The 57,286-nt window shown below is 73.1% G+C and carries 51 protein-coding genes, 1 tRNA gene and 2 pseudogenes (1 of these 54 running past the window's edge); 43 read left to right on the top strand and 11 right to left on the bottom strand.

Annotated elements, in window-relative coordinates:
- Window positions 1-343: the end of a DUF5937 family protein gene (locus AB0K51_RS16375; protein ID WP_363455061.1), read on the top strand. Its footprint begins 647 nt before the window's first position; 343 of the gene's 990 nt are visible here — the last part of the coding sequence; the start codon falls outside the window, past its left edge; its stop codon occupies window positions 341-343.
- A 48-nt stretch (window positions 344-391) separates the two neighbouring features.
- Here the strand turns inward: AB0K51_RS16375 and AB0K51_RS16370 are convergent, their stop codons facing one another.
- Entirely contained in the window at window positions 392-1,984 is a 1,593-nt protein-coding gene (locus AB0K51_RS16370; RefSeq protein WP_363455058.1) for an alpha-amylase family glycosyl hydrolase, read from the bottom strand.
- A gap of 370 nt (window positions 1,985-2,354) precedes the next feature.
- On the opposite strand from AB0K51_RS16370, the gene AB0K51_RS16365 reads away from it, so the two are divergent.
- The 15 genes from AB0K51_RS16365 to ddaH all read left to right on the top strand — a co-directional run bounded on the left by AB0K51_RS16365 (window position 2,355) and on the right by ddaH (window position 19,721).
- Complete coding sequence (locus AB0K51_RS16365; RefSeq protein WP_363455056.1) at window positions 2,355-3,788, top strand: hypothetical protein; 1,434 nt, start codon at window positions 2,355-2,357, stop codon at window positions 3,786-3,788.
- A 195-nt stretch (window positions 3,789-3,983) separates the two neighbouring features.
- On the top strand, window positions 3,984-5,264 hold the full coding sequence (locus tag AB0K51_RS16360; protein WP_363455053.1) for a SidA/IucD/PvdA family monooxygenase: 1,281 nt from the start codon (window positions 3,984-3,986) through the stop codon (window positions 5,262-5,264).
- On the top strand, window positions 5,264-6,799 hold the full coding sequence (locus AB0K51_RS16355) for a class I tRNA ligase family protein (RefSeq protein ID WP_363455050.1): 1,536 nt from the start codon (window positions 5,264-5,266) through the stop codon (window positions 6,797-6,799). The genes AB0K51_RS16360 and AB0K51_RS16355 overlap by 1 nt, the downstream gene beginning before the upstream one ends.
- Window positions 6,796-7,851 carry an FAD-dependent oxidoreductase gene (locus tag AB0K51_RS16350; protein WP_363455047.1) on the top strand — a complete coding sequence of 352 codons (1,056 nt, stop codon included), beginning with the start codon at window positions 6,796-6,798 and terminating at the stop codon, window positions 7,849-7,851. The genes AB0K51_RS16355 and AB0K51_RS16350 overlap by 4 nt, the downstream gene beginning before the upstream one ends.
- A complete protein-coding gene (locus AB0K51_RS16345) occupies window positions 7,848-9,122 on the top strand; it encodes an MFS transporter (protein ID WP_363455045.1) in 1,275 nt (424 codons plus the stop codon). Before AB0K51_RS16350 ends, AB0K51_RS16345 begins: the two co-directional genes overlap by 4 nt.
- Complete coding sequence (locus tag AB0K51_RS16340; protein WP_363455042.1) at window positions 9,119-10,399, top strand: ATP-grasp domain-containing protein; 1,281 nt, start codon at window positions 9,119-9,121, stop codon at window positions 10,397-10,399. The genes AB0K51_RS16345 and AB0K51_RS16340 overlap by 4 nt, the downstream gene beginning before the upstream one ends.
- A complete protein-coding gene (locus tag AB0K51_RS16335; protein ID WP_363455040.1) occupies window positions 10,396-11,724 on the top strand; it encodes an ATP-grasp domain-containing protein in 1,329 nt (442 codons plus the stop codon). Before AB0K51_RS16340 ends, AB0K51_RS16335 begins: the two co-directional genes overlap by 4 nt.
- Window positions 11,721-12,914 carry an acyl-CoA dehydrogenase family protein gene (locus tag AB0K51_RS16330; protein ID WP_363455037.1) on the top strand — a complete coding sequence of 398 codons (1,194 nt, stop codon included), beginning with the start codon at window positions 11,721-11,723 and terminating at the stop codon, window positions 12,912-12,914. Before AB0K51_RS16335 ends, AB0K51_RS16330 begins: the two co-directional genes overlap by 4 nt.
- Window positions 12,915-12,951: 37 nt before the next feature.
- Complete coding sequence (locus AB0K51_RS16325) at window positions 12,952-14,121, top strand: acyl-CoA dehydrogenase family protein (RefSeq protein WP_363455034.1); 1,170 nt, start codon at window positions 12,952-12,954, stop codon at window positions 14,119-14,121.
- Window positions 14,122-14,163: 42 nt separating this feature from the next.
- A complete protein-coding gene (gene tsrT, locus AB0K51_RS16320; protein ID WP_363455031.1) occupies window positions 14,164-15,870 on the top strand; it encodes a tryptophan 2-C-methyltransferase in 1,707 nt (568 codons plus the stop codon).
- A gap of 192 nt (window positions 15,871-16,062) precedes the next feature.
- Entirely contained in the window at window positions 16,063-16,737 is a 675-nt protein-coding gene (locus AB0K51_RS16315; protein WP_363455028.1) for a response regulator transcription factor, read from the top strand.
- A 45-nt stretch (window positions 16,738-16,782) separates the two neighbouring features.
- On the top strand, window positions 16,783-17,130 hold the full coding sequence (locus AB0K51_RS16310; RefSeq protein ID WP_363455025.1) for a cupin domain-containing protein: 348 nt from the start codon (window positions 16,783-16,785) through the stop codon (window positions 17,128-17,130).
- The gene (locus AB0K51_RS16305) at window positions 17,127-17,480 is read left to right on the top strand and encodes a hypothetical protein (protein WP_363455022.1); all 354 of its coding nucleotides are present in this window, start codon (window positions 17,127-17,129) and stop codon (window positions 17,478-17,480) included. Before AB0K51_RS16310 ends, AB0K51_RS16305 begins: the two co-directional genes overlap by 4 nt.
- On the top strand, window positions 17,477-18,841 hold the full coding sequence (locus AB0K51_RS16300; protein WP_363455019.1) for an FAD-dependent oxidoreductase: 1,365 nt from the start codon (window positions 17,477-17,479) through the stop codon (window positions 18,839-18,841). The genes AB0K51_RS16305 and AB0K51_RS16300 overlap by 4 nt, the downstream gene beginning before the upstream one ends.
- Before the next feature lie 22 nt (window positions 18,842-18,863).
- Entirely contained in the window at window positions 18,864-19,721 is an 858-nt protein-coding gene (ddaH, locus tag AB0K51_RS16295) for a dimethylargininase (RefSeq protein ID WP_363455126.1), read from the top strand.
- 70 nt (window positions 19,722-19,791) lie between these two features.
- Here the strand turns inward: ddaH and katG are convergent, their stop codons facing one another.
- Complete coding sequence (katG, locus tag AB0K51_RS16290; protein WP_363455016.1) at window positions 19,792-22,011, bottom strand: catalase/peroxidase HPI; 2,220 nt, start codon at window positions 22,009-22,011, stop codon at window positions 19,792-19,794.
- A 204-nt stretch (window positions 22,012-22,215) separates the two neighbouring features.
- On the opposite strand from katG, the gene AB0K51_RS16285 reads away from it, so the two are divergent.
- On the top strand, window positions 22,216-22,626 hold the full coding sequence (locus AB0K51_RS16285) for a Fur family transcriptional regulator (RefSeq protein ID WP_363455014.1): 411 nt from the start codon (window positions 22,216-22,218) through the stop codon (window positions 22,624-22,626).
- Between the two features lie 100 nt (window positions 22,627-22,726).
- On the opposite strand, the gene AB0K51_RS16280 is transcribed toward AB0K51_RS16285, so the two are convergent.
- Window positions 22,727-22,814 (bottom strand) — tRNA-Leu (locus AB0K51_RS16280).
- Window positions 22,815-23,247: 433 nt separating this feature from the next.
- Between AB0K51_RS16280 and AB0K51_RS16275 the strand changes: the two genes are divergently transcribed.
- On the top strand, window positions 23,248-23,787 hold the full coding sequence (locus AB0K51_RS16275; RefSeq protein WP_363455011.1) for an ATP-binding protein: 540 nt from the start codon (window positions 23,248-23,250) through the stop codon (window positions 23,785-23,787).
- 21 nt (window positions 23,788-23,808) lie between these two features.
- On the opposite strand, the gene idi is transcribed toward AB0K51_RS16275, so the two are convergent.
- Window positions 23,809-24,414 carry an isopentenyl-diphosphate Delta-isomerase gene (gene idi / locus AB0K51_RS16270; protein WP_363455008.1) on the bottom strand — a complete coding sequence of 202 codons (606 nt, stop codon included), beginning with the start codon at window positions 24,412-24,414 and terminating at the stop codon, window positions 23,809-23,811.
- A gap of 439 nt (window positions 24,415-24,853) precedes the next feature.
- Between idi and AB0K51_RS16265 the strand changes: the two genes are divergently transcribed.
- The 15 genes from AB0K51_RS16265 (at window position 24,854) to AB0K51_RS16195 (ending at window position 42,060) form a co-directional block, all read left to right on the top strand.
- The gene (locus AB0K51_RS16265; RefSeq protein WP_363455005.1) at window positions 24,854-25,609 is read left to right on the top strand and encodes a phosphocholine cytidylyltransferase family protein; all 756 of its coding nucleotides are present in this window, start codon (window positions 24,854-24,856) and stop codon (window positions 25,607-25,609) included.
- A complete protein-coding gene (locus tag AB0K51_RS16260; RefSeq protein WP_363455002.1) occupies window positions 25,597-26,658 on the top strand; it encodes an iron-containing alcohol dehydrogenase family protein in 1,062 nt (353 codons plus the stop codon). The genes AB0K51_RS16265 and AB0K51_RS16260 overlap by 13 nt, the downstream gene beginning before the upstream one ends.
- A gap of 70 nt (window positions 26,659-26,728) precedes the next feature.
- The gene (locus tag AB0K51_RS16255; protein WP_363455124.1) at window positions 26,729-27,466 is read left to right on the top strand and encodes a CDP-alcohol phosphatidyltransferase family protein; all 738 of its coding nucleotides are present in this window, start codon (window positions 26,729-26,731) and stop codon (window positions 27,464-27,466) included.
- On the top strand, window positions 27,463-28,347 hold the full coding sequence (locus AB0K51_RS16250; RefSeq protein WP_363454999.1) for a glycosyltransferase: 885 nt from the start codon (window positions 27,463-27,465) through the stop codon (window positions 28,345-28,347). Before AB0K51_RS16255 ends, AB0K51_RS16250 begins: the two co-directional genes overlap by 4 nt.
- A gap of 119 nt (window positions 28,348-28,466) precedes the next feature.
- A complete protein-coding gene (locus tag AB0K51_RS16245) occupies window positions 28,467-29,438 on the top strand; it encodes an ABC transporter permease (RefSeq protein WP_363454996.1) in 972 nt (323 codons plus the stop codon).
- Window positions 29,431-30,246: an ABC transporter ATP-binding protein gene (locus AB0K51_RS16240; RefSeq protein ID WP_363454993.1), complete on the top strand. Its 816-nt coding sequence runs from the start codon at window positions 29,431-29,433 to the stop codon at window positions 30,244-30,246. The genes AB0K51_RS16245 and AB0K51_RS16240 overlap by 8 nt, the downstream gene beginning before the upstream one ends.
- Before the next feature lie 153 nt (window positions 30,247-30,399).
- Entirely contained in the window at window positions 30,400-31,386 is a 987-nt protein-coding gene (hpnC, locus tag AB0K51_RS16235; RefSeq protein ID WP_363454991.1) for a squalene synthase HpnC, read from the top strand.
- Window positions 31,387-31,427: 41 nt separating this feature from the next.
- Window positions 31,428-32,285 (top strand): presqualene diphosphate synthase HpnD, encoded by an 858-nt coding sequence (gene hpnD, locus AB0K51_RS16230; RefSeq protein ID WP_363455121.1) that lies wholly within the window; start codon window positions 31,428-31,430, stop codon window positions 32,283-32,285.
- A gap of 97 nt (window positions 32,286-32,382) precedes the next feature.
- Window positions 32,383-33,780: a hydroxysqualene dehydroxylase HpnE gene (gene hpnE / locus AB0K51_RS16225; RefSeq protein ID WP_363454988.1), complete on the top strand. Its 1,398-nt coding sequence runs from the start codon at window positions 32,383-32,385 to the stop codon at window positions 33,778-33,780.
- Window positions 33,781-33,869: 89 nt separating this feature from the next.
- Window positions 33,870-34,943, top strand: coding sequence for a polyprenyl synthetase family protein (locus tag AB0K51_RS16220; RefSeq protein ID WP_363454986.1), 1,074 nt, complete (start codon window positions 33,870-33,872; stop codon window positions 34,941-34,943).
- A gap of 6 nt (window positions 34,944-34,949) precedes the next feature.
- Window positions 34,950-36,905, top strand: coding sequence for a squalene--hopene cyclase (gene shc / locus AB0K51_RS16215; RefSeq protein ID WP_363454983.1), 1,956 nt, complete (start codon window positions 34,950-34,952; stop codon window positions 36,903-36,905).
- Window positions 36,902-37,570, top strand: a complete 669-nt coding sequence (locus tag AB0K51_RS16210; protein ID WP_363454980.1) for a 1-hydroxy-2-methyl-2-butenyl 4-diphosphate reductase — start codon at window positions 36,902-36,904, stop codon at window positions 37,568-37,570. The genes shc and AB0K51_RS16210 overlap by 4 nt, the downstream gene beginning before the upstream one ends.
- A 3-nt stretch (window positions 37,571-37,573) precedes the next feature.
- Window positions 37,574-38,596 (top strand): adenosyl-hopene transferase HpnH, encoded by a 1,023-nt coding sequence (hpnH, locus tag AB0K51_RS16205; RefSeq protein WP_363454978.1) that lies wholly within the window; start codon window positions 37,574-37,576, stop codon window positions 38,594-38,596.
- A 124-nt stretch (window positions 38,597-38,720) separates the two neighbouring features.
- Window positions 38,721-40,646 carry a 1-deoxy-D-xylulose-5-phosphate synthase gene (dxs, locus tag AB0K51_RS16200; RefSeq protein WP_363454975.1) on the top strand — a complete coding sequence of 642 codons (1,926 nt, stop codon included), beginning with the start codon at window positions 38,721-38,723 and terminating at the stop codon, window positions 40,644-40,646.
- 22 nt (window positions 40,647-40,668) lie between these two features.
- The gene (locus tag AB0K51_RS16195) at window positions 40,669-42,060 is read left to right on the top strand and encodes an aspartate aminotransferase family protein (protein WP_363454972.1); all 1,392 of its coding nucleotides are present in this window, start codon (window positions 40,669-40,671) and stop codon (window positions 42,058-42,060) included.
- On the opposite strand, the gene AB0K51_RS16190 is transcribed toward AB0K51_RS16195, so the two are convergent.
- Window positions 42,057-42,332 carry a DUF6343 family protein gene (locus AB0K51_RS16190; RefSeq protein WP_363454969.1) on the bottom strand — a complete coding sequence of 92 codons (276 nt, stop codon included), beginning with the start codon at window positions 42,330-42,332 and terminating at the stop codon, window positions 42,057-42,059. The genes AB0K51_RS16195 and AB0K51_RS16190 overlap by 4 nt on opposite strands.
- A 69-nt stretch (window positions 42,333-42,401) precedes the next feature.
- On the opposite strand from AB0K51_RS16190, the gene AB0K51_RS16185 reads away from it, so the two are divergent.
- A complete protein-coding gene (locus AB0K51_RS16185) occupies window positions 42,402-42,587 on the top strand; it encodes an I78 family peptidase inhibitor (RefSeq protein WP_363454966.1) in 186 nt (61 codons plus the stop codon).
- 164 nt (window positions 42,588-42,751) lie between these two features.
- On the opposite strand, the pseudogene AB0K51_RS16180 reads toward AB0K51_RS16185, so the two are convergent.
- The 3 genes and pseudogenes from AB0K51_RS16180 to fabG form a co-directional block, all read right to left on the bottom strand.
- Window positions 42,752-43,060 (bottom strand): annotated as a pseudogene (locus AB0K51_RS16180) (phosphatase PAP2 family protein); the annotation flags it as partial.
- A 670-nt stretch (window positions 43,061-43,730) separates the two neighbouring features.
- Entirely contained in the window at window positions 43,731-43,922 is a 192-nt protein-coding gene (locus AB0K51_RS16175; protein WP_363454963.1) for a hypothetical protein, read from the bottom strand.
- Between the two features lie 148 nt (window positions 43,923-44,070).
- The gene (fabG, locus tag AB0K51_RS16170) at window positions 44,071-44,856 is read right to left on the bottom strand and encodes a 3-oxoacyl-ACP reductase FabG (RefSeq protein ID WP_363454960.1); all 786 of its coding nucleotides are present in this window, start codon (window positions 44,854-44,856) and stop codon (window positions 44,071-44,073) included.
- Between the two features lie 496 nt (window positions 44,857-45,352).
- Between fabG and AB0K51_RS16165 the strand changes: the two genes are divergently transcribed.
- A complete protein-coding gene (locus tag AB0K51_RS16165) occupies window positions 45,353-46,153 on the top strand; it encodes a MarR family winged helix-turn-helix transcriptional regulator (protein WP_363454957.1) in 801 nt (266 codons plus the stop codon).
- Between the two features lie 146 nt (window positions 46,154-46,299).
- Here AB0K51_RS16165 and AB0K51_RS16160 read toward each other — a convergent pair whose 3' ends face one another.
- Window positions 46,300-47,166 (bottom strand): aldo/keto reductase, encoded by an 867-nt coding sequence (locus AB0K51_RS16160; protein WP_363454954.1) that lies wholly within the window; start codon window positions 47,164-47,166, stop codon window positions 46,300-46,302.
- A gap of 388 nt (window positions 47,167-47,554) precedes the next feature.
- Between AB0K51_RS16160 and AB0K51_RS16155 the strand changes: the two genes are divergently transcribed.
- The 8 genes from AB0K51_RS16155 to AB0K51_RS16120 all read left to right on the top strand — a co-directional run bounded on the left by AB0K51_RS16155 (window position 47,555) and on the right by AB0K51_RS16120 (window position 55,634).
- On the top strand, window positions 47,555-49,456 hold the full coding sequence (locus AB0K51_RS16155) for an ABC transporter ATP-binding protein (RefSeq protein WP_363454951.1): 1,902 nt from the start codon (window positions 47,555-47,557) through the stop codon (window positions 49,454-49,456).
- A 106-nt stretch (window positions 49,457-49,562) separates the two neighbouring features.
- Complete coding sequence (locus tag AB0K51_RS16150) at window positions 49,563-51,323, top strand: ABC transporter ATP-binding protein (RefSeq protein WP_363455118.1); 1,761 nt, start codon at window positions 49,563-49,565, stop codon at window positions 51,321-51,323.
- Window positions 51,324-51,464: 141 nt separating this feature from the next.
- On the top strand, window positions 51,465-51,716 hold the full coding sequence (locus tag AB0K51_RS16145) for a LapA family protein (RefSeq protein ID WP_363454949.1): 252 nt from the start codon (window positions 51,465-51,467) through the stop codon (window positions 51,714-51,716).
- Window positions 51,713-52,477, top strand: coding sequence for an amino acid ABC transporter ATP-binding protein (locus AB0K51_RS16140; RefSeq protein WP_363454946.1), 765 nt, complete (start codon window positions 51,713-51,715; stop codon window positions 52,475-52,477). Before AB0K51_RS16145 ends, AB0K51_RS16140 begins: the two co-directional genes overlap by 4 nt.
- A 9-nt stretch (window positions 52,478-52,486) precedes the next feature.
- On the top strand, window positions 52,487-53,380 hold the full coding sequence (locus AB0K51_RS16135; protein WP_363454943.1) for a glutamate ABC transporter substrate-binding protein: 894 nt from the start codon (window positions 52,487-52,489) through the stop codon (window positions 53,378-53,380).
- Between the two features lie 11 nt (window positions 53,381-53,391).
- Entirely contained in the window at window positions 53,392-54,036 is a 645-nt protein-coding gene (locus AB0K51_RS16130; protein ID WP_363454940.1) for an amino acid ABC transporter permease, read from the top strand.
- Entirely contained in the window at window positions 54,033-54,890 is an 858-nt protein-coding gene (locus AB0K51_RS16125; protein WP_363454937.1) for an amino acid ABC transporter permease, read from the top strand. The genes AB0K51_RS16130 and AB0K51_RS16125 overlap by 4 nt, the downstream gene beginning before the upstream one ends.
- 57 nt (window positions 54,891-54,947) lie before the next feature.
- Window positions 54,948-55,634: a spermidine synthase gene (locus AB0K51_RS16120; protein ID WP_363454934.1), complete on the top strand. Its 687-nt coding sequence runs from the start codon at window positions 54,948-54,950 to the stop codon at window positions 55,632-55,634.
- A gap of 29 nt (window positions 55,635-55,663) precedes the next feature.
- Here AB0K51_RS16120 and AB0K51_RS16115 read toward each other — a convergent pair whose 3' ends face one another.
- Both AB0K51_RS16115 and AB0K51_RS16110 read right to left on the bottom strand, forming a co-directional pair.
- Window positions 55,664-56,563, bottom strand: coding sequence for a hypothetical protein (locus AB0K51_RS16115; protein ID WP_363454932.1), 900 nt, complete (start codon window positions 56,561-56,563; stop codon window positions 55,664-55,666).
- Between the two features lie 153 nt (window positions 56,564-56,716).
- Window positions 56,717-57,286: pseudogene (locus tag AB0K51_RS16110) on the bottom strand (hypothetical protein); the annotation flags it as partial.

The raw sequence follows: 57,286 nt of genomic DNA, 5'->3' as shown, positions 1-57,286 counted from the left end.
CGTCTTCTCCCAGCAGAACCCGCCCTGGCAGCCGGGCCTGGTCTACCCGCCGCGCGGCGTGGCCGCCCTCTGGGAGACCGCGGGCAGCCCGGTGCCGGACGGCCTCGCGCGGGTGCTGGGCGCCACCCGCGCCCGGCTGCTGGCCGAGCTCGACGCGCCCGCCACCACCACCGAACTCGCCGCCCGCACCGGCGTCTCCGCGCCCACCGTCTCCCACCACCTGACCGCCCTGCACGCGGCCGGCCTCACCGCCCGCCACCGCACCGGCCGCCAGGTGCTCTACCTGCGCACGCGGGCCGCGGAACTCCTCTGTGCGCCCGGCTCCGACGGCGAAGGCGGATGACGGCCCGTCACTTCAGCAGTGAGCGCGGCGAAACCGGCTGACAAACCGTCACCCCCGGCCGTCCGGCACGAGGTCCGGGCGGGTGAAGATGCCGTACGAGAAGCCCTCGGCGTGGATGACCGAGTCGGTGATCGTCACCCCGTGGGTGAGCAGCGGGGCGGTGGGCAGCGGGCGGTCGAGGGGGAGGTGGGCGGGGGTGCGGCGGGGGTTGACGACGACCAGGTGGGTGCCCGCGCGGAGGTAGGCGAACGGGTAGCCGGTGTGCAGGAGTTCGACGGTGGCGTCGGGCCCGAGGGCGGGGTGCCGGCGGCGCAGCGCGATCAGGCGGCGCACGTGGTGCAGCAGGGAGGCCGGGTCGGCGCGCTGGGTGGCGACGTCGGGGCGGTCGGGGTCGGGGTCGAGCGGCAGGTAGAGCCGGTCCGCGGGGGCGGTGGAGAAGCCGGCGTCGGGGCCGGCGTCCCACTGCATGGGGGTGCGGCAGCCGGCCCGGTTGTAGTCGGGGCCCAGCACGCTGCCCTCGGTGTCGGGCAGGTCCGGGACGTACCGCATGCCGATCTCGTCGCCGTAGTAGATCGCCGGGACGCTCGGCCAGGTGAGCTGGAAGGCGAAGGCGGGGGCGAGTTGGTCGCGGGTGCGGGGGCCGCAGGCGAGGCGCGAGTAGTCGTGGTTGGCGGTGGGCAGGACGGCGAAGCCGTGGCCGGTGACGGCCTCGGTGGTGCGCTGCCACTCGGTGGTGAACTCGCGCATCGAGCCGCGGCCGGCGGCGTCGAAGTAGCAGGGCTCGGCGGGCCAGTGTTCGTGGACGGTGCCGGTGCGGTTGTCCCACAGCGAGCGCAGCGGCGCGCCGTCGGCGGGGCCGCCGAACTGGAGGAAGAAGTCGCCGTGGAAGCCCATCGGGACGGACCGGGCGGGGTCGCCCCACTCGGCGAGCAGTACCGCGTCGGGGTGGTGCTCGTTCAGCCAGCCGCGGGTCGCGCGCCACAGCCGGCCGGTCTCCACGAACCCCGGGTCGTCCTTGACCAGCGAGGACGCCATGTCGACCCGGAAGCCGGAGATGCCGAGGCCGAACCAGTGCGCCATGATCTCGCGCAGCGCGGCCCGGTTGGCCCGCGGGCCCTCGGCGTCCACCGGCTGGCGCCACGGTTCGGCCGGATCGGTGCGCGCGTAGCCGAAGTTGAGGGCGGGTTGGAAGTCGAAGAAGTTCGGCTTGTACCAGCCGGGGCGGCGGCCGGGGGAGGCGACGAAGCCGGGCGCGGGGCGGTCGGACCAGATGTAGCGGTGGTCGGCCGGGTCGGCGGCGGAGGCCGTGAACCACGGGTGCCGGTCCGAGGTGTGCCCGGCGACCAGGTCCAGCAGCACCCGGATGCCCAGCCGGCGGGCGGCGTCGGCGAACTTGGCGAGGTCCTCGGGGGTGCCGTAGCGCGGCGCGGTGGTCAGGAAGTCCGCGACGTCGTACCCGGCGTCGCCGAACGGCGAGGCGAAGCACGGGTTCAGCCACACCGCGTCGACGCCGAGCCAGGCCAGGTACTCCAGCCGCTCGGTCAGTCCGGCGAAGTCGCCGATCCCGTCGCCGTCGCCGTCCGCGAAGCTCTGCGGGTAGATCTGGTACAGCACCGCGTTGCGCGCCCACTCGGTCCCCACGGTGGTTGCCTCTCGTCCGGTTCGGCTCTCCGCCCTCCTCCCAGCCATGCCCGGTCGGCGCCCGCGGGAACCGGTCGCCGCGCTGATCCGCCGTCAGCGTCCGCCTGGTGGACGGGGGGCAGCGCGGCGGCGGACCGCTCGGCTAGGGTGCGGGCCATGATCCCGTTGGTGAGCCGTCGACACGCCGACCTCGGCCGTGCCACCACCACGGGTTGTCGCCGCGTCGTCTGACGCGGCCCCGATCGCGCTGCCGGTGGACGGCGGCGCACCCCTCCGTACCAGGGCCGTTCACCCCTTTCCGGGCGGCCCGGTACCCGTGCGCGCGGGGGCCGTCCGGTGTCCCCCTCCGCCTACGGAACAGGACCCCGCCATGCCTGCACGCCTCCGTTCAGCCCTGCTCGGCACCGCCCTCGCGGCCGTGGTCGCCGCTAACGCCTGGCCGGCCGCCGCGGCGACCGCCTACGGTCCGCTGCCGCCGCAGAACCCGGCGACCGCGCCGAACGGCACCGCCGGGATGCACGGCGACTCGGCGTCCAGCGACACCACGCCGTACCCGGGCCCGGGCACGGCGCCGGTCGACTGGAGCCGGACGGCGCTCGCCTCCGCCTGCCCCACCGTGGTGGTCGGCGCGGACGGCCTGCCGGTGGCGCTGTGCACCTCGATCTTCGGGCAGAACCCGACGGTGTACCTGCTCGACCCGGGCGACGGGCACAAGCTGGCCGAACTCGGGGTGCCGAAGGGCGCGCTGTTCGGCGGGGTGTACGCCTACCTGGACCAGCACGACGCGCTGGTGCTGGTCGACGGCGCGCACGACCTGCTCCGGATCGGCCACCACCGCACCGCCCAGGGCTGGCAGTTGACGACCGATCAGAGCACCTCGCTGCGGGGCGCGATCCCGGACGGCGACGACGTGGTCGGCCTCAGCCCGGGCTGGGACGGCAAGGTGTGGTTCGCCACCGGCGGTGGCCTGGTCGGCACCGTCGACACCGACACCGGGGCGGTGCGCACGCTCGCCACCGGCGAGGGGGTGGCCAACAGCATCTCCACCGTCCCGGGCCACACCGCGGTCGCCACCGACCATGCGCTCTACCTGTTCGGCCAGGCCGCCGACGGCACCCCGGTGGTGCAGTGGCGGGCCGCCTACGACCGCGGTCCGGGCCGCAAGCCGGGCCAGCTGAGCTGGGGGACGGGCGCCACGCCGAGCTTCTTCGGGCCGGGCGACGGCACCGAGTACGTGACCATCACCGACAACGCGGCGCCGCACGAGAACCTGCTGGTCTACCGGGTGGACGGCGGCCCGGTGCCGGTCTGCGCCGTCCCGGTGCTCACCCGGAAGGCGGCCAGCGGCACCGAGGACGCCGTGATCGCCTCCGGGCGCAGCGTCTTCGTCACCAACACCTACGGCTACCCGTACCCGGCGCTGCCCGCGGGAGCCCCGGCCAGCGTGCCCGCCTCGGCCTCGTTCGAGGGCGGGCTGGCCCGGGTCGACCTGGACGCCTCCGGAACCGGCTGCCACCCGGTGTGGGAGAGCGACGCCAAGTCGGCGGCGCTGCCCCGGCTCTCGGTCGCCGACGGGAAGATCTACACGGTCACGGTGAGCGGCCCGACCGACTCGGTCGGCGCGCAGACCTTCGCCACCTACGCGCACGCCGTCCTCGACCCGGAGACCGGGGCCCGGGTGGCCGGCTCCGCGTTCGGCATCGGGCTGTTGTACAACCCGCTGCAGATGACCGGCACCACCGCCCCCGACGGCACGCTCTACCAGGGCACCGAGACCGGGGTGCTGCGGATCACCCGGCGCTGACCGGCGCCGTCCAACCGTCAGCTGACGCACCGTCAGGGCAGCGTCCCGGGAAGCCGCTTCCCGGGACGCGGCGCATCCGGTGCCGAATTTCCCCCGCCGCCGGGAAGCCGTCCCTACCTGCCGGGAACCCCCGCTCCCTAGGTTGCCAGGCGCAACAACGTCTGTTGACGGAACCCGAGTTGACGAGGGGGAAGTGTGGCTGACCTAGAGGTGGGCGTGCTGGCGATCGGCGCAGGCCCGGCGAACCTGGCGCTGGCGGCGGCGATCGAGGAGAGCGGATCGACCGAACTGGCCGAGCGCACTCTGCTGTTGGAGCAGGCCCCGGACATCAAGTGGCAGCGTGACCTGCTGATGCCCTGGGCACGCAGCCAGGTGTCCTTCCTGAAGGACCTGGTGACCCTGCGGGATCCGCGCAGCCGGTTCTCGTTCCTGAACTTCCTGCACCAGCACGGCAGGTTGGACCAGTTCATCAACCTGGGCACCTTCCACCCGCACCGCTGGGAGTTCTCCGACTACCTGCAGTGGGTGGCCGCGTCGCTGGAGAAGGTGCGGATCCGCTACGACGCCAAGGCGACCGCCACCGAGCCGCTGTACGACGAGGCGGGCCGGCTGACCGGCTGGCAGGTGACCCTGGCCGACGGCGACACCATCCGCTGTCGCGACCTGGTCATCGGCGCGGGCCGGGACGCGCACCTGCCGTCGGTCTTCGCCGAGCTGCCCGCCGAGCGGGTGATCCACAGCGCCCGGTTCCGCAGCCGGATCGCCGCCGTGGACAAGGACGCCCCGCTGCGCGCGGTGGTGGTCGGCGGGGCGCAGAGCGCCGCCGAGATGTTCCTCGCGGTCTACGAGAACCTGCCGAACGCCAGCGTCACCATGCTGGTCCGCTCGATCGGCCTGCAGTCGTACCAGACCAGCAAGTTCGTCAACGAGCTGTTCTTCCCGTCGTTCGTCGACGAGTTCTTCGAGGCCCCGGCCGAGATGCGCGCGCAGGTGCTGGACGAGATGCGGTTGACCAACTACGCGGGCCTGGCCCCGCCGTTCCTGGACGAGCTGTACCTGATGCTCTACCGCGAGAAGATGATCGGCACCGGCCGGGCCGAGGTGCAGGCGATGACCGAGGTGGTCGCCGCCCGCGAGGAGGACGGCGAGGTGGTGCTCGACCTGCGCGACCGGCGCACCGAGAAGATCACCGAGCACCGCTGCGACCTGGTCCTGCTCGGCACCGGCTACGACAGCCGGATGCCCGGGCTGGTCCGCGAGCTGACCGAGAAGGCGGGCCTGCCGGAGGTCGTGGTGAGCCGCAACTACCGGGTCGACCTCGGCGAGACCGCGGGCGGCGCGCTCTACCTGCAGGGCGTCAACGAGGCCACCCACGGCATCGCCGACTCGCTGATCAGCGTGCTCGCGCACCGGGCCCGCGACATCACCGGGGAGCTGGTCGACCGGCACGCGGCCGCCGCGCAGGGCAGCCGGTGATGGGCCGTCTCCTGGTGGTCGCCCCCGGACCCACCGCCAACGGCGACCTGCACCTGGGACACCTCGCCGGGCCGTTCCTCTCCGCCGACGTGTGTGCGCGCTACGCCCGCGCGGCCGGCCGGGACACCCTGTTCGGCACCGGCGTGCACTTCACCCAGAACTACATCGTCACCACGGCCCGCCGCCTCGGCGAGCCGCCCGAGGAACTGCGGCTGCGCGCCGCCGAGCAGGTCGAGGCCACCCTCGGCGCGGCCGGCATCGTCCCCGACGGCTTCGTCCGGTTCGACGACCGGTACGTCAAGACGGTCCTCAACTTCTTCGAACGCCTGCACACCGAAGGCAGGTTGAGGCTCCGTCCGGTGGCCTTCCCGTACCTGCCGGACACCGGGGAGTTCCTCACCGACGCCTACGTGCGCGGCGGCTGCCCGGTCTGCCTGGGCGAGGGCTGCGCCGGGCTGTGCGAGAACTGCGGGCACTGGATCGCCTCCGGCGAGCTGATCGACCCGCGCTCCACCCGCTACCCGGACGCTCCGGTCGAGCTGCGCGAACGCGAGGTGCTGGTGCTGCCGCTGGAGGAGCACCGGGCCGCGCTGACCGCTTACTTCGCCCGGCTGGCGCCCACCATGCGGCCCCGACTGGCCCAGCTGGTCGAGGAGTTGATGGCCGCCCCGCTGCCCGACTACCCGATCACGCTGCCGATCGACTGGGGCATCCCGGCGCCGTTCGCGGAGACCCCCGGCCAGGTGCTGTACTCCGACACCGAGACCATCGCCTGGAGCCTGCACACCATCGCGCTGGCCGCCGAGGCCCGCGGCGAGGTGCCCGGCGACGACGAGCGGCACTGGGCGGCCGACGCCGGACCCGAGGTGGTGTACTTCTTCGGCTCCGACGCCAGCTTCGCCTTCGCGCTGGCCGGCACCGCGATGCTGCTCGCGCTCGGCGGCCTGGCGCTGCCCGCGCACTACGTCACCAACGAGTTCTACGAGCTCGACAGCGACAAGTTCTCCACCAGCCGCGGCCACCTGGTGACGGGCCGTCAGCTCGCCGCCGAGGTCCCGCGGGACCTGATGCGCTACTACCTGGCCGCCACCGGACCGGACTTCCAGCGCACCAACTTCACCCGCGCCGCGATGGACCGGGTCTGCCGGCAGCGCCTGGTCGAGCCCTGGAACCGGGTCGCCGACAAGGCCGAACGGCACCTGGACGCCCGAGAGTTGAAGGTCAGCGACGCCTCCCGGCAGGCCGGCCGGCTGCTGCTGCGGCGGTTCGCCGCCGCGCTGGAGCCGCGCCGGTTCAGCCTGACCGCCGCCGCCTTCACCCTCACCGAGCAGCTCGGCCGGCTCGACCGCTGGGAGGTCACCGCCGAGGACGCCGGCGACTTCTGGCACGAGCTCGACCTGTTCCTGCGCTGCGCCGCCCCACTGCTGGTCGACCTGGCCGCCGAGGGCCTGCCGGAGGCGGCGATCCCCGCCGAGCCGCAGGCCCGCACCGTCCGCCCCCGGCCGCTGCCCAGACTCGCCGGCGGCCGGCGGTGACCAGCGCCGCCGCGCACGTGGTGGTGGTCGGCGCCGGGGTCACCGGGCTGCTCACCGCCGTCGCCTGCGCCCGGGCCGGGCACCGGGTCACCGTGCTGGAACGCGGCCCGGTGCCCAACCCCGACGCCACCTCCTACGACCAGCACCGGGCGATCCGCACCCTGCTGCCCGGCGACCCGGACGGCACCGCCGACCGGCTCGTCGCGCAGCGGCACTGGCGGGAGCTGGAGGCGTTGTTCGGCACCGAGCTGTACCGCCGGGTCGGGGTGCTCAACTCCTGGCCCGCGCACCGGCTGCCGGAGGTCGAGGCGGAGGCCGACAAAGCCGGCGTCGCCGTCGAACGGCTGACCGCGGAGCAGCTGCCCCGGCTCGGCCTGCCCGCCGGCACCGTCGGGGTGCGCGAGCACTCCGGCGGGGTGCTGCTGGCCGACCGGGTGCTGCGGGCCGCGGCCCGCTGGCTGTCCGTCCGGCCCGGGGTGGCGCTGCGCCCGTACAGCGCGGTCACCGCGGTCTTCCCGGACTCCGGGCGGGTCGTGCTCGGCGGCGGCGAGGTGGTCCGCGGACAGTTGGCGCTGGTCTCGGCCGGCCCGTGGACACGTGAACTGACGGACCGACAGGTCCGGTTGTACCGCCAGACCATGCTCTACCTGCGCCCGCCCGAGCCGGACGCCGACTGGTGGCGGCAGGCGCCGGCGGCCGGCGGGCTCGGCCGGGAGGGCCGCGGCTGGGTGCTCCCGCCCGGCGCGGGCGCCCTGCTCAAGCTCAGCTCGGACACCGTCTGCCGGCCCGCCGACAGCACCGACAGCACCGGGGAGGACCAGCGCCCCCACCTCGACCGGCTGGCCGAGGAGGGCGTGCTGCCCGGCCTGGAGCGCTACCCCGTGGCGGCCGTGCGGGTCTGCCACTACACCGCGGACGCCGCCACCGGCGGTCCGCTGCTCGCCCGGGTCGGCCCGGGCGTCTGGGTCCGCGCCGCCTGCGGCGGCAGCGGCTTCTCCACCGCGCCCCTGGTCGCGGAACGCATCGCCACTGCAGCGAAGGAGGCGGCATGACCGACGACGACAAGCCACCGATCGGAGTCCTCGACACGCTCAGGGCCACCCCGACCACGGTCCGGTACCTACTCGGCGGCGTCCTGGTCAACCAGCTCGGCGCGTTCGTCCAGACCTTCCTGGTGCTCTACCTGACGCACCGGGGGATGTCCGACGGCACCGCGGGCTTCGCCCTCGGCGCGTACAGCCTGGGCACCGCGGTCGGCACCGTGCTCGGCGGCGAGGCCACCCAGCGGCTCGGCGCGCGCGCCACCATCGTCATCGCGATGGCCGGCTCCGCACCTCTGGTCGCGCTGCTCCCGCTGCTGGCCCGGCCCGGGCTCATCGCCCCGCTGCTGCTCGCCGTCGCCGGGGCGGGCATGTTCGCCCAGTCGTACCGGCCGGCCGCCTCGGTGCTGCTGAGCGACCTGATGCCCGAGCGGTACCACGTGATGGCGTTCTCGATGATGCGGATCGCCCTCAACGTCGGCGCGGCGCTCGCCCCGCTGATCGCCGCCGGAGTGATCCTCCTCGACTGGGACCTGCTGTTCTGGGTCGACGGCGCCACCACCCTGGTCTACGCGGCGCTCGCCTACCGGCTGCTGCCGCGGCACGCGGTGCCCGAGCACGCCGCCGAGGAGCGCGGCGACGAGCAGCGCACCACCGGCCGGGCGGCCTACGCGGCGATGCTGCGCGACCGCCCCTACCTGGCCTACCTGGTCGCCATCGTGCTGGGGACGATCGCCTACGTGCAGTCCTCGGTCTCGCTGCCGCTGGAGATAGTCCACGACGGCTACCCGACCTGGCTGTACAGCGCGGTGCTGGCCACCTCCTCGGTGGTGCTGATCACCTGCGAACTGAAGATCACCGCGTACATCACCCGGATCCCCACCTACCTGGCGGTCGGCGCGGGCCACGCGCTCAACGCGATCGGGCTGGCGGTGTACGGGCTGGCCGTGCACTCCGGGGTGTTCGTGATGCTCGGCGCGGTGGTCTACGTCGCCGGACTGATGACCGCGGCGCCCAGCATGTTCGCCCACCCGGCGACCTTCCCGTCCGCGCTGAAGGCCCGCTACCTCGCGGCCATGCACACCGTCACCGGCCTGGCCGGCGCCTGCGCGCCGCTGTTCGGCGTCTTCCTGTGGACCCGGCTGCACTCGGGCTTCTGGCTGGTGATCGGCGTGATGACCGCCGTGGCGGGCGTGTTCGCGACGCTCGGCATCAAGGGCACCGCGGAGCAGCGGGCCGCCGCCGAGGCGGCCGAGCCGGAAGTGGTCGGAGGGAAGGCATGAGCCCGCGACCCGCGGCCGCGCGGCCGGTGCTGATCATCGGTTACGTCGCCTTCGCGGTCCCCGGCATCGCCGCGTTCCAGCCCGCCGACTCCGTGGTCTACGTCGAGGAACCGGACGTCGCCCGCAAGCGGCACCTCGACGAGGCGGTCCGCGAGATCGGCTTCGCCCGCGGGCTGATCGAGTGGGAGTACCACCTGCCGGGCCGGGCGGACGCCTTCTTCGCCGCCCACCCCGGGCTCGACCCGGTCGCGGTGATCCCCGCCGTGGAGTACGCGGTGCCGTTCGCGGCCCGGCTCGCAGAGCGCTACGGGCTGCCCGGGGCGAGCCTCGGCGCGGCCCAACTGCTGCGCGACAAGCACCTGCTGCGCACCGTCGCGGCCGCCGCCGGGATCGCCAACCCGGCCTCCGAGCCGGTGCGCAGCGCCGCCGAGCTGGCCGACTTCCTGGCCCGGCACCCGGGCCCGGCGGTGCTGAAGCCCGCCAACCGGCAGGCGTCGGTCGGCACCCGGGTGGTCGGTTCGCCCGAGGAGGCCGAGGAGGCCTGGGCGTTCGGACAGGTGCAGGACGAGGGGGTGTTCGTCCCGGACCGGCCGATCGAGGGCGCGATGCTGGCCGAACGCTTCGTCAGCGGACCGGAGTTCAGCGTCGAGATGCTGGTCGCGGGCGGCCGTCCGGTGTTCGCCAACTCCACCGGCAAGGTGCTCTACCCGGGCCCCTACCCGATCGAGGCGGGTCACACGGTGCCGGCCGACCTGCCCGAGGAGCAGCGCAAGCTGCTGGTCACCGAGACCGAGCGGCTGGCCGCCGCGGTCGGCTTCGGCGACGGGGTGCTGCACTGCGAGTGGATCCTGGAGGACGGCGTCCCGGTCCTGGTGGAGTGCGCGGGGCGGCTGCCCGGCGACTCGATCACCGACCTGATCGAGGCCGCCTACCCCGTCGCACTCGTGCGCGCCTACTTCGCGCTGATGAGCGGCGAGCCGTTCGACCCGCTGCCCGAGCGGGCCGAACGGGCCACCGCCGCCCGCTTCCTGGCCCCCGACGGCCCCGGCACGGTCAGCGCGGTGCACGGCCTGGACGAGGCCGCCGCCGCCGAGGGCGTGCAGCTGGCCGTGGTCGGCGTCGGCGCGGGCCACCGCACCGGCGGGCTGCGCAGCTCCTGGGACCGGGTCGGGATCGTCACCACCCTGGCCGACACCCCCGCCGAGGCCCGCCGCCTCGCCGACGCGGCCGCCGCCCTGGTCCGGATCGCACTGGACACCACCGAGGAGACCTCATGACCCAGCGTCAGGAAGGGGACGCCGTGACAGGCGCCGGCACGCTGCTGGTGATCGGCAGCGGACTGAAGGAGTACCGCGAGTACCTGGTCGGCCCGATGAGCCGCCGCGCCCGCGCCGCCGGGCTGGAGCTGCTGCTGGTGAACAACCTGCGGCCGACCTGGCAGCGCGAGTACTTCGACGAGATCGTGGTCGCCGACGTGTTCGACACCGAGGTGATGAACGCGACCGTCCGCGAGATCGCCGCCCGCACGCACATCGTCGGGCTGCTCTGCTGGGACGAGCCGCTGGTGCTGGACGCCGGACTGCTGGCCGCCGAACTCGGCGTCCCGGGCCTGTCCGAGCGCGGCGTGCGCGGGGTGCGCGACAAGGACCGCACCCGGACCGTGCTCACCGCCGCCGGCCAGCGCCAGCCCGGCTTCGCGCTCACCACCGACCTGGACGAGGCCCGCGCGGCCGCCGAGCGGATCGGCTACCCGGTGGTGCTCAAGCCGCGCGCGATGGGCGCCAGCATCGGCGTGGTGTTCGCCGCCGACGCCGCCGAACTGGACGAGGCGTTCGCCACCGCGCTGTCCGCCAGCGAGGTCGACCCGGGGCCGTACCGGGCCAGCGTGATCGTCGAGGAGTACGCGGGCGGGCCGGAGATCAGCATCGACGGCGCCGTCCACAAGGGCGAGTACCTGCCGCTGTTCCTGGCCCGCAAGTACAGCAGCGACGAGCCGTACTTCGAGGAGGTCGGCCACATCGTCGACGCCGCCGACCCGCTGCTCGCCGACCCCGCCCTGCTGCAGGTGCTGGCCGACGCCCACCGGGCGCTCGGCGTGGAGGACGGCATCACCCACACCGAGCTGCGGCTCACCGACCGCGGCCCGCTGATCATCGAGGTCAACGGGCGGCTCGGCGGCGACCTGATCCCGCTGCTCGGCCGGATCGCCACCGGCCTGGAGCCGGGCGAGGTGCTCTTCGACATCGCGGTCGGCCGCCGCCCGGAGATCGCGCCCACCCGCACGGCGGTCGCCGGGATCCGCTTCGGCTACCCCGAACAGGACTGCCGGCTCGAGGCGCTGACCCTTCCCCAGCCCGGGGACGCCGAGGGCCTGGTGCACGCCGCGCCGATGGCCCCGCCCGGCACCGTGCTGCGGCTGCCCCCCGGCGGTTACCTGGCCCGGCACTCCTTCGTGGTCTGCGAGGCGGACACCCTGGCCGCCTGCGAGCGCCGCCTCGACGACGCCGCCGCGCTGGTCCGCACCGTCACCTCCGAGGTGGACCCCGCCGACCCGCAGGCCCCGTTCGCCATGCCCGCCGGACTCCTGGATGTGGACCGATGACCGCAGACACCCCGCTCGACGCCACCGAGATCCTGCGCCGCGCCCGCGAGCTGGCGCCCGTCCTGCGCAAGCGCGCCCCGGAGGTCGAGGCCAACCGCACCCTGCCCGCCGACGTGGTCGAACTGCTGCGCGCCACCGGCGTGTTCCGCATCGGCCACGGGCCCGGGACGGGCGGCCCCGGCCTCACCTCGGTGGAGCAGCTGGAGGTGATCGAGGCCCTCGCGTACGGCGACGCCTCCGCCGCCTGGTGCGCCGGGATCGGCGCGATGGGCGGCGCGATCACCAACTTCCTCACCCCGGACGCGGTCCGCGCCCTCTACCCGAGCCCCGACCTGATCACCGCGGGCTCGCTGGCCCCGGCCGGCCGGGCCGAGCGCGTCCCCGGCGGCTACCGGCTCAGCGGCCGCTGGTCGTTCGGCTCCGGCGTCCGGCACGCCGACTGGGTGACCTCCGGCGCGTTCGTCTACCAGGACGGCGAGCCCTGGGCCGCCCCCGGCAGCGCGCACGCGCACGACTCGATGCAGTTCTTCGTCCCGGGCTCCGCCGCCGAGCCGGTCGACAACTGGGACACCACCGGCCTGTGCGGCACCGGAAGCAGCGACTACACCCTCACCGACGTGTTCGTCCCCGAGGGGCACACCTTCACCTTCTTCGAACCGCGGGTCGCGCCCAACCCGATGGCCTGGTCCGACTCCTTCATGCGCGCCCTGCCCGGCGTCCCGCTCGGCATCACCCGGGCCGCGCTCGACCACGTCCGCGAGGTCGCCAGCACCCGCTACGACCGGATGGCCGGCCGCAGCTGGGCCGAGAGCTGGCGGGTGCAGACCGAACTAGCCCGCTGCGAGGCCGAGTTCAACGCCAGTCGGGAGGGCGTGTACGGCGCGACCCGCCGCCAGTGGGAGGTGCTCGCGGCCGGCGGCACGCTGGACGACCTCACCCCCACCGAGCGCGGCGCCGTCCCGCTGTCCGGCCTGCAGGCCGTCCACACCGCCCGCTCCGTGGTGAGCCGGCTCTACGACCTGCTGCAGACCTGGTCGATCAACCGGGACTCCCCGATGGACCGCTGGCTGCGCGACACCGCCGTGCTGAGCCAGGGCCAGATCGGCCACGACGTCGTCCTGGAGTCGGTCGGCGCCTACCTGCTCGGCCGCCCGCCGCTGGTCCGGATCGGCCTCGGCATCCACGGCTGACCGCCAACCACCCGACGCAGAAGGAGAAGTGACCAGCATGACATCGGAGATCCTGCGCCGCGCCCGGGAGTTGGCGCCGGTGCTGCGGGAGAGGGCCCCGGAGATCGAGGCCAACCGCACCCTGCCCGCCGAGGTGGTCGAACTGCTGCGCGGCACCGGCGTGTTCGGGATGTGCTTCGGCAACGAGTGGGGCGGCCCCGGGCTCACCTCGATGGAGCAGACCGAGGTGGTGGAGGTGCTCGCCCACGGCGACGCCTCGGCCGCCTGGTGCGCCGTGATCGGCGCCAACACCGGCATCTACGCCAACTTCCTGGACCAGACCGTGGCCAAGGAGGTCTTCTCCCGGCTCGACCTGGTGGTGGCCGGACTGCTCCAGCCCGCCGGCCGGGCCGAGCGGGTGCCCGGCGGTTTCCGGCTGAGCGGCCGCTGGTCGTTCGGCTCCGGGATCAAGCACGCCGACTGGGTGACCTCCGGCGCGTTCATCTTCCAGGACGGCGAGCCCTGGGCCGCTCCCGGCAGCAAGCACCGGCACGACTCCCGGCAGTTCCTGGTGCCCCGCGACCAGGTCGAGGTGATCGACAACTGGGACACCACCGGCCTGTGCGGCAGCGGCAGTTGCGACTACACGATGACCGAGGTGTTCGTGCCGGAGGAGCACACCTACACCTTCGCCACCGTGCACGGCCGCCCCGGCCCGCTGGCCCAGCCCGACTCCTTCACCCGGGCGATGTGCGGCGTCCCGCTCGGCGTGGCCCGCGCCGCCCTCGACCACGCCCGGGAGATCGCCACCACCCGCTACGACCGGATGGCCGGCCGGGCGTGGGCCGACAGCTGGCGCGTGCAGACCGAACTCGCGCGACTGGAGGCCGAGTTCAACGCCACTCGGGCGGGCGTGTACGGCAGCATGCGGCGCCAGTGGGAGGTGCTCGCGGCCGGCGGCACCCTCGACGACCTGACCCCGACCGAGCGCGTCGCCTCGCCGCTGTCCTGGCTGCACGCCTTCCGCAACTCCCGGGCCATCGTCGCCCGCACCTACGACCTGCTGCAGAGCTGGTCGATCAACCGCAGTTCGCCGATGGACCGCTGGCTGCGCGACACCACCGTGATGGCGCAGCACCTGGTCGCCCAGGACCGCATCCTGCAGTCCGCCGGAGCCTACCTGCTCGGCGGCACACCCGAGTTCGGCATCAGCCTCGGCATCGTCTGACCGCCAACCGCGCCGCGCGGCGCGGCCCAGGGGAGGGAACCCATGAGCAGACTCGTCCTTCTGGTCAACCCCAACAAGGTGCATCCGCCGATCGCCCCCTACGCGCTCGACGTGCTGACCACCGCACTGGAGACCGCCGGCTTCGAAGTGGAGGTCCTCGACCTGACCTTCCACCGGGAGGACTGGAAGACCTGCCTGAGCGAGTACTTCGCCCAGCGCAGCCCCATGCTGGTCGGGGTGACCGTCCGCAACACCGACACCGTCTACGCCTTCGAACAGCGCCCGTTCGTCGGCGAGCACCGGGAGATCATCACCGAGATCCGGCGGCTGACCGACGCGCCCGTGGTCGGCGGCGGGATCGGCTTCTCGACCATGCCGTTCGCCCTGGTCGAGTACTTCGGCATCGAGTACGGGGTGAAGGGCCCCGGCGAGAAGATCCTCTGCGAACTGGCCACCGCGCTGGCCGAGGGCCGCGACACCGCGGGCGTCGCCGGACTGATCCGCAACACCGAGCAGGGCGCCCGGCGGGTCCCGCCCGCGGTGCTCACCGTGCGCCACGGCGAGACCCAGGAGGTGGCCGCCACCGGGCAGTTCGAGCCCCGGGTGTGGCAGGTGGACCAGCTGTCGGTGTACCGCAGACGCTCCGGACAGCAGTACCGGGTGGACAACCTGGAGTACTACCGGCGCGGCGGCCTCGGCTCGATCCTCACCAAGAACGGCTGCGCGTACCGCTGTTCGCACTGCGTCGAACCGGACGCCAAGGGCATCCGCTACGGCCAGCGCGACATCCCCGCGGTGGTCGACGAGATGGAGGGACTGGCCGCCCAGGGCATCCTCGACCAGCACACCACCGACAGCGAGTTCAACCTCTCCATCGCCCACGCCAAGTCGCTGCTGCGGGAGATCGTCCGCCGTCGGCACGCCGACCCGGCCAACCCGCTGAACCGGCTGCGCCTGTGGGTCTACTGCCAGCCCAGCCCGTTCGACGAGGAGTTCGCCGACCTGCTGGCGGCGGCCGGCTGCCGCGGCGTCAACGTCGGCAGCGACCACATCCGCGCCGACGTGCTCAGCGGTTGGAAGGTCACCGAGAAGGGCGGCACCTACTACACATTCGCCGACACCGAGCGGCTGGTCCGGCTCTGCCACGAACGCGGCATCCTGACCATGGTGGAGGCGCTGTTCGGGATGCCCGGCGAGACCGTCGAGACCATGAAGGACTGCGTCGACGCCTTCATGGCGCTGGACGCCACCGTCACCGGCTTCTCGCTCGGCCTGCGGCTGTTCCCGTACACCCCGATGGGCATGGACTTCGCCGAGCGCTGCGACGGCGTGCGCACCGTCCCCGGCCTTCAGTCCAACACCGCGAGCGGCCCGATCGTGCTCAAGCCGCTGCGGCAGTGCGCCTCCCCGGCCGAGTACGAGCGGCAGTTCATGTTCGACGAGCACGGCAACTTCCGGCTGGTCTGCTACTTCTCGCCGGACCTGCTGCCCGACCCGGCCCGCGCCGCCGACCCCGAGGAGCGCTGGCACGGCGCGGTCACCGCGCTGTGGGACCTGGTCGACCCGGCCGAGCACTACCGGGTGATGCTGCCCACCGTCGAGGGCATGAGCGAGCACGACAACAACTACGCCGACAACCCGTTCCTCACCAGTCTCAGCGGCCTCGGCTACACCGGCGCGTTCTGGTCGCACTGGCGCAGCCGCGAGGAGATCCTGCGCAAGGCCCGGGAGGCAAGCTACGCCGAATGAAGCAGCCGTCCGCAGCCACCCGTCATACCGCCGGACGAGTGCGGTGAAACGATCAAAATCGGTATGACATTGAACACTTGAGGACGCTGTTTGACCCGACCATGATGACGCCACGGAATCATCACCGCCGGGTCGCCCTGTGTACCCACACATCCGCGCCTGCCCACCGACCACACATGTCACGAGGGGTAGATGAACCAGCACGGGAGTTCCGCGCCGCTGACCGTGCTCCTCGCCGACGTGCAGCCGGCCGTCCGACAGGGCGTGCGCGCGATGGTGGAGGCGTCCGGCGGGGTCGCGGTGGTCGGCGAGGCGAGCACCACCGGTGAGGTGCTCGCCGCCACCACCCGGCACCGTCCGGACGTCCTGGTCCTCGACCCGCTGATGGACGACGCCCCCGGCATGCGGATGATCACCCAGGTGGTCCGGCTCACCCCGGCGACCGGCGTGCTGGTCTTCAGCACCCTCGACGACGACAAGACCGTGGCCACCGCCTTCCACGCCGGCGCCCGCGGCTACCTGGTCAAACGCGCCACCGCCGACCAGATCCTGCGCGGCATCCACGCGGTGGGCGCCGGCGACGCGATCGTCGACCGCACCATCGCCGCCCGGCTCTGCACGCTGATCGGCGCCGCCCCGCGCATCGTGCGCAGCTACCCGTTCCCGCAACTCAGCGACCGTGAGCGCGAAGTGCTGGAACACCTCGCGGCCGGCCGGTCCACCACCGCGATCGCCCGCGAGCTCGAGCTCGCCTCCAAGACCATCAGCAACCGCCTGTCCAGCATCTTCGGCAAGCTCGGCGTCGCCGACCGCGCCCAGGCCATCGTCCTCGCCCGGGACGCCGGACTCGGCCTGCGCCGCGACTGACGCCTCGTCAACTCCGCCGCACGACCCACCGATCGGAGCCGAACCATGCCCGAAAGCACCCCGGGCGGCCTCGTCATCCGCCGCCAGGAACCCGACCAGCTCGAACGCGCCCACGGCCTCGACCTGAAGCTGCTGCACCCGTGGGACGGCCTCACCGCCCCCTTCCACGGCGCCTGGTGCGTGCTGCGCCCCGGCGACGTCACCGACGTCCACCAGCACTCCGAACGCGAGCTCTTCATCTGCATGTCCGGCCGCGGCGAGGTCCGCAACGCCGACGGCAGCCACCCCGTCGCCGCCGGCGACCTGGTGCAACTGCCCGCCGACCGCGACCACTCGGTCGCCAACCCGTACGACGAGGACTTCGCCTACTACGCCATCTGGTGGCAGGAGTGAACCCCCATCACCTGAACCCCCGCCAGATCGACTACGAGGGCCGCCGCTTCCACGCCCCCGACGGCGACCGGCGCACCGTCGCCGTCTACCACCAGCAGGGCGACCTGGTCTGGGGCGAGGTCGCCGGCGGCACCGTGCAGCGCGGCTGGACCGCCGGCACCCGCGAGGCCGACGGCACCCTCGCCATGGGCTACACCATCGTCTTCACCAGCGGCGAGGTGGTCTGCGGCCGCAGCCGCAACACCCCCTCGCTCACCGCCGACGGCCGGATCCGGCTGCACGAGCAGTGGGAGCGCTACGGCCCGCACGCCGCCCACGGCACCTCCACCATCGAGGAGATCACCGGATGACCGCCCCCGACTGGGCGCTGCTCGACAAACACACCACCGGCGCCCTGCTCCGCCCCGGCGAGGCCGGCTTCACCGAGTCCTCCACCCCCTTCAACCGCCGCTGGGCCGACCGCGCCCCCGCCGCCGTGCTGCGGGCGGCCGACCGCGCCGACGTGCTGCGCGCCGTCGACTGGGCCCGCGAGGCCCGCGTCCCGATCGTCCCACGCGGCGGCGGCCACTCCTACGCCGGACACTCCGTCAACACCGGCCTGGTGGTCGACCTGCGGGCGCTCGACGCGATCACCGTCGACCCCGGCACCGGCCGGGTCACCGTCGGCGGCGGCGTCCTCACCGGCGCCCTCTACGCCGCGCTGCGCCCGCACGGGCTCGCCCTGCCGCTCGGCAACGGCGCCGGCGTCGGCATCGCCGGGCTCGCCCTCGGCGGCGGCTCCGCCGCCACCTCCCGCCGCCTCGGCCTCACCGCCGACACCCTGCGCCACACCACCCTGGCCACCGCCGACGCCACCGCCCTGGACTGCGACGACCAGCGCAACCCGGACCTGTTCTGGGCCTGCCGGGGCGGCGGCGGAGGCAACTTCGGCATCAACCTCGACCTCACCTTCCAGGCCGTCGAAGCCCCCGCCGCCAGCACCTGCCTGCTGCTCTGGGACGCCGCCGACGCCCCCGCCGTCCTCGCCGCGGTGCAGCGGCTGATGCTCACCGCCCCCGAGCAGACCTCGCTGCGGCTCGGCGTCGCGGCCTCCCGGGCCGGCACCACGGTCTCCACCGTCGGCCTGCACCTCGGCCCCGCCGCCGAACTGCGCGAGCTGCTCGCCCCCGCGCTGGCCGCCGCCGCGCCGCTGCGCGCCGACATCGCCGACCGGGACTTCTGGGACGCCATGGACTACCTCCAGCACGAGACCAGCGCCGGGGCGTTCGCCGTCCGCACGCACTTCGCCACCGGCCCGCTGCCGCCCGAGGCGGTCGACGCCGTCCTCGCCCACCTGGCCGCCTGGCCCGGCAGCGACAACCCCGACGGCTGCGGCCTCGCCCTGTTCGGCTGGGGCGGCGCGATCAACCGGGTCGACCCGCACGCCACCGCCTTCGTCCACCGCGGCGCCGAGTTCCTGGTCAGCCTGGACACCTCCTGGCAGGAGGACGACGACCCCGCCGCGGTGGCCGCCCAGCTGGCCTGGCTGGCCGAGCTCGACCACCTGATCGTCCCGTACGCGATCGACGGGGCATACCTGAATTTCACCGACCCTGACCTGCGGGAATGGCGCACCGCCTACTACGGTGCGAACTACCCGCGGCTGGTGGCCGTCAAGCGCCGCCACGACCCGGACCAAGTGTTCAACTTCCCGCAGTCCATCGGCAGTTGACCATTAACCCCCGCCCGGCCCGCTGACCACCCGTCAGTTCCGCCGGCATGCCCGGAAGGACACCACCGTGTCGCCGCGTACCTCCCGCCCCCGGCACTACCTGATGTGCCGGCCGGCCCACTTCACCGTCGACTACTCCATCAACCCGTGGATGGACCCGGCGAAGCCCACCGACAACGGCGCGGCCCTCGCCCAGTGGGAGCAGCTGCACGCCCTCTTCACGAGCCTCGGCCACACCGTCGAGCTGATCGAGCCGCTCCCCGGCCTGCCCGACATGGTCTTCGCCGCCAACGGCGCCACCGTGGTCGACGGCAAGGTGCTGGTCGCCCGCTTCCGCTACCAGGAGCGGGTCGCCGAGGCCCCCGGCTACGCCGCGTGGTTCCGCGAGAACGGCTTCCAGGACGTCCGGCAGGCCGGGTTCACCAACGAGGGCGAGGGCGACCTGCTGGTCGTCGGCGACCGGATCCTGGCCGGCACCGGCTTCCGCACCGACCGCGAGGCGCACGCCGAGGCCGCCGAGTTCCTCGGCCGCGAGGTGGTCACCCTGGAGCTCGTCGACCCGCGCTACTACCACCTCGACACCGCGCTGGCCGTGCTCTCCGACACCGAGATCATGTACTACCCGGAGGCCTTCACCGCCGAGTCCCGGGCCGTCCTGGAGCGCCTCTACCCCGACGCGCTGCTCGCCACCGCCGCCGACGCCGGGGTCTTCGGCCTCAACGCGGTCTCCGACGGCAAGCACGTGATCCTGCCCGAGGCCGCCGTCGACCTGGCCGAGCGGCTGCGCGAGCGCGGCTTCACCCCGATCGGCGTCAACCTCACCGAACTGCTCCGGGCCGGCGGCAGCGTCAAGTGCTGCACCCTGGAGCTGCGCCGCTGAGGCGCCCCCGCGCGTGAAAGCCCCGGGCCCGCCGTTCGCACGGCGGGCCCGGGGCTTCAGCGGGTCAGGCTCAGACCAGGTCGAACCGGTCCAGGTCCATCACCTTGCTCCAGGCGGCGGCGAAGTCCTTGACGAACTTCTCCTTGGCGTCGTCCGAGGCGTACACCTCGGCCAGCGCCCGCAGCTCCGAGTTGGAGCCGAACACCAGGTCGGCCCGGGTGCCGGTCCACTTCACCGCACCGGAGGCGTCCCGGCCCTCGAAGGTGGTGGCGTCCGCGGAGACCGCCGACCACGCGACGTCCATGTCGAGCAGGTTGACGAAGAAGTCGTTGCTCAGGGTGCCCGGACGGTCGGTGAACACGCCGTGCTGCGAGCCGCCGTGGTTGGCGCCCAGCACCCGCAGGCCGCCGACCAGCACGGTCAGCTCGGGGGCGGACAGGTCCAGCAGGTTCGCCTTGTCGACCAGCAGGTACTCGGCCGGCAGCCGGGTGCCCTTGCCCAGGTAGTTGCGGAACCCGTCGGCCTGCGGCTCCAGCGCGGAGAACGACTCCACGTCGGTCTGGTCCTGCGCGGCGTCCACCCGGCCGGGGCTGAAGTCCACCACGACGTCCACGCCGCCGGCCCGCGCGGCCCGCTCGACCGCGGCGGTGCCCGCCAGCACGATCAGGTCGGCCAGCGAGACCTGCTTGCCGCCCGCCGCGTTGAAGGACTCCCGGACGCCCTCCAGCACCCGCAGCACCTGCGCCAGCTGCTCCGGGTCGTTGGCCTCCCAGCCGCGCTGCGGCTCCAGCCGCACCCGGGCGCCGTTGGCGCCGCCGCGCTTGTCCGAGCCGCGGAACGAGCTCGCCGAGGCCCAGGCCGCCGACACCAGCTGGGCGGTGGTCAGGTCGGTGGCGAGCACCTGCTCCTTGAGCGCCGCCACGTCGGCGTCGTCCAGCAGCTCACCCTCGCGGGCCGGCAGCGGGTCCTGCCACAGCAGCACCTCGGACGGCACCTCGGAACCGAGGTAGCGCGCCACCGGGCCCATGTCACGGTGGGTCAGCTTGTACCAGGCGCGGGCGAAGGCGTCCGCGAACTGCTCGGGGTGCTCGTAGAAGCGCCGCGAGATCGGCTCGTACACCGGGTCGAAGCGCAGCGACAGGTCGGTGGTGAGCATGGTCGGCAGGTGCTTCTTCGCCGGGTCGAAGGCGTCCGGCACGACCGCCTCGGCGTTCTTGGCCACCCACTGGTTGGCACCGGCCGGGCTCTGGGTGAGCTCGTACTCGTACTCGAAGAGGTTGTGGAAGAAGCCGTTGCTCCACTGGGTCGGCGTGGTGGTCCAGGTGACCTCGAGACCGGAGGTGATCGCGTCGCCGCCCTTGCCGGTGCGGTAGGTGCTCTTCCAGCCCAGGCCCTGCTCCTCCAGCGGCGCGCCCTCCGGGTCCGCCCCGACGTTCTCGGCCGGGCCGGCGCCGTGCGTCTTGCCGAAGGTGTGGCCGCCGGCGATCAGCGCGACGGTCTCCTCGTCGTTCATCGCCATCCGGCGGAAGGTCTCGCGGATGTCGCGGGCCGCGGCGATCGGGTCCGGGTTGCCGTTCGGGCCCTCCGGGTTGACGTAGATCAGGCCCATCTGGACGGCGCCCAGCGGCTCCTCCAGCTGGCGGTCGCCGGTGTAGCGCTCGTCGCCCAGCCAGGTGGTCTCCGGGCCCCAGTACACGTCCTCGTCGGGCTCCCAGACGTCGGCGCGGCCGCCGCCGAAGCCGAAGGTGTCGAAGCCCATGGTCTCCAGCGCGACGTTGCCCGCCAGGATCATCAGGTCGGCCCAGGAGAGGTTCTGGCCGTACTTCTTCTTCACCGGCCACAGCAGGCGGCGGGCCTTGTCCAGGTTGCCGTTGTCCGGCCAGCTGTTCAGCGGGGCGAAGCGCTGCTGACCGGCGCCCGCGCCGCCGCGGCCGTCGCTGATCCGGTAGGTGCCGGCGCTGTGCCAGGCCATCCGGATCATCAGCGGGCCGTAGTTGCCGAAGTCGGCCGGCCACCAGTCCTGCGAGGTGGTCAGCACCTCGGCGATGTCCCGCTTCACGGCCGGAAGGTCGAGGGCGCTGAACGCCGCGGCGTAGTCGAAGTCCCCGCCCAGCGGGTTCGCCACCGCCGGGTTCTTCGCCAGGATCTTCAGGTTGAGCCGGTTGGGCCACCACTGGCGGTTCCCGCCGCCCTGGGTCGGGTGAGCGGCGCGGCCGTGCACCACCGGGCAGCCGCCGGACCCCTCCTCCGTCTTCGCGTCGGTGACGATGGCGTCGTCGTTCTCAGGCATGGGAATCCCTCCGGATCAGGCGGATCACACTCTGCGCGGGCATTCGGGCGAATCGGTGGCCTTGGCTGTTCGCCGGAACCGATCCTAAGATAGACGAATTCTAAGTCAAGAAGTGGGTCAAACGGGTGGTGGTACCGCTCGGACCGGGGCGCGTCGCGGCGCCCTGTACAGTTCGGGCGTTCGTTGAGCTGAATGGGTGAACACATGAGTGACCTGCTGGAACGGCTGCGTGGCCGCGGCTGGCGGATGACCGCGCAGCGGCGGGTGGTGGCCGAGGTGCTGGACGGCGACCACGTCCACCTCACCGCGGACGAGGTGCACGCGCGCGCCGCGCAGCGCCTCCCGGAGATCTCCCGCGCCACCGTCTACAACACCCTCGGCGAACTGGTCACCCTCGGCGAGATCCTGGAGGTCGCCACCGACGGCCGGGCCAAGCGCTACGACCCCAACGCGCACCGCCCGCACCAGCACCTGGTCTGCTCCGCCTGCGGCACCATCCGGGACGTCCACCCCACCGGCGACCCGCTCGCCGCCCTCCCGGCCGCCGAACGCTTCGGCTTCGCCGTCGCCAGCGCCGAGGTCACCTACCGCGGCCTCTGCCCCGACTGCGCCTGACCGCCGACGCAGCCCCGCCCGCGTCAAGGGCGGGGTCCTCCGCGTCCGGGGCAGACAAAAACCGCAAGTCGCCTTCGCGACCTGCGGTTTCGTTTCCTGCTGGTGTCCGAGGGGGGACTTGAACCCCCACGCCCGATAAAGGGCACTAGCACCTCAAGCTAGCGCGTCTGCCATTCCGCCACCCGGACCGGTGGTGTTCACCTGGGGGCTTCCTTTCGGCTGCTCCCTGGCGACAGAGAGAACACTACCAGGCTCGCGGAGTGCTTCTCACCTGCGTTTTCGGGCCTGCGCGGGCCTCTCGGCGAGGGAACCGGGCATACCGGGGCAAGCGGGGCGAGCGGTGGCGCAATCCCGCTGGTCGGGGCCGTTGAACGGCCGTTCGGGCGACAGCAGTGGGCGGCGGGGGCGACTCGACCGGGCAGGAGGGTGCACAAGGGGCACGGAATCGGTCGGGAACCTTCACGACACGCGTAGTTCCAGTCCCGGTGCGGGTCACCGGCGGGTGCTCTCCTAGCCTCTGTGGACCAGGGAGCCTTGAGCGGAACGCCCGATTCCCGACAGACGCCGCCGGTCCGGGCCGGGCGGGCGAGCCTCCCGTCACCGCGTGAAGGGCGGCATGCCGTGGAGCAGAACGACAAGGTGACCGCCGACGCGGCGACCTGGTGGCCGGACCGGGACGCGGACCCGGGGCCGGGCCAGGGGGTGTGGCAGTTCTCGGCGGTCTCCAACGAGGCCTCGGTCCCGCGCACCCGGCACGCGGTGCGCGACCGGCTGCTGGCTCAGGGGATGGCGGGCGAGCGCTACCAGGAACTCGTCGACGACCTGCTGCTGATCGTCTCCGAGCTGGTCTCCAACGCGGTGACGCACGCCGCGGTGCTCTCCCCGGAGGTCACCTGCGAACTGGCCATCGGCCAGGGCTGGGTGCGGATCTCGGTGCTGGACGGCCACCCGTACCGGCCGAAGGCGCAGGAGAACGACCCCGCCAGACCCGGCGGACGGGGGCTGCTGCTGGTCAAGAGCGTCACCCTGCAGGCCGGCGGGGCCTGCGACGTGGAGCGCACCGACAGCGGCGGCAAGGTCATCTGGGCCACCCTCCCGCTACCCGGCCCGCGCGCCGCCGGGACCGGCCCCGCCGATCCCGACGACGACCCGGACTACTGACCGGCCGTCACCCCCGCGGCGTCACCAGTCCCGGCCGGCGATCTCCCGGATCCCGGGCAGCGCGGCCTCGAACACCGTGGTGAACCACACCGAGAACGGCTTCTGCGCCTGCAGCTCGCGCAGCTCCGCGGCGGTCACGAACCGGGTGTCCTCCACCTCGTCCGGGTCCGGCTCCAGGTCCGCGGTGACCAGCCCGACGAACAGGTGGTTCCACTCCCGCTCGATCAGCCCGGACGCCTCGTCGGGCAGGTCGTACCGGACGGTGCCGGCCTCGCAGAGCAGCGCCGGGGCGGCGCCCAGCTCCTCGGAGGTGCGGCGGGCGGCGGCGACGAACGGCTGCTCGCCGGGGTACGGGTGGCCGCAGCAGGTGTTCGACCAGACGCCGGGGGAGTGGTACTTGCCGAGCGCGCGGCGCTGCAGCAGCATCCGGCCCTGCCGGTCGAAGAGGAACACCGAGAAGGCCCGGTGCAGCCGGCCCGGCTGCTGGTGCGCCCAGAGCTTCTCGCCGGTCCCGATGGTGACGCCCTCGTCGTCCACCAGCTCCAGCAGGATCTCCCCGGGAGCGGAGGGGGAGGGTACGGAGAGCTCCGCCGCGGACAGGTCGGTCGGGCTGACAGCTGGACTCATGGGCTTGGGGCCCCTTTCGGCGCGTGGACCGGTGCCGTCGCCCGGGCCCGCTGGCCCGGTCCGCCCACCCGGTCCGGAGGTCGGCTGCACACCGCCGCGTCCCGGGCAGGCCGGTCCGGCGACGGCATCGGGGCCCAAGTCTGCCGTATGGCCCAGCGGCCCCGGGGGTCCGACGCACACGCGGGGGGCAGTCGACCGGATGACTGGCAAAAGTGTTCGGACCGCGATCATCCTGCGCCCAGCAACCGCCGCCGAGCGTTCACCCGGACGACCGCTGCCCGCGTCAGGGCGCGTTCTGGCAGGTCGCCGGGGTCGCCTACCATCTGTGGGACACGGCGGACCGCAGGCCGGCCCGCCCGGCGCGCCGCAGCCGCGGCCGCACGCAGGCCGCCCGGCGCCGCCCAGGCTCCGCGCGGCACCCGAGACTCAGGAGTCCCGCATGATCGGCCTCGTCCTGGCCGCCGGCGCCGGCCGTCGGCTCCGTCCGTACACCGACACCCTGCCCAAGGCACTGGTGCCGGTCGACGGGGACCGCACCGTGCTCGACCTGACGCTCGGGAACTTCGCCGAGGTCGGCCTGCGCGAGGCCGCGATCGTGGTCGGCTACCGCAAGGAGGCGGTGTACGACCGCAAGGACGCGCTGGAGCAGAAGTACGGCGTCAAGCTCACCCTGGTCGAGAACGACAAGGCCGAGGAGTGGAACAACGCCTACTCGCTGTGGTGCGCCCGCGACCTGTTCGGCGAGGGCCTGCTGCTGGCCAACGGCGACACCGTCCACCCCGCCTCGGTGCAGCGCACCATGCTGGACGGCAACGACCGGCGGATCAAGGAGGGCGCGGCCCCCGGCATCCTGCTCGCGCTGGACACCGTGAAGAAGCTCGCCGACGAGGAGATGAAGGTCGTCGTCGACCCCGCGCTCGGCATGCGCCGGATCACCAAGCTGATGGACCCGCTGGACGCCACCGGCGAGTACATCGGCGTCACCGTGATCAACCCGTCCGCCGCCGCCCCGCTCGCCGACGCGCTGCAGACGGTCTTCGAGCGCGACCCGCAGCTGTACTACGAGGACGGCTACCAGGAGATGGTCGACCGCGGCCTGCGCATCGACGTGCAGCCGATCGGCGAGGTCTCCTGGGTCGAGGTGGACAACCACGACGACCTGGCCAAGGCCCGGGAGATCGCGTGCCGGTACTGACCCGCCTGCTGCCGTCGCCGGTCTTCACCGAGATCCGGCCCGGCGCGCTGGACGCCCTCGGCGGCATCCTCGCCGACCAGCGGCTGTCCGCCGCCGGCCGGATCGCGATCGCGATCAGCGGCGGCTCCGGCGCCCTGCTGCGCGAGCGGCTGGAGCCCGCGCTGCCCGGCGCCGACTGGTACCAGGTCGCCGACGGGTCACTGGACAGTGCGGTCAAGCTGGCCGACGAGATCCGCCGGGGCCACTACGACGCCCTGGTCGGCCTCGGCGGCGGCAAGATCATCGACGCCGCCAAGTACGCCGCGGCGCGGGTCGGCCTGCCGGTGGTCGCGGTCGCCACCAACCTCGCCCACGACGGCATCTGCTCCCCGGTCTCCACCCTCGACAACGACGCCGGCCGCGGCTCCTACGGCGTGCCCAGCCCGATCGGCATCGTGGTCGACCTGGACGTGATCGCCAAGGCCCCGAAGCGCTTCGTCGCGGCCGGGATCGGCGACGTGGTCTCCAACATCTCGGCCTGCGCCGACTGGGAGCTCTCGCACACCGTCACCGGCGAGCCGATCGACGGCCTGGCCGTCGCGATGGCCCGCTCGGCCGGCGAGAACCTGCTCCGGCACCCGGGCAGCCTGGACGACCGGGACCTGCTGACACTGCTGGCGGAAGCCCTGGTACTGTCCGGCATCGCGATGAACATCGCGGGCAGCACCCGGCCCAGCTCGGGGGCCTGCCACGAGATCTCGCACGCCCTGGACGTGCTCCACCCCAAGCGGTCCGCGCAGCACGGCGAACAGGTCGGCCTCGGCGCGGCCTTCGCCAGCTTCCTGCGGGGCGAGCGGGAGTTGTCCGGACTGGTCGTGGAGCGCCTGCGCTTCCACAACCTGCCGGTGACCGCCGATCAGATCGGCTTCACCGAGGCGGAGTTCACCGAAGCGGTGCACTACGCTCCGAACACCAGACCGGGGCGCTTCACCATCCTGGAACACCTCGACCTCTCCCCCTCTGACATCAGGGACGCGTACGCCGACTATGTCCAAGCCGTCAACAGCTGAACGCCCTGCGGTGGACCTGACCCGCCGCCCCTCGATCGAGGAGCTGCGGGCGGTGATCCACCCCGAGGGCATGCTGCAGCGCCGCAGTGCCGAGCACTGGGCGGGCCGCCTGTACATGCGGAAGATCTCGCTGCGGATCACCCGGGTCCTCTCGACGGTCACCGCGATCACCCCCAACGGCCTGACCTACCTGATGATGGTCACCGGCATCCTGGCCGGCGCCGCCCTGATCGTCCCGGGCCTGACCGGCGCGATCCTCGGCGCCCTGCTGATCCAGGTCTACCTGCTGCTCGACTGCGTGGACGGCGAGGTCGCCCGCTGGCGCCGGCAGACCTCGCTCACCGGCGTCTACCTGGACCGGGTCGGCCACTACATGTCCGAGGCCGCGCTGCTCACCGGCCTCGGCCTGCGCGCCACCGACCTGTTCCACCGCGAGGGCAGCGCCGCCGCCTGGCAGTGGGCCTTCCTGGGCACCCTGGCCGCGCTCGGCGCGATCCTGATCAAGTCCGAGACCGACCTGGTCGACGTCGCCCGGGCCCGCTCCGGGCTGACCGCCGTCGAGGACAGCGCCTCGGTGCCGCGCTCGAACACCGTCGCCAAGGCCCGCCGGGCCGCCTCGCTGCTGAAGTTCCACCGCCTGGTCGGCGCGGTCGAGGCCTCGCTGTTCATCCTGGCCGCGGGCATCGCCGACGCGGTGCGCGGCGACCTGTTCTTCACCCGGCTCGCGGTCGTGGTGCTCGCCGCCATCGCGATGCTGCAGACCGTCCTGCACCTGCTCAGCATCGTCCTGTCCAGCAGGCTGCGATGAGCGACGGGTTCCGCCTCGGCGCGGTCATCATCACCATGGGCAACCGGCCCGCCGAGCTGACCGCCCTGATCGACTCGGTGCGCGCCCAGCAGGGCCCGTCGGTGGAACTCGCGGTGGTCGGCAACGGTGCCCCGCTGCCGCCGCTGCCGGAGGGCGTGCGCACCGCCGAGCTGCCGGAGAACCTCGGCATCCCCGGCGGCCGCAACGTCGGCATCGAGCTGTTCGGCCCGGACGGCCGGGACGTCGACGCGGTGCTCTTCCTGGACGACGACGGCCTGCTGCCGAACACCGACTCCGCGAAGCTGCTGCGCGAGGCGTTCACCGCCGACCCGGCGCTCGGCATCGTCTCGTTCCGGATCGCCGACCCGGAGACCGGCACCACCCAGCGCCGCCACGTCCCCCGGCTGCGCGCCAGCGACCCGCTGCGCGGCTCCCGGGTGACCACCTTCCTGGGCGGTGCCAGCGCGGTGCGCAGCGCGGTCTTCCCGCAGGCCGGGCAGCTGCCCGCGGAGTTCTTCTACGCCCACGAGGAGACCGACCTGGCCTGGCGGGCGCTGGACGCCGGCTGGTCGATCGACTACCGCCCGGACGTGGTGCTGTACCACCCGGCGACCTCCCCGGCCCGGCACGCCGCGTACTTCCACAACGTGGCCCGCAACCGCGTCTGGCTGGCCCGGCGGAACCTTCCGGCCCCGTTGGTGCCTCTCTACCTGGGGACCTGGTTCCTGCTCACGCTGGCCCGCCGCCCGTCCGGTGCGGCGCTCAAGGCGTGGCTGGGCGGGTTCCGGGCGGGCTGGAGCGAACCCTGCGGCCGGCGCCGGCCGATGCGCTGGTCCACGGTCTGGCGCTTGACCAGGCTCGGCAGACCGCCAATCATCTGATCGCAACCGATCGGCATCCCCCGTGCCGGCCGCGCGCAAACCCGTGATCCGTGTGGTTACACCCCGGTCCTCGGCCGTCTCCCCGGCGCAGGACGCGGGAACTCCCCTGAAGGACGAATGTGTCGACACTGAGTGACCCGGTCAACCTCTCCGCACCGAGGGGCACTGACGCGGGTCTGACCCCCAAGCAACTCGCGCAGAAGTACGGCCTGTCCGTGAGCGGCAAGCGGCCGAGCCTGCCGGAGTACGTGCGCCAGCTGTGGGCCCGCCGCGCCTTCATCGGCGCGTTCGCCACCGCCCGGCTGGTCGCGCAGTACACCACCGCGAAGCTCGGCCAGCTCTGGCAGGTGCTCACCCCGCTGCTCAACTGCGCGGTGTTCTACCTGGTCTTCGGTGTGATCATGCGCAGCCGCGACGGCGTGCCGGTCTACATCGCGTGGCTGTGCGTCGGCGTCTTCGTCTTCCAGTTCTCGCAGAGCGCGATCCAGGCCGGCACCCGGTCGATCTCCGACAACCTGGGCCTGATCCGGGCGCTGTACTTCCCGCGCGCCTGCCTGCCGATCGCCTTCACCGTGATCCAGCTCCAGCAGCTGCTGATCTCGATGGTGGTGCTGGTCGCGATCGTGCTGTTCAGCGGCGTGATGCCGGCGATGACCTGGTTCCTGATCATCCCCGCGCTGATCCTGCAGTCGCTGTTCAACACCGGCCTGGCCATGGTGATGGCCCGGATCGGCTCGAAGACCTCCGACATCTCGCAGCTGATGCCGTTCCTGCTGCGCACCTGGATGTACGTCTCCGGCGTCATGTACAGCGTCTCCGGCTACATCCAGAGCTGGCCGAAGATCTGGCAGACCGTCTACTCGTGGAACCCGGCGACGGTCTACATGGACCTGATGCGCTACGCGTTCATGCCGGACAGCTTCGACCCGAAGAAGTACCCGGGCGGCTACGACGCCTCCGGCCACCAGCTGCCCAAGGCGCTGATCCTGCCGGACCACATCTGGATCATGGCCGGTACCTGGGCGGTCGTCGCCTTCGTGCTCGGCTTCGTGTTCTTCTGGAAGGCGGAGGAGGAGTACGGCCGTGGCTGACGCAACTCTCAGTGAGGTCAAGGAGGCGACCCCGGTGGCGGTCGAGGAGACGCGCACGCCCACCGTGGTGGTGGACGACGTGCACATCGTCTACAAGGTGCACGGTGCGGGCGCCGGCAAGGGCAGCGCCACCTCGGCGCTGAGCCGGATCATCGCGCGCAAGAAGTCCCCGTCCATCCGCGAGGTGCACGCGGTTCGCGGGATCAGCTTCACCGCGTACAAGGGCGAGGCGGTCGGCCTGATCGGCTCGAACGGCTCCGGCAAGTCGACCATGCTGGCGGCCATCGCCGGCCTGCTGCCGACCGAGAAGGGCGCCATCTACACCAACGGCCAGCCCTCGCTGCTGGGCGTGAACGCGGCGCTGATGAACGACCTGACCGGCGAGCGCAACGTGGTGCTCGGCTGCCTGGCGATGGGCATGTCCCCGGCCGAGGTGCGCAAGCGCTACCAGGGCATCGTCGACTTCTCCGGCATCAACGAGAAGGGCGACTTCATCTCGCTGCCGATGCGCACCTACTCGTCCGGCATGGGCGCCCGCCTGCGGTTCTCCATCGCGGCGGCGAAGACCCACGACGTGCTGCTGATCGACGAGGCCCTCGCCACCGGCGACCAGGGCTTCCAGCAGCGCTCGAAGAAGCGGATCGACGAGCTGCGCAAGGCGGCGGGCACGGTCTTCCTGGTCAGCCACGACAACAACTCGATCCGCGAGGTCTGCGAGCGGACCATCTGGATCGAGCACGGCGAGATGGTGATGGACGGCCACACCGACGAGGTCGTCCGGCTGTACGAGAAGGGCGAGCGCCCCTGACCGGGGCGTCGCCGCCGGTCGCAGGGCCGGTGTCGGGGGGCTCGACCCCCTGGCACCGGCCCTGCGCCGTGCGGCGGGTGAAGTCGGGGCGACGGGAGCGTGTCCGAGGCCGCACGGCGGCCGGGAGCGGTGTAGAACGGGGGAGTGACAGCAGTGTCAGCTTCAACAAAATCAGATAACCAGACTGCCGCGGTGACACTGGAGAAGGCCGACCGGGAGAACTTCCCGGTCGCGCCCGGCTTCCTGCCCGCCGCCTGGCGGGACGACCTGATGGCGGTCTACGGCTTCGCCCGGCTGATCGACGACGCGGGCGACGGCGACCTCGCCGACCCGGCCGCGGTGGCCCGGCTGCTGGACGTGGCCGGCGACCCGGCCGACGACGGCTTCCGGCCGGCCCTGCTGGACGGCCTGGAGCGCGACCTCGACCGCGCCTTCGCCACCGCGCTGGCCGACCCCGGTCCGGGCGACACCGTCCCGGGCGCGGCCGTCCTGGGCGGAACCGTGCTGGGCACCGCCTCCGGCGAGCCCCGCCACCCGCTGATGCGCGCGCTGGTCCCGCTGATCGAGCGGCACGCCGTCACCCCCGAGCCGTTCCGCCGGCTGATCGAGGCCAACCGGGTGGACCAGACCACCACCCGCTACCCCGAGTACGCCGACCTGCTGCACTACTGCACCCTCTCCGCCGACCCGGTCGGCCGCCTGGTGCTCGCCCTGGCCGGCCGTGCCACGCCCGAGCGGATCGAGCTCTCCGACGCGATCTGCACCGCGCTGCAGATCGTCGAGCACCTGCAGGACGTCGCCGAGGACCTCGGCCGCGGCCGGATCTACCTCCCGCAGGAGGACCTCGTCGCGTTCGGCGTCACCGAGGACGACCTCGCCGCGCCCACCGCCTCCCGCGGGGTGCGCCAACTGGTCGCCTGGGAGGCGAGCCGGGCCCGGACCCTGCTCGACCGCGGAGCGCCGCTGGTGGGTACGGTTCACGGGAGGCTCCGACTGCTGCTGGCGGGATTCACCGCCGGCGGGTACGCGGCCCTGGACGCCATCGCGGCAGCCGGGTACGACGTACTCGCCCACCAGGCGAAGCCCGACAAGCGCCGCCTGGCGATCCGGGCGGCGGCACTCTTCGCGAAGGGAAGGTGAGCGCCCGCGTGGGGGCATCACCACTGGCGTCCGCGCCGGTCATGGCGGCCTACCGCTACTGCGAGGCGGTCACCGCCCTGCAGGCGCGCAACTTCAGCTACGGCATCCGCCTGCTGCCGGAGGCCAAGCGGCTCGCGATGTCCGCGCTGTACGCGCTGGCCCGCCGGGTCGACGACATCGGCGACGGCGAACTGCCGGCGGAGCAGAAGGCCGAGGCGCTGGGCCGCACCCGCGCCCTGCTGGAGGAGGTCCGCTCCGGCGCGGTCGGCGAGGACGACACCGACCCGATCAAGGTCGCGCTGGCCGACGCCGCCCGCCGCTTCCCGATCCCGCTCAGCGGCTTCGACGAGCTGATCGACGGCGTGGAGATGGACCTCAAGGGCGTCGAGTACGGCACCTACGACGAGCTCAAGGTGTACTGCCGCTGCGTGGCCGGCTCGATCGGCCGCCTCTCGCTCGGCGTCTACGGCTGCGAGGACTGGGAGCGCGGCGCCGAGTACGCCGACACCCTGGGCCTCGCGCTGCAGCTCACCAACATCCTGCGCGACGTCCGCGAGGACGCCCTGAACGGCCGCACCTACCTGCCCACCGAGGATCTGGTCCGGTTCGGCTGCCAGCAGGGCTTCGCCCTCCCGGAGCTGCCGGTCGGCGCAGACTTCACCGGCCTGGTCGCCTTCGAGGCCGACCGCGCCCAGCGCGCCTTCGAGGAGGGCCTGCGGCTGCTGCCGATGCTGGACCGCCGCAGCCGCGCCGCCACCGCCGCGATGGCCGGCATCTACCACCGCCTGCTCGGCCGGATCGCCGCCGATCCGCACTCCGTGCTGCGCGGCCGGGTGTCCCTGCCGGGCTGGGAGAAGGCGTACGTGGCACTGTCCGGGCTCGCCGGAGGGCGTTCTTGATTCTCAAGCCAGTTATGTCACGCTGTGTCAACAGGGAATCACGACACCGGTGCCCCTTGTTGTTCCCGCAGACCGCCGCGACCAGGGGGGAGAGCCGATGACCACGCCGACGCGTGACCGGCAGCCCTCCGCGCTGGTGGTCGGCGGCGGCCTGGCCGGCATCACCGCCGCCCTCCGGCTCGCCGAGGCCGGCCACCGCACCACCCTGCTGGAGGCCCGCCCCCGGCTCGGCGGGCTGGCCTTCTCGTTCCGCCGCGGCGAGCTGACCGTCGACAACGGCCAGCACGTCTACCTGCGCTGCTGCACCGCCTACCGCGGCCTGGTCGACCGGCTCGGCGCTAACGCCCTGGTCGACCTGCAGCCCCGGCTGGACGTCCCGGTGCTCGGCCTGGCCGCCGACGGCACCCGCACCCTCGGCCGGCTGCGCCGCGCCCAGCTGCCCGTCCCGCTGCACCTGGCCGCCAGCCTCGCCACCTACCCGCACCTGAGCCCCGCCGACCGCCTCCGGGTGGTGCGCGGGGCGCTCGCGCTGCAGCGGCTCGACCTCGACGACCCGGCGCTCGACGACCTCTCCTTCGGTGACTGGCTGCGACGGCACGGCCAGACCCCGGCCACCGTCGAGGCGGTCTGGGACCTCGTCGGCATCGCCACCCTGAACGCCACCGCCGACCGCACCTCGATGGCGCTCGCCGCCAAGGTGTTCAAGACCGGCCTGCTCTCCGACCCCGGCGCCGCCGACATCGGCATGGCCGCCGTCCCGCTCGGCGAGATCCACCACGACCGGGCGCTGGCCGAGCTCGAACGGGCCGGGGTGCGGGTCATGCTGCGCACCAAGGCCGCCGAGCTGAAGGCCGCCGAACCCCACGCCGTCCGGCTGGAGGGCGGCGAGCTGCTCACCGCCGACACCGTGGTGCTGGCCGGCGCCCAGGACACCGCCGCCGCGCTGCTGCCGCCCGGCGCGATCCCGCAGCAGCAGCGGCTCGCCGAGTTCGGCACCGCGCCGATCCTCAACGTGCACGTGGTCTACGACCGCAAGCTGCTGCGCCGCCCGTTCTTCGCCGCGCTCGGCTCCCCGGTGCAGTTCGTCTTCGACCGCACCGCGCACTCCGGGCTGGCCGTCCCCGGCGCCCAGTACCTGGCGGTCTCGCAGTCCGCCGCCGAGGACGAGATCGACCTGCCGGTCGCCGAGCTGCGCGCGCGCTACCTGCCGGAGCTGGAGCGGCTGCTGCCCGCCGCCCGCGAAGCGCGGGTGCTGGACTTCTTCGTCACCCGGGAGCGCACCGCCACCTTCGACCCCGCGCCCGGCACCGCCCGGTTGCGCCCGGGCGCGCGCACGGGCATGCCGGGCGTGCTGCTCGCCGGGTCCTGGACCGCCACCGGCTGGCCCGCGACCATGGAGGGCGCGGTGCGCAGCGGCCACGCGGCGGCCGACGCCGCCCTGGCGGGCACCGGTTGGCTCCCGGAGGACCGCGGCGACGGGCGGTGGCCCCGATGACGCCCCCGTCCCCCCACCCCCCGACCACCGAGATCGCATCCGGCCGGCCGCCCGTCGCGGCCGGGCCGACGTACCGAGAGGGAACGCACGTGGAGGCTCGCACCGGCGCGACGGTCAAGGACACCCCGACGGTCCTGGACCTGCTGGCGCGCGGACGCACGCTCTGCACGCCGCCGATGCGGGCGGCCGTCGCCCGTCTGGCGGCACCGATGGACGGCGTGGCGGCCTACCACTTCGGCTGGATCGACCGCGACGGCCGCCCGGCGGCCGGTGACGGCGGCAAGGCGGTCCGCCCGGCGCTGGCGCTGCTGTCCGCCGAAGCGGTGGGTGCGGACGCACGGGTGGGCGTACCGGGCGGCGTGTCGGTGGAGCTGGTGCACAACTTTTCCCTCCTCCATGATGATCTGATGGACGGAGACGAGACGCGGCGGCACCGGGCCACCGCGTGGACGGTGTTCGGTCCGGCGCAGGCCATCCTGGTCGGCGACGCGCTGGCCACCCTCGGCACCGAGGTCCTGCTGGACGCCGCGGTGACCGGCGGGGCCGACCCGGCGGACGCCGCGCGCGCCGTCCGCTTGATCACCACCGCCACCCGGCGGTTGATCGACGGCCAGGCACTGGACGTCTCGTTCGAACAGCGCGACGCGGTCACGGTCGAGGAGTGCCTCGCCATGGAGGGCGGCAAGACCGGCGCCCTGCTGGCGGCCTCCGCGGCGATCGGCGCGGTGCTGGCCGGTGCCGACGACCGGGTCTCCGACGCGCTCCAGCGGTACGGCTACCACCTGGGCCTGGCCTTCCAGGCGGTGGACGACCTGCTGGGCATCTGGGGTGCCACCGAGGTGACCGGCAAGCCGCACTGGAGCGACCTCCAGTCGCGGAAGAAGTCGCTCCCGGTGTGCGCCGCACTGGCCGAGGGGGGCGCCGCCTCCCGCGAGCTGGCCGCACAGCTGGCCGACCCGGTCGGCCGCGGCGAGGAGAGCGAGCAGCGGCTCGCCGCCCGCGCCGCACTGATCGAGCAGGCCGGCGGCCGGGCCTGGACACAGGAGGAAGCCCGCCGCCAGTACGACACCGCCCTCGCCGCGCTCGGCGAGGTCCCCATGGCCGACGAGGTGCGCGAGCACTTCGTCGCACTCGCCGAATTCGTGGTGGTCCGAGAGAGGTGACCAGAGGTGACAGCAACCGCGGGCGGACGGCTTGATCCCCAAGCTCCAGTTGCAGTAACACGATCTGACGATTCCTCAACCGCGGCGGCGCTCAGCCGCGCCACCGCACACCTGCTGTCACTGCAGCACGCCGACGGCTGGTGGAAGGGCGACCTGGAGACCAACGTCACCATGGACGCCGAAGACCTGCTGCTGCGCCAGTTCCTGGGCATCCGCACCGAGGAGCAGACCCGGGCCACCGCGGCCTGGATCCGCTCCCGGCAGCGGGAGGACGGCACCTGGGCGACCTTCCACGGCGGCCCGCCGGAGCTGTCCACCACGGTGGAGGCGTACGTCGCCCTGCGCCTCGCCGGGGACGCCGCCGGAGCCCCGCACATGCAGGCCGCCGCCGAGTACGTCCGCCGCTCCGGCGGGATCGCCGCCGCCCGGGTGTTCACCCGGATCTGGCTGGCGCTGTTCGGCTGGTGGCCCTGGGAGCGGCTGCCGGAGCTGCCGCCCGAGGTGCTGTTCCTGCCCAGCTGGGCGCCGCTGAACATCTACTCCTTCGGCCAGTGGGCCCGGCAGACCATCGTCCCGCTCACCGTGGTCTCCGCGCACCGCCCGGTCCGCCCGGCCCCCTTCGACCTGGCCGAGCTGCACACCGACCCGGCGAATCCTTTCCCCGCCCAGCCGCTGGCCCCCGCGCACACCTGGGACGGCCTGTTCCAGCGGCTCGACCAGCTGATGCACCGCTACCACCGGCACGCCATCAAGCCGGTCCGCCGCCTCGCGCTGCGGCAGGCCGCCGCCTGGATCATCGAACGGCAGGAGGCGGACGGCTGCTGGGGCGGCATCCAGCCCCCGGCGGTGTACTCGCTGATCGCGCTGCGGCTGATGGGCTACCAGCTCGACCACCCCGTGATGAAGGCCGGGCTGGCCGCCTTCGAGGGCTTCACCGTGCACACCCAGCAGGGCGAGCGCTGGCTGGAGGCCTGCCAGTCCCCGGTCTGGGACACCTGCCTGGCCACCATCGCGCTGCGCGACGCCGGACTGCCCGGCGACCACCCGGCGCTGGTCCGGGCCGGCGAGTGGATGCTCGGCGAGGAGATCACCACCCGCGGCGACTGGTCCGTCAAGCGCCCCCGGCTCGCCCCCGGCGGCTGGGCCTTCGAGTTCCAGAACGACACCTACCCGGACGTCGACGACACCGCCGAGGTGGTGCTCGCACTGCGCCGGGTCCACCACCCCGACCCCGACCGGCTGGCCGGCGCGGTGGAACGCGCGGTCGGCTGGAACCTCGGCATGCAGTCCAAGGACGGCGCCTGGGGCGCGTTCGACGCCGACAACACCAGCAAGCTCCCCAACAAGCTGCCGTTCTGCGACTTCGGCGAGGTGATCGACCCGCCCTCCGCGGACGTCACCGCCCACGTGGTGGAGATGCTCGCCGAGGCGGGCCTGACCAGCGACCCGCGCACCCGGCGCGGCGTCGCCTGGCTGCTGCGCAACCAGGAGGCCGACGGCTCCTGGTTCGGCCGCTGGGGCACCAACTACATCTACGGCACCGGCTCGGTGGTACCCGCCCTGGTCGCGGCCGGCCTCACCCCCGGCCACCCGGCGATCCGCCGGGCCGTCGACTGGCTGGCCAGCCGGCAGAACCCGGACGGCGGCTGGGGCGAGGACATGCGCTCCTACGAGGACCCGGCCACCTGGGCCGGCCGCGGCGAGTCCACCGCCTCGCAGACCGCCTGGGCGCTGATGGCGCTGCTCGCGGCCGGCGAGCGCGACTCCGACCAGGTCCAGCGCGGCCTCGCCTGGCTGGTGGCCACCCAGCGCCCCGACGGAACCTGGGACGAACCGCAGTTCACCGGCACCGGCTTCCCCTGGGACTTCTCCATCAACTACCACCTCTACCGGCTGGTCTTCCCGGTCACCGCGCTCGGCCGCTACGTGCACGACAGCCCGCTCGGCCGGAGCGGGCGATGACCGCCCCGCTGCTGGTGCTCTGCGCGCTCGGCCCGGAGGCCTGGGCGCTGCGCGGCGGCGACTGGTCCGGCGCGGCCGGCGGCCACCCGGTGCTGGCCCGCACCGGCATGGGCCGCCGCCGGGCCCGCACCAGGGCCGCGGGCCTGCTCGCCACCGGCGGGTACGGGGCGCTGGTGGTGGCCGGGTTCGGCGCCGCGCTCGGCCCCGGCATCCGGCCCGGCGAGGTGATCGTCGCGGACCGGGTCACCGACCCGGAGGGCGGCGACCACCCGCTGGACTCGGCGCCCGCCCTGGCCACCGCGCTGGAGGAGGCCGGCCTGCGCGCCCACCTGGGCGCCCACCACACCGCCGACCACGTGGTGCGCGGCCCCGAGCGCGGCCTGCTGTACGCCGCCGGGGCGCTGGCCGTCGACATGGAGGCCGCCGCCGTGCTCGCCGCCCGCGCCGCCCTCGCCCCGCAACTGCCCGCCGCGGTGCTGCGCATCGTGGTCGACACCCCCGAACGGGAACTGATCCGCCCCGGCACCCTGCCGGCCGGCGTCCGCGCCTGGCGGACGCTGCGGGCCGCCGTTCCCGCCCTGACCGCGTGGCACCGGCAGACCGCCGCCACGCCGCACGAGCTGACGAACCCACAGCCCTCGACGCTCCCTCAGGAGGCGAGCTAAGCCATGGCCATGCCGCTGCGTCAGACCATCCGCGTATCCACCTACCTCATGGAGCAGAAACTGCGCCGCCGGGACAAGTTCCCGCTGATCGTCGAGCTGGAGCCGCTGTTCGCCTGCAACCTGAAGTGCGAGGGCTGCGGCAAGATCCAGCACCCCGCGGGTGTCCTCAAGCAGCGGATGCCGGTCGCCCAGGCGGTCGGCGCGGTCCTGGAGTGCGGGGCCCCGATGGTCTCCATCGCGGGCGGCGAGCCGCTGATGCACCCGCAGATCGACGAGATCGTCCGGCAGCTGGTGGCCCGCCGCAAGTACATCTTCCTGTGCACCAACGCGCTGCTGCTGCGCAAGAACCTCGACAAGTTCACCCCTTCGCCGTATTTCACCTTCGCGGTTCACATCGACGGCCTGCGCGAGCGGCACGACGCCTCGGTGGCCAAGGAGGGCACCTTCGACGAGGCGGTGGAGGCGATCAAGGAGGCCAAGCGGCGCGGCTTCCGGGTCACCACCAACTCGACCTTCTTCAACACCGACACCCCGCAGACCGTGATCGAGGTCCTGGACTTCCTGAACGACGAGCTGAAGGTCGACGAGATGATGATCTCCCCGGCCTACGCCTACGAGAAGGCCCCCGACCAGGAGCACTTCCTCGGCGTCGAGCAGACCCGCGAGCTCTTCCGCAAGTCCTTCGGCGGCGGCAACCGCCGGCGCTGGCGCCTCAACCACAGCCCGCTCTTCCTGGACTTCCTGGAGGGCAAGGTCGACTTCGAGTGCACCGCCTGGGGCATCCCCAACTACTCGCTGTTCGGCTGGCAGCGCCCCTGCTACCTGATGTCCGACGGCTACGTCCCCACCTACCGCGAGCTGATCGAGAAGACCGACTGGGACAAGTACGGCCGCGGCCGCGACCCGCGCTGCGAGAACTGCATGGCCCACTGCGGCTACGAGCCCACCGCCGTCCTCGCCACCATGGGCTCCCTCAAGGAGTCCATCCGCGCCGCCCGCGAGACCCTCGCCGCCCCCAAGGCCTGACCCCCCGTCACCGGGCCGCCCGCCACGTCGCGGGCGGCCGGGTGTCGACAGGCGACCGCGACCGCAGGGCCGCAGGCTGGACTCCGACAGTCCACGCAACCGAGACAGCCGTGAGGTGCACGCCATGCCACTGCTGAGCCAGATCACCGGGCCCGCCGACCTCAGACGACTGCACACCGGGCAGCTGCCGATCCTCGCCGACGAGATCCGCGACTTCCTGATCGACGCGGTCACCCGCACCGGCGGCCACCTCGGCCCGAACCTCGGCGTGGTGGAGCTCAGCATCGCCCTGCACCGGGTCTTCGACTCCCCGCACGACCGGATCCTCTGGGACACCGGCCACCAGGCGTACGTGCACAAGCTGCTCACCGGCCGTCAGGACTTCTCCCGGCTGCGCGCCAAGGACGGGCTCTCCGGCTACCCCTCGCGCGCCGAGTCCCCGCACGACCTGATCGAGAACTCGCACGCCTCCACCGCGCTCGGCTACGCCGACGGCATCGCCAAGGCCAACCAGCTGCTCGGCGTGGACCGCTGCACCGTCGCGGTGATCGGCGACGGCGCGCTCACCGGCGGCATGGCCTGGGAGGCGCTCAACAACATCGCCGAGGCGCAGGACCGCCCGCTGGTCATCGTGGTCAACGACAACGAGCGCTCCTACGCCCGCACCATCGGCGGCCTCGCCCACCACCTGGCCACCCTGCGCACCACCCGCGGCTACGAGCGCTTCCTGTCCTGGGGCAAGGACGCCCTGCAGCGCACCCCCGTGGTCGGCCCGCCGCTGTTCGACGCGCTGCACGGCGCCAAGAAGGGCTTCAAGGACGCTTTCGCGCCGCAGGGCATGTTCGAGGACCTGGGCCTGAAGTACCTCGGCCCGATCGACGGCCACGACATTGCCGCCGTCGAACAGGCGCTGCGCCAGGCCCGGCACTTCGGCGGCCCGGTCATCGTGCACTGCCTGACCGTCAAGGGCCGCGGCTACCGGCCCGCCGAGCAGGACGAGGCCGACCGCTTCCACGCCGTGAACCCGATCGACCCGTACACCTGCCTGCCGATCTCCCCGTCCGCGGGGGTCTCCTGGACCTCCGCCTTCGGCCAGGAGATGCTCGCCATCGGCGCGGAGCGGCCGGACGTGGTCGGGGTGACCGCGGCGATGCTGCAGCCGGTCGGACTCGGGCCGTTCGCGCGGGCGTACCCCGACCGGATCTACGACGTCGGGATCGCCGAGCAGCACGCGGTGGCCTCCGCCGCGGGCCTGGCCACCGGCGGTTTGCACCCGGTGGTCGCGGTGTACGCCACCTTCCTCAACCGGGCCTTCGACCAGGTCCTGATGGACGTCGCGCTGCACCGGCTCGGCGTCACCTTCGTGCTCGACCGGGCCGGGGTGACCGGGAACGACGGGGCCTCGCACAACGGCATGTGGGACCTGTCGATCCTGCAGGTCGTCCCCGGGCTGCGGCTGGCCGCCCCGCGCGACGCCGACCGGCTGCGCGAACAGCTCCGGGAGGCCGTCCAGGTCACCGACGCGCCCACCGTGCTGCGCTTCCCGAAGGGTGAACTCGGGCCCGCGGTACCGGCGTTGGAGCGGATCGGCGGCATCGACGTGCTGGCCCGCACCGGGCCCAGCCCGGACGTCCTGCTGGTCGCCGTCGGCGCGATGGCCCCCGCCTGCCTGGACGCCGCCGCGCTGCTCGCCGCCGAGGGGATCACCGCCACCGTGGTCGACCCGCGCTGGGTCAAGCCGATCGACCCGCAGCTGGTCACGCTGACCGCCGCCCACCGGATGGTGGTCACCGTCGAGGACGGCGGCCGCACCGGCGGCGTCGGCGCCGCCCTCGCCCAGGCCATGCGCGACGCCGAGGTGGACGTCCCGCTGCGCGACCTCGGCATCCCGCAGGAGTTCCTGGCGCACGCCTCGCGCGGTGAGATCCTCGAGGAAGTCGGACTCACCGGCACCGGCGTCGCCGCCCAGACCGCCGCCTACGCCCGCCGCCTGCTGCCCGGCACGCGGAGCGGCGCCGAGGAGTACCGGCCTCGGGTGCCGCGCAAGTGACCGACCCAAGGAGCGAACCAGCGTGACCCAGGCCGAACCGCTCGACCTCGCCGCCCTGCTCGACGCCCGGGGCGGCGAACGCTACGAACTGCACGCCCGCTACCTCAACCCGCAGCAGCCGCGGATGCTGCACACCATCGGCTTCGACCGGTACTACGAGCGCGCCGCGGGCCCGTACTTCTACGACGCCGAGGGCAACGAGTACCTGGACATGCTGGCCGGGTTCGGCATCTTCGCGCTCGGCCGGCACCACCCCGCCGTCCGGGCGACCATCGAGCAGGTGATGCGGCTGGAGACGGCCGACCTGACCCGCTTCGACTGCTCGCCGCTGCCCGGCCTGCTCGCCGAGCAGCTGATCGCGCACGCGCCGGGCCTGGACCGGGTGTTCTTCGGCAACAGCGGCACCGAGGCGGTCGAGACGGCGCTGAAGTTCGCCCGGTACGCCACCGGCCGGCGGCGGGTGCTGTACTGCGACCACGCCTTCCACGGGCTGACCGCGGGCTCGCTGTCGGTCAACGGCGAGGGCGGCTTCCGCAAGGGCTTCGACCCGCTGCTGCCGGACACCGCGATCCCGCTCGGCGACCTGGACGCGCTGCGGCGCGAGCTGAAGAAGGGCGACGTCGCGGCGCTGATCGTGGAGCCGATCCAGGGCAAGGGCGTGCTGGCCCCGCCGCCCGGCTGGCTGGCCGCCGCCCAGGCCCTGCTGCACGAACACAAGGCCCTGCTGATCTGCGACGAGGTGCAGACCGGCGTCGGCCGCACCGGCACCTTCTTCGCCTACCAGGCGGAGGAGGGCGTCCAGCCCGACCTGGTCTGCGCGGCGAAGGCGCTGTCCGGCGGCTACGTCCCGATCGGGGCGACCCTCGGCAAGTCGTGGATCTTCGAGAGGGTGTACTCCTCGATGGACCGCGTGCTGGTGCACTCCGCCAGCTTCGGCTCCAACGCCCAGGCGATGGCGGCGGGCCTGGCCACCCTGCACGTGATGCGGCAGGAGGGCGTGGTGGAGAACGCCGCCAGGATCGGCGAGCTGTTCCGCTCCCGGCTGGCCGCGCTGACCGACCGGTACGAGCTGCTGGCCGAGGTGCGCGGCCGCGGGCTGATGATCGGCATCGAGTTCGGCCGGCCCAGGTCGCTGAAGCTGCGCACCGGCTGGACGGCGCTGCAGGCCGCCCGCAAGGGCCTGTTCGCGCAGATGGTCGTGGTCCCGCTGCTGCAGCGGCACCGGATCCTCACCCAGGTCTCCGGCGACCATCTGGAAGTGATCAAGCTGATCCCGCCCCTGATCATCACCGAGAAGGAGGTCGACCGCTTCGTCGACGCCTTCACCGAGGTGATGGACGAGGCCCACCGCGGCAGCGGCCTGATGTGGGACTTCGGCCGCACCCTGGTCAAGCAGGCGGTCGGCAGTCGTTAGAGCTCGGTCCGGCGGCGGCGGACCACCACCCACAGGTCGGCCGCCGCCACCACCGTCAGCACGCCGCAGCCGACCGCGAAGACGGTCAGCGTCCCGCTGCTGGGCGCGCCGTCCGGCGCGGCGAGTGCCGCCCAGACCGCGAAGCCGGCGGTGCACAGGGCGAAGAACGGCAGGAACAGCACCGACAGCAGGAACCGGAGCTTCAGATCGCTGCGCGCGGTGGCCGGCTCCGTCCCGCTCCGCCACGTCCTGGGCGTCCTGGCGCGCCGCATCGCACACCGCCTCCCGCTGTCGTCGGCCTACTCTTTCAGCGTAGGACCGGTGGCAAGCGGGAGGCGGCGATGGACGACGTACTGGCGGACTACCTGGGACTGCCGGAGGAGCCGGCCCGCGCACTGGCGGCCGAACGGGGCTGGCGGACGGTGCGGGTGCTGGCCCCCGGCGAGCTGGTGACCATGGAGTACCGGTCCGACCGGCTCAACCTGACCGTCCGGGACGGCGAGGTCGAACGGGCCTGGGCGGCCTGAGGGCGGACCGGCAGCGGGGTGGTCGTCCACGACGGCCGGGCCGGCTCCCGGCGCGGCCGGGCGGCCGCGGGGCGGGCCGCGTCGCGTTCGCGGTGCCAGATCTCGGTGATCCGCTCGTTCAGCGCGGCCACCGCCGGCTCGGCCAGCGGGAGCGAGAGCAGCACCAGCGCCCCGGCCGCCCAGCCCGCGAGGACGTCCGAGATCCAGTGGGTGCCCAGGTAGACCGTGGTCAGTCCGATGGAGGCGGCGGTCAGCCCGGCCAGCACCGCGCCGGTCCGGCGCCAGCGGACCGCCAGGTAGGCCAGCACCCCCCAGGTGACCACCGCGTTGGCGGTGTGCCCGGAAGGGAAGATGGTCCCGCCGGAGAAGAGCTCCGGCGAGCCCACGTAGTGCGCGTAGTGCGGCCCGAGCCGCCCGGTGATGATCTTGACCGCGCCGACCGTGACGTTGAGCAGTAACAGCGCCATCCCCATCACCAGCAGCGGCCGCGCCGAGTGGGTCCGGTAGCAGCGCCAGCCCAGCCACAGGCAGGCCGCGATGGCGGTCGGCCCGCGCTGCCCGGCGACCACCCAGATGTCCAGGTACGGCAGCGCCTCCGGCCAGCGCCGGTACGGGCGCAGCTGCTGCAGCGCCCAGTCCAGGTCGACCAGCGGGGAGTCGTAGAGGATGGCGACCACCACGGCCAGGTACACCAGCCCGGTCAGGCCGAAGAGCACGGCGTGCCGTCGGCTGATCGGCGGAAGGACGGAATCGGTCACGGAAGTGGCGGATTCGCGGTCGGATTGGACCGGAACCGTGCACACGGTGGTCGATATCCGCTTCTCGAGGGATTCGGGCATGGCTGGCACGGTTCGACATTACCGGCTGCCCCCGGGCGGACCGGCTGATTCCGGGCACTTGTCACCCGCCGGTGACCCGTTGTCCGCAGCATCCACATAACGGCAGCTCACGGGCGGTACGGTGGCGCGGCAATCGCCGCACGAGTGGGCGAAATCACGCCCCCGGGGGCGCATCCGCGCGCCGTATTCCGCAGGTTTCTCCAATTGCCCTACGGGTAGTGCGCACGCGAAAGGGGCGGTCGATTTCCGGTGACGCAGGTCACTTCCGGGAAATCGGCCGCCCCTTCGAAGGGTGGCGCAGGGGTCAGGGCAGCAGCCGCTCGACGGCCACCGCGCCCTCCGTCTCCAGCTGTCGCCTGGCCTTCTCGATGAGCTCCGGCGTGGGGGTGCGGCCCGAGGCCATCACCAGGTCCTCGGGGTCGACGGGGTGCTCGGCCCCGGTGTGCAGCAGGTTGTCCGGCGTCGGCATGGAGTCGCTGTCCGTGGGTCCGGTCATCAAGAACCTCCGTGGATGGAGCACCGGAAGGGCCGTCGCGGCCCTTCCGTTCGGGCGCCCGCCGCCGGTCGGACGGCGGGAGGACTGCAAGTCGAGTGTGACCCCGGCCGCCGTCCCTCCGCACCACGAGGGCCGCGACGCGCCGGGATCAGTCCAGCGGGCCGCCCGCCACGTAGATCACCTGGCCGGAGACGAAGCCGGCGCCCTCGGAGGCGAGGAAGGAGATGGTGTGCGCGATGTCCTCCGGCACGCCGACCCGCGCCACCGGGATCGCGGTGGCCGCCGCCTGCTTGAAGGCCTCGAACTCCATGCCCACCCGGGCGGCGGTGGCCGCGGTCATGTCGGTCGCGATGAAGCCCGGGGCGACCGCGTTGGCGGTGATGCCGAACTTGCCGAGCTCGATCGCCAGGGTCTTGGTGAAGCCCTGCAGGCCGGCCTTGGCCGCCGAGTAGTTGGCCTGGCCGCGGTTGCCCTGCGCGGAGGAGGAGGAGAGGTTGACGATCCGGCCGAAGCCGGCGTCCACCATGTGCTTCTGCACCGCGCGGGTCATCAGGAAGGCGCCCTTGAGGTGCACGTTCATGACGGTGTCCCAGTCCGACTCGGACATCTTGAACAGCAGGTTGTCGCGGAGCACGCCCGCGTTGTTCACCAGCACCACCGGCGTGCCCAGCTCGGCGGCGATCCGGTCGACCGCCGCCTGCACCTGCTCGGCGTCCGACACGTCCGCGCCGACCGCCAGTGCCCGTCCGCCCGCCGCCTCGATCGCGTCGACGGTGCCCTTGGCGGTGGACTCCTCCAGGTCGACCACCGCGACCGCGTAGCCGTCGGCGGCGAGCCGCAGGGCGGTGGCCGCCCCGATCCCACGCGCCGCACCCGTCACCACGGCCACCCGGACCGGGGCGTCGGCGGTCACGGACGTGCTCTGCTCGGTCATCTTCGTACTCGTCTCTCTCGAAGTCGGACGACGGGACCGGCCACGTGCCGGCGACCCGCGAATGAGAATCAGGGGTTGCGCTGCGCGCTGCGGGCGTCACCCTACCGGCGGGTAGCGTTCCGGGCCAGAGTGCAGCGCCGCAGGTGACAGAGGGTGAGGTAGGGCTGCGGCCGAGCGGGTGATGTGACCCCGACATACGAGAGAAATATGCCAACTTCACCGAACCTGCGACTACTATCTGCCCCTACCTGCCAGCGCAGGCCGACCGTTTGTATAGTGTGCGCCAGCAGCCACCGGCTGCACGGCTGGCGCGTCCTCCCTCACAGCGGGATGCTCACTCGCCGTTACTGCCCCGCTCGGGTGTCCCACACACCCCGAGCGTGACACCGGGACGGATTTCATGGTGCTGGGGGAGATCCCGACGACCCGCGTGCCCGGCCGACTGCAGCAGTCGCCCGGTCACCTCATCCGCGTGGCCCAGCAGGTGCACACCCGCTTGTGGTCCGAATACGTCGGTACCGAGCTGACGGCTCCGCAGTTCGCGGTGCTGCTGGTACTGGCGTTGGAGCCCGGAGCCGACCAGCGCACGGTCGGCGAACGGGCCTCGCTCGACAAGGCCACGATGGCCGAAATGGTTGCCCGGCTGGTCCGGCGGGGCCTGGTGCTCCGCCGCCGCGACCCCGCCGACGGCCGCCGCAAGCTGCTGGCGCTCTCGCAGAGCGGCGCTCAGGCCGTCCGCGAGGCCACCGGCGGCGTGGTCCGCGTCCAGCGGACCCTGTTCGAACCGCTCAGCCCCGACGAACAGTTGGAGGTCGTCCGGGTGATGTCCCGGATAGCCAGGCTGGAGCCGGCCGCGGTCGCCGTCATGAACGACGCCCGGCCGACGCTGGACGCCCAGCGCGCCATCGGCTACCTCATCCGGGTGGCCCAGCAGGTGCACACCAAGCTCTGGTCGGAGAAGGTCGGCAACGAGCTGACGGCTCCTCAGTACGCGGTGCTGGACGCGCTGGAGACCGAGCCGGGCGCGGACCAGCGCACGGTCGGCGAACTGGCCTCGCTGGACAAGGCGACGATGGCCGAGATGGTCAGCCGGCTGGTCCGGCGCGGCCTGGTGCTGCGCCGTCGCGACCCCTCGGACGGGCGCCGCAACCTGCTCTCGCTCTCCCCGACCGGCCAGGAGCTGCTGCACCGCTCCACCGCCGGGGTCCGCGAGGTCCAGGAGGCGCTGCTCGCCCCGCTGGAGCCGCACGAGCACGCGTCGGCGCTGGCGCTGCTCGCGAAGGCGGCACGGCTGTAACGATTCTGCATCGCGCCGCCCGGCGGTTCGGGGGGCGACCGTGATCCGGGTGGCAACGCGGCACCGCCCGGAACGCGCCGGAGCGGGCCGACACCTGACAGGGTGTCGGCCCGCTCCGGTGTGCTGCGGGGGTTCTTGGCGCCGGATCAGTTCCAGTCGAAGCCGGCCGGGTCCGGGCCGATCCGCTTGCCGGTGGCGATCCCGGCGATGGCGGCCAGGTCCGCGGCGTCCAGCTCGAAGCCGGTGACGTCCAGGTTCTCCCGGATCCGGGCCGGGGTGACCGACTTCGGGATGGCGATGACGCCGCTCTGCAGGTGCCAGCGCAGCACCACCTGGGCGGCCGTGCGGCCGTGCTTCGCGGCGATCTCCAGCAGCGCGGGCTCGGCCAGCAGGTCACGGCCCTGGCCCAGCGGGCTCCACGCCTCGGTGGCGATGCCGTGCGCGGCGTGCAGCGCGCGCAGCTCCTCCTGCGGGAAGTACGGGTGCAGCTCGATCTGGTTCAGCGCCGGCACCACGTCGGTCTCCTTGAGCAGCAGCTCGAGGTCCGGGACGCGGAAGTTGGAGACGCCGATCGCGCGGACCCGGCCCTCGGCGTGCAGCTGCTCGAAGGCGCGCCAGATGTTCAGGAAGCTGTCGCCGTGCATCGGGCGCGGCCAGTGGATCAGGTACAGGTCCAGCTGGTCGACGCCGAGCTTGCCGAGCGACTCGTCGAACGCGCGCAGCACGCGGTCGCGGCCCTGCTCGCCGTTCCAGTCGAGGGTGCCGGAGTTCCACAGCTTGGTGGTGAGGAACAGCTCGGCGCGGTCGACGCCTGCCTCGGCCACGGCCTGACCGGTGCCCGCCTCGTTCTCGTAGATCGCGGCGGTGTCGATGGAGCGGTAGCCGGCCTCGATCGCGGTGCGCACCGCGGGGACGGCCTCCGCGTCCGGCACCTGCCAGACGCCGAAGCCGAGCTGCGGGATCTCCACGCCGTTGTTGAGCGTGATCGAGGGGATTGCGGGAGTGCTGGTCACGGGAAGGGGTGCCCTTCGGTTGTGCTGGTTGTTTCCAAGAGGCGGCCAACCCGGGTCGGCAATGGCCTATTCCCGGTCGGGAGAAAATCCCCGGATCGGATGAACCGTGACAGGGCCGACTCCCGCACCGGGCCGATCTGTCGGAAAACCTGTTGCGTGCGTCACATTCCGGCGGTCAGGCTCCCCATCATGACGAGCTGACACCCCCGCGCCGCTGCGCCGCCGCCCGCCCCGGCCCCCCTCCGCGACTCCGCTCCCCGGCCGCCTCCGCCCGCCGCGGAGCCCGTCCGTCCACGGCACCGCCGTCCCCGACCCGCCCCGCCGCGCCCCCACCCAGCGCGGCAGGCCGTCGCCGCCTGCCCCGACTCACCCCCGCAACGGAGCGACCATGCCGCTCAGGCCCCTCCCGCTGCCCGATCCCGGCAGCCCCGACCTCACCTCCCCGCTGGCGTTCCTGCGCTGGCTCCAACGCAGCCAACGCCGCGGGCAGTTGCTCGCCACCCTGTGGAGCCTGCTGGAACTCGGCTGCCTGGCCGCCCTCCCGGTGGCGATCGGCCGGGGCGTCCAGGCCGTGGTCGACGGCGACCCGGGCGCGCTGCTCGCCGCCGGCGGGCTCGCCCTGCTGCTCTCCGCCTGCCAGGCCGGGATGACGGTGCTGCTGCACCGCCAGGTGGTCTGGAACTGGATCCAGGCCGCGTCCCAGGTCCGGCAGCTGGTGGCCCGTCAGGCCTCCCGGCTGGGCTCCGGGCTGACCAGCCGGATCGCCACCGGCGAGATCGTCGCCGTCTCCAGCGGCGACGTGGAGAAGATCGGCTGGTACGTCGAGCTCACCGCCCGGCTGTACGGCGCGGTGCTCGCCTGGCTCGGCGTCAGCCTGGTGGTGCTGTTCTGGCAGCCCGGCCTCGGTCTCGCCGTCCTGCTCGGCGTGCCGGTGCTGGCCGCCGCGGTCTGGCCGCTGCTCGGCCCGTTCGAGCGGCGGTACACCGAGCAGCGCGCGCTCGGCGGCAAGGCGTCCGAGCTGGCCGCCGACACGGTGGCCGGGCTGCGGGTGCTGCGCGGCATCGGCGGCGAGGAGCTCTTCCTGGAGCGCTACCGCACCGCCTCGCAGAAGGTCCGCACCGCCGCCGTGCGCACCGCCCGCACCTGGGCGCTGATGCAGTCCCAGGAGGTGCTGCTGCCAGGCCTGTTCGTCATCGGTGTCACCTGGTACGGCGCACACCTCGCGCTCAGCGGCCGGATCGGGGTCGGCGAGCTGATCTCGGTCTACGGCGCGACGGCCTTCCTGGCCGCGCCGCTGCGGGTGCTGGGCGAGGCCGCGCACGCCTGGAGCGTGGCGCGGGTCTCGGCGGGCCGCGCGGTGCGGGTGCTGTCGCTGCAGCGGTCCTCGGCCGATCCGACACGAACGGAGGGTGACGGAGCGTCAGCATCGCCCGACGCCTCGTCGGAGCTGCTGGCCCGCGCAGACAGGTCCGACCTGCACGACCCGAGCAGCAGGCTCACCGCCCGGGCCGGACTGCTGACCGCCGTGGTGTGCGGCGATCCGGACGTGGCGGGCGAGTTGGCCGCCCGGCTGGGCGGGCAACCGGCGCTCGCCGAGGGCGCGCAGCCCGTGGCCTCCGCGCGGCTCGGAGGTCTGGAGCTGGACGCGGTGTCGTTGGCGGCGGCCAGGGCGGCCGTCCTGGTGCACGACAAGGAGCCGGTGCTGCTCTCGGGCTCGCTCGCCGAGCTGCTGGACGTGCCGCGCTCCGGCCGGGTCGGCACCGCGGAGGCGCTGGCCGCCGCCCGGGCCGAGGACGCGCTGGAGGCCCTGGTCGACGGCTCGCCCGAGTGCGCGGGCGACCCGATGGCGGCCAGGATCACCGAGCGCGGCCGCTCCCTCTCCGGCGGCCAGCGCCAGCGCCTGGCCCTGGCCCGCTCGCTGGTCGCCGACCCGCCCGTACTCGTCCTCGACGAGCCCACCAGCGCGGTCGACGCCCACACCGAGTCCCGCATCGCCGTCAACCTCCGCAAGCTCCGGGGCGGCCGCACCACGGTCGTGTTCGCCACCAGTCCGCTGCTGCTCGACCAGGCGGACGCGGTGCTGCTGGTCCAGGACGGCGCGGTGGTGGCCACCGGCACCCACCGCTCCCTGATGGCCCAGGACGGGCGCTACCGGGCGATCGTCACCCGCGAGGAGGCGGCGGCTGACGATCCGTCAGCTGCCGCCTCCGAGCCCGCGCTGCCCGCACCGACCGTCCCCCTGTTCCCGACCGCCCCGATCACCCCGACCGCTCCCGGAGGCTGCGCATGACGCCCACCCCCGTCCGCGGAACGTCACCCGCCGCCGCCCGCCGCCGGGTCCACCCGACCTGCCCGACCCACCCGACTCGTCCGAGGAGCGTGCTGTGAAGCCCCCCATGATCAAGGAGCAGGGGCCGGCGACCACCCTGCCGGTCGGTTCGACCCGCGCGGTACGGGAGTACGGGCGGATGCTGGCGCGGCGTCACCGGCGCGGGCTGGCCGGTGTGGTGGCGCTGCACGGGACGGCCACCGTCGCCGGGCTGGTCGGGCCCGCGCTGCTGGGGTCGCTGGTGGAGTCGCTGTCCACCGGCGGCGGGGGCGGGCAGATCGCCGCCGCGGTCGGCTGGTACCTGGCGGCGCTGCTGGTGCAGACGCTGTTCACCGGGCTGTCGCTGCTGCGCGGCAGCATCCTCGGCGAGGAGGTGCTGGCCGACCTGCGGGAGGACTTCCTGGTCCGCTCGGTCGCGCTGCCGCTCGGCGTCCTGGAGCGGGCCGGCACCGGCGACCTGGTCTCCCGCGGCACCACCGACATCGACCGGCTGGCCCGCTCGATCCGCGACGCGGTGCCCGAACTCGTGGTCGCGACGGTCTCGGTGGTGCTGGTGCTCGGCGCGCTGGTGGTCACTTCGCCGCTGCTGGCCGCCACCGCCGTGTTCGGCCTCCCGCTGCTGCTGATCACCTCCCGCTGGTACTTCCGGCGGGCCCCGGAGTCCTACCGCCACGAGTCGGCGGGGTACGCGGCGGTGAACACGGCGCTGGCCGAGACGGTCGACGCCGGCCGGACGGTCGAGACGCTGCGCCTCGGCGACCAGCGGGTGGCGCTGACGGACCGGAAGATCCGCGAGTGGATCCAGTGGGAGCGCTACACCCTGTGGCTGCGCAGCATCTGGTTCCCGACGGTGGACGGCACCTACGCGCTGGCGGTGCTCGGCACCCTGGTGCTGGGCGGGCTGTTCGCGATCCACGGCTGGATCACCCCCGGCCGCCTCACCACCGGGGTGCTGTACGCGCAGGCGCTGGTCCACCCGGTGTCGCGCCTCCTGCGCTGGTACGACGAGCTGCAGATCGGGCAGACCTCGCTGGCCCGGCTGGTCGGGGTGCGGGAGGTCGCCGAGCCGGACACCGACGAGGCGCTGCGGCCGGACGGCCGCCGGGTCGAGGCGGTCGACGTGAGCTTCGGCTACCGCGAGGGCACCGACGTGCTGCGCGAGATCACGCTGGAGGTGGAGCCGGGCAGCCGGGTCGCGCTGGTCGGCCCGTCGGGCGCGGGCAAGTCCACGCTCGGGCGGCTGCTGGCCGGGATCTACGCCCCGGGCCGCGGCCGGGTCACCCTCGGCGGGGCGCAGCTGTCCCGGATGCCCGCCGAGCGGGTGCGCACCGAGGTGGCGCTGGTCAACCAGGAGCACCACGTCTTCGTCGGCACCCTGCGCGACAACCTGCGGCTGGCCAGGGCGGAGGCCGACGACACCGAGCTGCGCGCCGCGCTCACCGCGGTGGACGCCGACGAGTGGGCGGACGCGCTGCCGGACGGGCTGGACACCGAGGTCGGCTCCGGCGGCGCGGCACTGACGCCCGCTCAGGCGCAGCAGCTCGCGCTGGCCCGGCTGGTGCTGGCCGACCCGCACACCCTGGTGCTGGACGAGGCGACCTCGCTGCTCGACCCGCGGGCGGCCCGGCACCTGGAGCGCTCGCTCTCCCGGGTGCTGGCGGGCCGCACGGTGGTGGCGATCGCGCACCGGCTGCACACCGCGCACGACGCCGACGTGATCGCGGTGGTCGAGCAGGGCCGGATCACCGAGTACGGCCCGCACCCGGAGCTGGTCGCCTCGGGCGGTCCGTACGCGGCGCTGTGGCGGTCCTGGCGGGACGAACGGTAGCCGCACCGGCCCGGGCGGCTGCTGACCCGGCGACGGTCAGCGGCCGCCCGGGCCGCCGCCGGTGGCGCGGACGGGTGAATGGGGCCCGGGCGGCGGGGGTGGCGCGGGCGGCGGGCGGCGGGGCGGGCGCAGACTGCGGTGGTGACCAAGACATCCGGTGGTTTCCAGTCAGGCTCCGGTCAGCGCAGTGAGATCGCGGGCATCCCGACCCGGTACCTCGCGATCGGCGCGATCACGGTGTTGGCGATCTGGTTCCTGTTCGCCAACCTGGAACGGGTGAAGATCCAGTTCTGGGTGTTCACCGTCACCAGCCCGCTGTGGATCGCGCTGCTGGCGACGCTGCTGGCCGGCATGGCACTGGGCTGGCTGCTGAAGGGGCGGCGCAGCAAGTGACGGTCCCGCAGGAGGCGGCGGGCTTCGCGCCGCTGATCGAGCTGCGCGCGGTCAACAAGCACTTCGGCGAGTTGCACGTGCTGCGGGACATCGACCTGACGGTGGGGCGCGGCGAGGTCGTGGTGGTGATCGGGCCGTCCGGATCGGGGAAGTCCACGCTGTGCCGGGCGATCAACCGGCTGGAGCCGGTGGAGAGCGGCAGCATCCGGATCGACGGCGAGCCGCTGCCCGCGGAGGGCAAGGGCCTGGCGAAGCTGCGGGCCGAGGTGGGGATGGTCTTCCAGTCCTTCAACCTGTTCGCGCACAAGACGGTGCTGCAGAACGTGACGCTGGCTCAGATCAAGGTCCGCGGGCGGGGCCGGGCGGAGGCCGAGACGAAGGGCCGGGCGCTGCTGGAGCGGGTGGGGCTGTCGGCGCACGCGGAGAAGTACCCGGCGCAGCTGTCCGGCGGCCAGCAGCAGCGGGTGGCGATCGCCCGGGCGCTGGCGATGGACCCCAAGGCGCTGCTGTTCGACGAGCCGACCTCCGCCCTCGACCCCGAGATGATCAACGAGGTGCTGGAGGTGATGCGCTCGCTGGCCGCCGAGGGGATGACGATGGTGGTGGTCACCCACGAGATGGGCTTCGCCCGGGCCTCCGCCAACCGCGTGGTGTTCATGGCAGACGGGCGGATCGTCGAGGACCGCGTCCCCGAGGAGTTCTTCGCGAACCCGCGCAGCGAGCGGGCCAGGGACTTCCTGTCCAAGATCCTGAAGCACTGAGGCGGCGCGGTGAGACGGTACGTACTGCCGGCGCTGGCGCTGCTCGCCGTGCTGGCCGGCTGCGGCAAGGAGGGCACCCCGCCGCCGAAGGGCCCGCAGCCCAGCGCCCTGCCCAGCTACCAGGTCCGGAGCAGCGACACGGTCAGCGGCTCGCCGACCCTGGACGCGGCCCGGGCACGCGGCCACCTGGTCGTCGGCGCCAAGGAGGACCAGCCGTACCTGGGGCAGAAGAATCCGGCGACCGGCGTCTACTCCGGCTTCGACATCGAGATCGCCAAGATGGTCGGCGCCGACCTCGGCTTCCCGCCCGACCGGATCGAGTTCCGCACGATCGCCTCGGCCAACCGGGAGACGGCGCTGCAGAACGGCCAGGTCGACTACTACGTCGGCACCTACACCATCAACGACAACCGCAAGAAGCTGGTCGGCTTCGCGGGCCCGTACTTCATCGCCGGGCAGAGCCTGCTGGTCCGGCACAACGAGGACAAGATCAACGGGCCGCAGGACCTGGCCGGGCGCAAGGTCTGCTCGGCGGCCGGGTCCACCCCCTTCCAGCGGATCCAGAAGGACTACCCGAAGGCGAAGCTGATCGGCTACGACACCTATTCGGCCTGCGTGGACAACCTGATCAGCAGTCAGGTCGACGCGGTGACCACCGACAACGCGATCCTGCAGGGCTACGCGGCGAAGGTCCCGGACGAGTTGAAGATCGCCGGGCAGCCGTTCTCCACCGAGCCGTACGGCATCGGGGTGCCCAAGGGCGACACCGTGCTGCGCCTCGCGCTGGACGACGCACTCCAGCGGCACGAGGCGAACGGCGACTGGAGGAAGGCGTACGACGCCACCCTCGGCCTGTCCGGGGTGCCGGCGCCGCAGCCGCCCCCGATCGACCGGTACCAGTAGGGAGGCGGCGCATGAAGGTCCTGGTCGACAACTGGTCCACCTACTGGCACGGCTTCCTCGGGACGCTCTGGCTGACCCTGGTCAGCGCGGCGCTGGCGCTGGTGCTCGGGGTGGTGACGGCGGGCTTCCGGGTCTCGCCGGTGCGGCCGCTGCGGGCGTTCGGCACCGGGTGGGTGACGGTGCTGCGCAACACCCCGCTGACGCTGCTGTTCTTCATCGTGGTGCTGGGCCTGCCGCGCTTCGACATCACGCTGCCGTTCTTCACCTTCGCCGTGCTGGCGCTGGGCTGCTACACCTCGGCGTTCGTCTGCGAGGTGCTGCGCTCCGGGGTGAACACGGTGCCGGCCGGGCAGGGCGAGGCGGCCCGCAGCCTGGGCATGACGTTCAGTCAGACGCTGTCCGTGGTGGTGCTGCCGCAGGCGTACCGCTCGGTGGTCGCGCCACTGGGCAGTGTGATGATCGCGCTGGCGAAGAACACCGCGATCGCCGGCTCGTTCAGCGTGGTCGAGCTGCTCGGCACCTACCGGACCATCAACGAACTGGGCTACAGCATCGTCTGGACCTTCGTCTGGATCGCGGTCGGCTACCTGATCATCACCCTGGCGATCAGCGCCCTGTTCAACCTGCTGGAGCGACGGGTGGCGGTGTCCCGATGACGGTGGAGTCCTCCGCGCTGTACGACGTCCCCGGCCCCAAGGCGCTGGCCCGGCACCGGCTGTACGGGGTGGCGGCGCTGCTGGCGATCGCCGCGCTGGTCGGCTGGGTGGTCTACATGCTGTTCCACACCGACCAGTTCACCTACGAGAAGTGGACGCCCTTCCAGTACAAGGGCGTTCAGCGGCTGCTGCTGCACGGCCTCGGCAACACCCTGAAGGCCTTCGGCTGGACGGTCCTGTTCGCGCTCCCCTTCGGCGCGCTGTTCGCCGCCGGCCGGCTCTCCGACCACCGGGCGGTGCGCTGGGTGTCCACCGTGGTGGTGGAGTTCTTCCGGGCCATGCCGCTGCTGGTGATGATCTTCTTCATCTTCGTCGCGCTCAAGGTCGAACCGCTGTGGGCCCTGGTCGCCGGACTCACCCTCTACAACGGCTCGGTGCTGGCCGAGGTGTTCCGGGCCGGCGTGCTGGCCGTGCCCCGCGGACAGAAGGAGGCGGCGTACGCGCTGGGCATGCGCAAGACCCAGGTCATGGCGTACGTGCTGGTGCCGCAGGCGAACCGGGCGATGCTGCCGACCATCGTCAGCCAGCTGGTGGTCGCGCTGAAGGACACCTCGCTGGGCTTCCTGATCACCTATGAGGAGTTCCTGCACGCCGGGAAGTTGATCGCCACCAACCTCGACTACGACCTGCCGTTCATCCCGGTGGTCATGGTCATCGCGCCGATCTACATCGGGATGTGTCTGCTGCTCTCCTGGCTGGCCAAGTGGCTGGAGCGGCGCGGTCGGCGCAGCCCCAAGGTGAAGGGCGGCGCGCCGGTCGCCGAGGTCGGCCCGGTGGTGGATGCCCAGGGGTAGCACCACCGATCGGCTAGGGTCGGATGGTCTACGACCGATGCCATCAGGAGGTCCCGGATGTCCGTGCTGCCGAGCCGCGAGGACCTGGCCGAGGCCGAACTGATCGACCGTCGGGACGGCCCGTACGGCGAGGTGGCGCTGCGACGTCGCGGGGCGCACTTCGAGATCATCGCCAACGGGTGCTTCCTGATGGACACCGCCGACGGGCGCTCCGAACGGTTACTGGTGCAGGCCGCACTGGACGAGTTGGCCGTCGAGCGGCCGAGCGTGCTGATCGGCGGACTCGGCGTCGGCTTCTCGCTGGCGTACGCCGTCGCCGAGCCGCGCTGGTCGCGGATCGCCGTGGTGGAGCGCGAGGGCGCGATCATCGACTGGCACCGCACCGGCCCGCTCGCCGCCGTCTCCGCCGGGGCGCTGGCCGACCCCCGGGTCGAGGTGCTGCACGCCGACCTGCTCGCCCACCTCGCCGCGCCCGGCGCGCGCTACGACGCGCTCTGCCTCGACATCGACAACGGCCCGGACTGGACCGTCACCGAGGACAACTCCGGCCTGTACGGCCCGGCCGGCCTGGCCGCCGCAGCCGAGCGCCTCCACGCCGGCGGGGTCCTCGCGGTGTGGAGCGCCCGGCCCTCCGCCGCCTTCGAACAGGCGCTGCGGGACGCCGGGTTCGGCGGGGTGCGCACCGAGGAGGTCGCGGTGGAGCGCGGCGCACCGGACGTCGTCCACCTGGCCCGCCGAACCTGACGCCACGTCAAGCCGACGCCGCGGCCCCTTCACCGGTCGGAGTCCTCGGGTTGGTGGTGCGGGGCCTGCTTGCGTACGGTGCGCCACCGGGAGCGCGTCTGTTCGACGATGGCGTCCCACTGGCGGCGGACCTCGTCCTGGGACGGCCGTCGGCCGTGGCGGATCCGGACGAGCTCCTCGCGCACCTCGCGCCCCAGGGCCGCCGACGCGACGAGCAGGATCATGGCGCCGAACAGGACCGACGCCATCCCGAAGACCGCGCCCGCCGCGCCGTAGTGCGAGGCGTAGGAGTTGAACAGGCGGGGCAGGTAGACGGTCGCGACCACCGAATAGGCCGCGGTCAGGACGGCGGCGCAGAGCGCGAAGGGGAGCAGGACCGTCGCGGTGAGCCGCTTCGCGGAGAGGAGCCGGCCGCTCAGGGTGAGGAAGGCCGCGGTGACCGGCACTTCGCACACCGCGGCCGCCAGTCCGAGGCGTCCGCCGCCCAGGGTCACGTAGAGCCACCCGATCACCGCGCTGTAGAAGCTGAGCGCGCAGACCCACCACAGGCCGTTGCGGGTGTTGCGCACACCGAGCGGCTTCAGTTCCCAGGTCTGCTCGAACAACCGCTGCATGGTCCGGGAGAAGCTCAGCACCGAGATCGCCAGGAAGACCGTCCCGAACGCGCCGACACCGGCACTCGCCGCCTCACCGGAGAACACCGTCCGGACCGCCTCGGCACCCCCGCCGGTGAGCCCGTAGCGGTTGATGATCCGGTCCGCGGCCTCACCGCCGAAGACCGCGCTGCTCAGCACCGCGAGCGGGATGAGAGCGGTCAGCGCGCCGGAGGCCAGGGCCATCGCGCGGTCGAAGCCCGCGATCCGCTGGAAGCGGCCGACGACACGCAGCACGAACGCCGGACGCAGCCAGAACGTCAGCGTTCTGATCACCCGCGCACGGTTGATTCCCGACGTACTGTCCTCCGCCGATCAGGGGTGAGGGTGGCGAAGCGAGCTTAGGGGATCCCCGGATCCACCGGCCGTCCGACACGTGGTGCCGTGCTCCGGGCACCTGACGGGGCCCGGAGCGGCGCTGACGCGTCGTCAGCCGAACGGCCTCGCTGCGGGCGGGGCCGACGGCGCGGGCGGCGGGGCGGCGGAGGGGGTGGCGGGCGGCGGGCTGGTCTGGGCGAAGGGGTTGAAGTCGGCCGGGGGGACGTGGACCCAGGTGCCCTTGCCGGGGAGGTCGTCGTCCTCGGCGGCGGCCGGAGCGGCGGCCTGGGTCGGCGGGGCCGGGGGTGCGAAGGGGTTGAAGTCCGGCGGGGGAACCTTCACCCAAGTGCCCTTGCCGGGAAGGGCGTTGTCGTCCTCGTCCGCGGCGGGCGGGGGCGGGGTCATGGGCGGGGTGGTCGGCTTCGGGGGGATCACGGGGGCCGAGCCGAGCGTGGTGCCGAACGGGTCGGGGGGCTCGACCGAGATCACCGTTCCGAACGGGTCGGCGTTGGCCGGACGCGCCGGAGCGACGGGTGCCGGTGCCGCGGCGGGTGCGGTGGCGGCCGGGGTGGCGGGCGGCGGAGTGGTCTGGGCGAAGGGGTTGAAGTCGGCCGGGGGGACGTGGACCCAGGTGCCCTTGCCGGGGAGGTCGTCGTCCTCGGCGGCGGCCGGAGCGGCGGC

The organism is Kitasatospora sp. NPDC049285 (assembly GCF_040678815.1).
GTDB lineage: Bacteria > Actinomycetota > Actinomycetes > Streptomycetales > Streptomycetaceae > Kitasatospora.
The sequence above is the reverse complement of the archived record's forward strand: the minus strand, read 5'-3'. Positions and strand labels throughout refer to the sequence as shown.

Coding starts and splice junctions, on each gene's coding strand:
- AB0K51_RS16365 (WP_363455056.1), top strand. CDS start 2,355: ATGCCTGCACGCCTCCGTTCAGCCCTGCTCGGCACCGCCCTCGCGGCC.
- AB0K51_RS16355 (WP_363455050.1), top strand. CDS start 5,264: ATGGGCCGTCTCCTGGTGGTCGCCCCCGGACCCACCGCCAACGGCGAC.
- AB0K51_RS16345 (WP_363455045.1), top strand. CDS start 7,848: ATGACCGACGACGACAAGCCACCGATCGGAGTCCTCGACACGCTCAGG.
- AB0K51_RS16340 (WP_363455042.1), top strand. CDS start 9,119: ATGAGCCCGCGACCCGCGGCCGCGCGGCCGGTGCTGATCATCGGTTAC.
- AB0K51_RS16335 (WP_363455040.1), top strand. CDS start 10,396: ATGACCCAGCGTCAGGAAGGGGACGCCGTGACAGGCGCCGGCACGCTG.
- AB0K51_RS16330 (WP_363455037.1), top strand. CDS start 11,721: ATGACCGCAGACACCCCGCTCGACGCCACCGAGATCCTGCGCCGCGCC.
- AB0K51_RS16325 (WP_363455034.1), top strand. CDS start 12,952: ATGACATCGGAGATCCTGCGCCGCGCCCGGGAGTTGGCGCCGGTGCTG.
- tsrT (WP_363455031.1), top strand. CDS start 14,164: ATGAGCAGACTCGTCCTTCTGGTCAACCCCAACAAGGTGCATCCGCCG.
- AB0K51_RS16315 (WP_363455028.1), top strand. CDS start 16,063: ATGAACCAGCACGGGAGTTCCGCGCCGCTGACCGTGCTCCTCGCCGAC.
- AB0K51_RS16310 (WP_363455025.1), top strand. CDS start 16,783: ATGCCCGAAAGCACCCCGGGCGGCCTCGTCATCCGCCGCCAGGAACCC.
- AB0K51_RS16300 (WP_363455019.1), top strand. CDS start 17,477: ATGACCGCCCCCGACTGGGCGCTGCTCGACAAACACACCACCGGCGCC.
- katG (WP_363455016.1), bottom strand. CDS start 22,011: ATGCCTGAGAACGACGACGCCATCGTCACCGACGCGAAGACGGAGGAG.
- AB0K51_RS16285 (WP_363455014.1), top strand. CDS start 22,216: ATGAGTGACCTGCTGGAACGGCTGCGTGGCCGCGGCTGGCGGATGACC.
- idi (WP_363455008.1), bottom strand. CDS start 24,414: ATGAGTCCAGCTGTCAGCCCGACCGACCTGTCCGCGGCGGAGCTCTCC.
- AB0K51_RS16265 (WP_363455005.1), top strand. CDS start 24,854: ATGATCGGCCTCGTCCTGGCCGCCGGCGCCGGCCGTCGGCTCCGTCCG.
- AB0K51_RS16255 (WP_363455124.1), top strand. CDS start 26,729: ATGCTGCAGCGCCGCAGTGCCGAGCACTGGGCGGGCCGCCTGTACATG.
- AB0K51_RS16250 (WP_363454999.1), top strand. CDS start 27,463: ATGAGCGACGGGTTCCGCCTCGGCGCGGTCATCATCACCATGGGCAAC.
- hpnD (WP_363455121.1), top strand. CDS start 31,428: ATGGCGGCCTACCGCTACTGCGAGGCGGTCACCGCCCTGCAGGCGCGC.
- hpnE (WP_363454988.1), top strand. CDS start 32,383: ATGACCACGCCGACGCGTGACCGGCAGCCCTCCGCGCTGGTGGTCGGC.
- AB0K51_RS16210 (WP_363454980.1), top strand. CDS start 36,902: ATGACCGCCCCGCTGCTGGTGCTCTGCGCGCTCGGCCCGGAGGCCTGG.
- hpnH (WP_363454978.1), top strand. CDS start 37,574: ATGGCCATGCCGCTGCGTCAGACCATCCGCGTATCCACCTACCTCATG.
- dxs (WP_363454975.1), top strand. CDS start 38,721: ATGCCACTGCTGAGCCAGATCACCGGGCCCGCCGACCTCAGACGACTG.
- AB0K51_RS16190 (WP_363454969.1), bottom strand. CDS start 42,332: ATGCGGCGCGCCAGGACGCCCAGGACGTGGCGGAGCGGGACGGAGCCG.
- AB0K51_RS16185 (WP_363454966.1), top strand. CDS start 42,402: ATGGACGACGTACTGGCGGACTACCTGGGACTGCCGGAGGAGCCGGCC.
- AB0K51_RS16175 (WP_363454963.1), bottom strand. CDS start 43,922: ATGACCGGACCCACGGACAGCGACTCCATGCCGACGCCGGACAACCTG.
- fabG (WP_363454960.1), bottom strand. CDS start 44,856: ATGACCGAGCAGAGCACGTCCGTGACCGCCGACGCCCCGGTCCGGGTG.
- AB0K51_RS16155 (WP_363454951.1), top strand. CDS start 47,555: ATGCCGCTCAGGCCCCTCCCGCTGCCCGATCCCGGCAGCCCCGACCTC.
- AB0K51_RS16150 (WP_363455118.1), top strand. CDS start 49,563: ATGATCAAGGAGCAGGGGCCGGCGACCACCCTGCCGGTCGGTTCGACC.
- AB0K51_RS16130 (WP_363454940.1), top strand. CDS start 53,392: ATGAAGGTCCTGGTCGACAACTGGTCCACCTACTGGCACGGCTTCCTC.
- AB0K51_RS16125 (WP_363454937.1), top strand. CDS start 54,033: ATGACGGTGGAGTCCTCCGCGCTGTACGACGTCCCCGGCCCCAAGGCG.
- AB0K51_RS16120 (WP_363454934.1), top strand. CDS start 54,948: ATGTCCGTGCTGCCGAGCCGCGAGGACCTGGCCGAGGCCGAACTGATC.